General features: G+C 65.5%; 54 protein-coding genes (1 of these 54 running past the window's edge). 23 read left to right on the plus strand and 31 right to left on the minus strand.

The features are described 5' to 3' along the window. Positions 1-104: 104 nt before the first annotated feature. The 5 genes from paaA to paaG all read right to left on the minus strand — a co-directional run bounded on the left by paaA (position 105) and on the right by paaG (position 5,361). Positions 105-1,100 (minus strand): 1,2-phenylacetyl-CoA epoxidase subunit PaaA, encoded by a 996-nt coding sequence (gene paaA, locus J5J83_RS13690; RefSeq protein ID WP_212350008.1) that lies wholly within the window; start codon positions 1,098-1,100, stop codon positions 105-107. A gap of 65 nt (positions 1,101-1,165) precedes the next feature. Beyond that, a complete protein-coding gene (gene paaK, locus J5J83_RS13695) occupies positions 1,166-2,488 on the minus strand; it encodes a phenylacetate--CoA ligase PaaK (RefSeq protein ID WP_212350010.1) in 1,323 nt (440 codons plus the stop codon). Positions 2,489-2,558: 70 nt separating this feature from the next. Continuing rightward, a complete protein-coding gene (gene paaI, locus J5J83_RS13700; protein WP_212350012.1) occupies positions 2,559-3,023 on the minus strand; it encodes a hydroxyphenylacetyl-CoA thioesterase PaaI in 465 nt (154 codons plus the stop codon). Next, positions 3,016-4,545 (minus strand): 3-hydroxyacyl-CoA dehydrogenase PaaH, encoded by a 1,530-nt coding sequence (gene paaH / locus J5J83_RS13705; protein ID WP_212350014.1) that lies wholly within the window; start codon positions 4,543-4,545, stop codon positions 3,016-3,018. The genes paaI and paaH overlap by 8 nt, the downstream gene beginning before the upstream one ends. Next, a complete protein-coding gene (paaG, locus tag J5J83_RS13710) occupies positions 4,546-5,361 on the minus strand; it encodes a 2-(1,2-epoxy-1,2-dihydrophenyl)acetyl-CoA isomerase PaaG (RefSeq protein WP_212350015.1) in 816 nt (271 codons plus the stop codon). It abuts the gene before it with no gap. Between the two features lie 246 nt (positions 5,362-5,607). Between paaG and paaN the strand changes: the two genes are divergently transcribed. The 5 genes from paaN to J5J83_RS13735 all read left to right on the plus strand — a co-directional run bounded on the left by paaN (position 5,608) and on the right by J5J83_RS13735 (position 10,297). After that, on the plus strand, positions 5,608-7,272 hold the full coding sequence (gene paaN, locus J5J83_RS13715; protein WP_212350017.1) for a phenylacetic acid degradation protein PaaN: 1,665 nt from the start codon (positions 5,608-5,610) through the stop codon (positions 7,270-7,272). Positions 7,273-7,628: 356 nt separating this feature from the next. Further along, positions 7,629-8,234: a phenylacetic acid degradation protein PaaY gene (gene paaY / locus J5J83_RS13720; RefSeq protein ID WP_212350019.1), complete on the plus strand. Its 606-nt coding sequence runs from the start codon at positions 7,629-7,631 to the stop codon at positions 8,232-8,234. A 97-nt stretch (positions 8,235-8,331) separates the two neighbouring features. Then, complete coding sequence (locus tag J5J83_RS13725) at positions 8,332-9,156, plus strand: toll/interleukin-1 receptor domain-containing protein (RefSeq protein ID WP_212350021.1); 825 nt, start codon at positions 8,332-8,334, stop codon at positions 9,154-9,156. A 40-nt stretch (positions 9,157-9,196) separates the two neighbouring features. Further along, positions 9,197-9,877 (plus strand): hypothetical protein, encoded by a 681-nt coding sequence (locus tag J5J83_RS13730; RefSeq protein ID WP_212350023.1) that lies wholly within the window; start codon positions 9,197-9,199, stop codon positions 9,875-9,877. Between the two features lie 39 nt (positions 9,878-9,916). After that, positions 9,917-10,297: a cupin domain-containing protein gene (locus J5J83_RS13735; protein ID WP_212350025.1), complete on the plus strand. Its 381-nt coding sequence runs from the start codon at positions 9,917-9,919 to the stop codon at positions 10,295-10,297. A gap of 10 nt (positions 10,298-10,307) precedes the next feature. On the opposite strand, the gene J5J83_RS13740 is transcribed toward J5J83_RS13735, so the two are convergent. Beyond that, positions 10,308-10,715: a hypothetical protein gene (locus tag J5J83_RS13740; RefSeq protein ID WP_212350027.1), complete on the minus strand. Its 408-nt coding sequence runs from the start codon at positions 10,713-10,715 to the stop codon at positions 10,308-10,310. A 305-nt stretch (positions 10,716-11,020) separates the two neighbouring features. Here J5J83_RS13740 and J5J83_RS13745 point away from each other — a divergent pair, with 305 nt between their 5' ends. The 14 genes from J5J83_RS13745 to J5J83_RS13810 all read left to right on the plus strand — a co-directional run bounded on the left by J5J83_RS13745 (position 11,021) and on the right by J5J83_RS13810 (position 24,272). Next, positions 11,021-11,305: a phosphopantetheine-binding protein gene (locus J5J83_RS13745; RefSeq protein ID WP_212350029.1), complete on the plus strand. Its 285-nt coding sequence runs from the start codon at positions 11,021-11,023 to the stop codon at positions 11,303-11,305. Further along, entirely contained in the window at positions 11,305-11,964 is a 660-nt protein-coding gene (locus J5J83_RS13750) for a hypothetical protein (RefSeq protein WP_212350031.1), read from the plus strand. Before J5J83_RS13745 ends, J5J83_RS13750 begins: the two co-directional genes overlap by 1 nt. A gap of 9 nt (positions 11,965-11,973) precedes the next feature. Then, positions 11,974-13,341 (plus strand): AMP-binding protein, encoded by a 1,368-nt coding sequence (locus J5J83_RS13755; RefSeq protein ID WP_212350033.1) that lies wholly within the window; start codon positions 11,974-11,976, stop codon positions 13,339-13,341. Continuing rightward, the gene (locus tag J5J83_RS13760) at positions 13,328-13,657 is read left to right on the plus strand and encodes a beta-hydroxyacyl-ACP dehydratase (protein WP_212350035.1); all 330 of its coding nucleotides are present in this window, start codon (positions 13,328-13,330) and stop codon (positions 13,655-13,657) included. Before J5J83_RS13755 ends, J5J83_RS13760 begins: the two co-directional genes overlap by 14 nt. Beyond that, complete coding sequence (locus J5J83_RS13765; RefSeq protein WP_249115719.1) at positions 13,654-14,616, plus strand: acyl-CoA synthetase; 963 nt, start codon at positions 13,654-13,656, stop codon at positions 14,614-14,616. The genes J5J83_RS13760 and J5J83_RS13765 overlap by 4 nt, the downstream gene beginning before the upstream one ends. Beyond that, the gene (locus J5J83_RS13770; RefSeq protein WP_212350037.1) at positions 14,613-15,179 is read left to right on the plus strand and encodes a LolA-related protein; all 567 of its coding nucleotides are present in this window, start codon (positions 14,613-14,615) and stop codon (positions 15,177-15,179) included. The genes J5J83_RS13765 and J5J83_RS13770 overlap by 4 nt, the downstream gene beginning before the upstream one ends. Next, positions 15,176-17,551 (plus strand): MMPL family transporter, encoded by a 2,376-nt coding sequence (locus J5J83_RS13775; RefSeq protein ID WP_212350039.1) that lies wholly within the window; start codon positions 15,176-15,178, stop codon positions 17,549-17,551. Before J5J83_RS13770 ends, J5J83_RS13775 begins: the two co-directional genes overlap by 4 nt. Positions 17,552-17,637: 86 nt before the next feature. Beyond that, on the plus strand, positions 17,638-18,450 hold the full coding sequence (locus tag J5J83_RS13780) for a polysaccharide deacetylase family protein (RefSeq protein ID WP_212350041.1): 813 nt from the start codon (positions 17,638-17,640) through the stop codon (positions 18,448-18,450). Continuing rightward, a complete protein-coding gene (locus J5J83_RS13785; protein WP_212350043.1) occupies positions 18,447-19,160 on the plus strand; it encodes a methyltransferase domain-containing protein in 714 nt (237 codons plus the stop codon). The genes J5J83_RS13780 and J5J83_RS13785 overlap by 4 nt, the downstream gene beginning before the upstream one ends. A gap of 47 nt (positions 19,161-19,207) precedes the next feature. Beyond that, the gene (locus J5J83_RS13790; RefSeq protein WP_212350045.1) at positions 19,208-20,413 is read left to right on the plus strand and encodes a beta-ketoacyl-[acyl-carrier-protein] synthase family protein; all 1,206 of its coding nucleotides are present in this window, start codon (positions 19,208-19,210) and stop codon (positions 20,411-20,413) included. Further along, entirely contained in the window at positions 20,410-21,207 is a 798-nt protein-coding gene (locus tag J5J83_RS13795) for a beta-ketoacyl synthase chain length factor (RefSeq protein WP_212350047.1), read from the plus strand. Before J5J83_RS13790 ends, J5J83_RS13795 begins: the two co-directional genes overlap by 4 nt. Then, positions 21,204-21,665, plus strand: a complete 462-nt coding sequence (locus J5J83_RS13800; RefSeq protein WP_212350049.1) for a 3-hydroxylacyl-ACP dehydratase — start codon at positions 21,204-21,206, stop codon at positions 21,663-21,665. Before J5J83_RS13795 ends, J5J83_RS13800 begins: the two co-directional genes overlap by 4 nt. Positions 21,666-21,681: 16 nt before the next feature. After that, positions 21,682-22,404, plus strand: a complete 723-nt coding sequence (fabG, locus tag J5J83_RS13805; RefSeq protein ID WP_212350051.1) for a 3-oxoacyl-ACP reductase FabG — start codon at positions 21,682-21,684, stop codon at positions 22,402-22,404. 149 nt (positions 22,405-22,553) lie between these two features. After that, positions 22,554-24,272, plus strand: a complete 1,719-nt coding sequence (locus J5J83_RS13810) for a GGDEF domain-containing protein (protein WP_212350053.1) — start codon at positions 22,554-22,556, stop codon at positions 24,270-24,272. Positions 24,273-24,290: 18 nt separating this feature from the next. Here J5J83_RS13810 and J5J83_RS13815 read toward each other — a convergent pair whose 3' ends face one another. Genes J5J83_RS13815 through J5J83_RS13830 form a run of 4 tightly spaced genes read right to left on the minus strand, consistent with a single transcriptional unit; the run spans position 24,291 to position 28,309 of the window. After that, positions 24,291-25,046, minus strand: coding sequence for a glycosyltransferase family 2 protein (locus tag J5J83_RS13815; RefSeq protein ID WP_212350055.1), 756 nt, complete (start codon positions 25,044-25,046; stop codon positions 24,291-24,293). Continuing rightward, complete coding sequence (locus J5J83_RS13820; protein ID WP_249115720.1) at positions 25,043-26,017, minus strand: lysophospholipid acyltransferase family protein; 975 nt, start codon at positions 26,015-26,017, stop codon at positions 25,043-25,045. Before J5J83_RS13820 ends, J5J83_RS13815 begins: the two co-directional genes overlap by 4 nt. Further along, positions 25,944-26,978: a hypothetical protein gene (locus tag J5J83_RS13825; protein ID WP_249115721.1), complete on the minus strand. Its 1,035-nt coding sequence runs from the start codon at positions 26,976-26,978 to the stop codon at positions 25,944-25,946. The genes J5J83_RS13820 and J5J83_RS13825 overlap by 74 nt, the downstream gene beginning before the upstream one ends. Further along, complete coding sequence (locus J5J83_RS13830) at positions 26,975-28,309, minus strand: NAD(P)/FAD-dependent oxidoreductase (RefSeq protein ID WP_349251896.1); 1,335 nt, start codon at positions 28,307-28,309, stop codon at positions 26,975-26,977. Before J5J83_RS13830 ends, J5J83_RS13825 begins: the two co-directional genes overlap by 4 nt. Positions 28,310-28,535: 226 nt before the next feature. Between J5J83_RS13830 and alr the strand changes: the two genes are divergently transcribed. Continuing rightward, positions 28,536-29,597, plus strand: coding sequence for an alanine racemase (gene alr / locus J5J83_RS13835; RefSeq protein WP_212350059.1), 1,062 nt, complete (start codon positions 28,536-28,538; stop codon positions 29,595-29,597). Between the two features lie 90 nt (positions 29,598-29,687). Here alr and ccmI read toward each other — a convergent pair whose 3' ends face one another. From ccmI to ccmA, 9 genes are read right to left on the minus strand one after another with little or no spacing between them, the layout of a single operon-like run. After that, the gene (ccmI, locus tag J5J83_RS13840; RefSeq protein ID WP_212350061.1) at positions 29,688-30,950 is read right to left on the minus strand and encodes a c-type cytochrome biogenesis protein CcmI; all 1,263 of its coding nucleotides are present in this window, start codon (positions 30,948-30,950) and stop codon (positions 29,688-29,690) included. Next, positions 30,947-31,462, minus strand: a complete 516-nt coding sequence (locus tag J5J83_RS13845; RefSeq protein ID WP_212353151.1) for a cytochrome c-type biogenesis protein — start codon at positions 31,460-31,462, stop codon at positions 30,947-30,949. The genes ccmI and J5J83_RS13845 overlap by 4 nt, the downstream gene beginning before the upstream one ends. A gap of 25 nt (positions 31,463-31,487) precedes the next feature. Then, positions 31,488-32,081 carry a DsbE family thiol:disulfide interchange protein gene (locus J5J83_RS13850; RefSeq protein WP_212350063.1) on the minus strand — a complete coding sequence of 198 codons (594 nt, stop codon included), beginning with the start codon at positions 32,079-32,081 and terminating at the stop codon, positions 31,488-31,490. 9 nt (positions 32,082-32,090) lie between these two features. Beyond that, the gene (locus J5J83_RS13855; RefSeq protein WP_212350065.1) at positions 32,091-34,064 is read right to left on the minus strand and encodes a heme lyase CcmF/NrfE family subunit; all 1,974 of its coding nucleotides are present in this window, start codon (positions 34,062-34,064) and stop codon (positions 32,091-32,093) included. Beyond that, positions 34,061-34,507 (minus strand): cytochrome c maturation protein CcmE, encoded by a 447-nt coding sequence (ccmE, locus tag J5J83_RS13860; RefSeq protein ID WP_212350067.1) that lies wholly within the window; start codon positions 34,505-34,507, stop codon positions 34,061-34,063. Before ccmE ends, J5J83_RS13855 begins: the two co-directional genes overlap by 4 nt. A gap of 1 nt (position 34,508) precedes the next feature. Beyond that, positions 34,509-34,718 (minus strand): heme exporter protein CcmD, encoded by a 210-nt coding sequence (gene ccmD, locus J5J83_RS13865; RefSeq protein ID WP_212350069.1) that lies wholly within the window; start codon positions 34,716-34,718, stop codon positions 34,509-34,511. Further along, positions 34,718-35,482 carry a heme ABC transporter permease CcmC gene (gene ccmC / locus J5J83_RS13870; protein ID WP_212350071.1) on the minus strand — a complete coding sequence of 255 codons (765 nt, stop codon included), beginning with the start codon at positions 35,480-35,482 and terminating at the stop codon, positions 34,718-34,720. Before ccmC ends, ccmD begins: the two co-directional genes overlap by 1 nt. Positions 35,483-35,521: 39 nt before the next feature. Further along, the gene (ccmB, locus tag J5J83_RS13875) at positions 35,522-36,190 is read right to left on the minus strand and encodes a heme exporter protein CcmB (protein ID WP_212350073.1); all 669 of its coding nucleotides are present in this window, start codon (positions 36,188-36,190) and stop codon (positions 35,522-35,524) included. Then, a complete protein-coding gene (gene ccmA, locus J5J83_RS13880) occupies positions 36,184-36,810 on the minus strand; it encodes a cytochrome c biogenesis heme-transporting ATPase CcmA (RefSeq protein ID WP_212350075.1) in 627 nt (208 codons plus the stop codon). Before ccmA ends, ccmB begins: the two co-directional genes overlap by 7 nt. Before the next feature lie 254 nt (positions 36,811-37,064). Between ccmA and J5J83_RS13885 the strand changes: the two genes are divergently transcribed. Next, on the plus strand, positions 37,065-41,696 hold the full coding sequence (locus tag J5J83_RS13885) for a response regulator (RefSeq protein ID WP_212350077.1): 4,632 nt from the start codon (positions 37,065-37,067) through the stop codon (positions 41,694-41,696). Beyond that, positions 41,693-42,817, plus strand: a complete 1,125-nt coding sequence (locus J5J83_RS13890) for a two-component system response regulator (RefSeq protein ID WP_349251897.1) — start codon at positions 41,693-41,695, stop codon at positions 42,815-42,817. Before J5J83_RS13885 ends, J5J83_RS13890 begins: the two co-directional genes overlap by 4 nt. A 47-nt stretch (positions 42,818-42,864) precedes the next feature. Here the strand turns inward: J5J83_RS13890 and J5J83_RS13895 are convergent, their stop codons facing one another. The 9 genes from J5J83_RS13895 to J5J83_RS13935 form a co-directional block, all read right to left on the minus strand. Continuing rightward, positions 42,865-43,485: a NapC/NirT family cytochrome c gene (locus J5J83_RS13895; protein WP_212350079.1), complete on the minus strand. Its 621-nt coding sequence runs from the start codon at positions 43,483-43,485 to the stop codon at positions 42,865-42,867. Between the two features lie 22 nt (positions 43,486-43,507). Continuing rightward, positions 43,508-43,957, minus strand: coding sequence for a nitrate reductase cytochrome c-type subunit (locus J5J83_RS13900; RefSeq protein WP_212350081.1), 450 nt, complete (start codon positions 43,955-43,957; stop codon positions 43,508-43,510). Beyond that, the gene (gene napH, locus J5J83_RS13905; RefSeq protein ID WP_212350083.1) at positions 43,954-44,877 is read right to left on the minus strand and encodes a quinol dehydrogenase ferredoxin subunit NapH; all 924 of its coding nucleotides are present in this window, start codon (positions 44,875-44,877) and stop codon (positions 43,954-43,956) included. The genes J5J83_RS13900 and napH overlap by 4 nt, the downstream gene beginning before the upstream one ends. After that, positions 44,874-45,731: a ferredoxin-type protein NapG gene (napG, locus tag J5J83_RS13910; RefSeq protein WP_212350085.1), complete on the minus strand. Its 858-nt coding sequence runs from the start codon at positions 45,729-45,731 to the stop codon at positions 44,874-44,876. The genes napH and napG overlap by 4 nt, the downstream gene beginning before the upstream one ends. A gap of 70 nt (positions 45,732-45,801) precedes the next feature. Further along, positions 45,802-48,348: a nitrate reductase catalytic subunit NapA gene (gene napA, locus J5J83_RS13915; protein ID WP_212350087.1), complete on the minus strand. Its 2,547-nt coding sequence runs from the start codon at positions 48,346-48,348 to the stop codon at positions 45,802-45,804. Between the two features lie 5 nt (positions 48,349-48,353). After that, positions 48,354-48,608, minus strand: a complete 255-nt coding sequence (locus tag J5J83_RS13920; protein WP_212350089.1) for a chaperone NapD — start codon at positions 48,606-48,608, stop codon at positions 48,354-48,356. Then, on the minus strand, positions 48,605-49,129 hold the full coding sequence (gene napF / locus J5J83_RS13925) for a ferredoxin-type protein NapF (protein ID WP_212350091.1): 525 nt from the start codon (positions 49,127-49,129) through the stop codon (positions 48,605-48,607). Before napF ends, J5J83_RS13920 begins: the two co-directional genes overlap by 4 nt. 199 nt (positions 49,130-49,328) lie before the next feature. Further along, positions 49,329-49,982 carry a two-component system response regulator NarL gene (narL, locus tag J5J83_RS13930; protein WP_212350093.1) on the minus strand — a complete coding sequence of 218 codons (654 nt, stop codon included), beginning with the start codon at positions 49,980-49,982 and terminating at the stop codon, positions 49,329-49,331. Continuing rightward, the gene (locus J5J83_RS13935) at positions 49,979-51,895 is read right to left on the minus strand and encodes a HAMP domain-containing protein (RefSeq protein ID WP_212350095.1); all 1,917 of its coding nucleotides are present in this window, start codon (positions 51,893-51,895) and stop codon (positions 49,979-49,981) included. The genes narL and J5J83_RS13935 overlap by 4 nt, the downstream gene beginning before the upstream one ends. 247 nt (positions 51,896-52,142) lie before the next feature. On the opposite strand from J5J83_RS13935, the gene J5J83_RS13940 reads away from it, so the two are divergent. Beyond that, positions 52,143-52,838, plus strand: coding sequence for a Crp/Fnr family transcriptional regulator (locus tag J5J83_RS13940; RefSeq protein WP_249115722.1), 696 nt, complete (start codon positions 52,143-52,145; stop codon positions 52,836-52,838). Between the two features lie 28 nt (positions 52,839-52,866). Here the strand turns inward: J5J83_RS13940 and J5J83_RS13945 are convergent, their stop codons facing one another. From J5J83_RS13945 to J5J83_RS13955, 3 genes are all read right to left on the minus strand, one after another. Further along, complete coding sequence (locus J5J83_RS13945) at positions 52,867-54,291, minus strand: 3'-5' exonuclease family protein (protein WP_212350097.1); 1,425 nt, start codon at positions 54,289-54,291, stop codon at positions 52,867-52,869. Positions 54,292-54,299: 8 nt separating this feature from the next. Further along, positions 54,300-54,488, minus strand: a complete 189-nt coding sequence (locus J5J83_RS13950; protein ID WP_212350099.1) for a DUF3460 family protein — start codon at positions 54,486-54,488, stop codon at positions 54,300-54,302. 100 nt (positions 54,489-54,588) lie between these two features. Further along, a protein-coding gene (locus tag J5J83_RS13955) for a bifunctional (p)ppGpp synthetase/guanosine-3',5'-bis(diphosphate) 3'-pyrophosphohydrolase (protein WP_212350101.1) crosses the window boundary here: on the minus strand, positions 54,589-56,747 show its 3' portion. It continues 43 nt past the right edge of the window; only the last 2,159 of its 2,202 coding nucleotides appear in the window; its start codon lies beyond the right edge, outside the window; it ends in the stop codon at positions 54,589-54,591.

Consider the following 56,747-nt stretch of genomic DNA (forward strand, 5'->3'; position numbering starts at 1 on the left):
CCCTTCCCCTTCAAGGGGAAGGACAGGATGGGGATGGGTTTTGTGGCGAGCCCTCGAAACCCATCCCCACCCAGCCCTCCCCTTGAAGGGGAGGGAGAAAACGCTCACGCCGCCTGCTTCTCACGCTCGGCCGTTTTCTCGGCGTGTGCGATTGCGGCTTCACGTACCCATGCGCCCTCGTCCCAGGCCTTGTTGCGCGCAGCCAGACGATCGACGTTGCACTGTCCATGGCCGCCGACCACGTTCCAGAATTCGTCCCAGTCGATGGCGCCGAAGTCGAAGTGGCCGCGCGCCTCGTTCCATTTGAGCGCAGGGTCCGGCAGGCTCACGCCGAGCACCTCGGCCTGCTTGACCGTGGCGTCGACGAATTTCTGCCGCAGGTCGTCGTTGGAGATGCGCTTGATGCCCCAGCGCGCCGAATCGGTATGCACACTGTCCTTGTCGTGCGGGCCGAACATCATGATCGACGGCCACCACCAGCGATTGACCGCGTCCTGCACCATCTCGCGCTGTTCCGCCGTGCCCTTCATCATCTGCAGCAGCAGGTCATAGCCCTGGCGCTGGTGGAAAGACTCTTCCTTGCATACCCGCACCATGGCGCGGGCATAGGGGCCGTAGCTGCACTTGCACAGCGGGATCTGGTTCATGATCGCTGCGCCATCGACCAGCCAGCCGATCACGCCGATATCCGCCCAGTTCAGCGTCGGGTAGTTGAAGATCGAGCTGTACTTGGCCTTGCCCGACAGCAAGGCTTCGGTGAGCTCGTCGCGCGACACGCCGAGCGTCTCGGCAGCGGCGTACAGATAGAGGCCGTGGCCGCCTTCGTCCTGCACCTTGGCCAGCAGGATGGCCTTGCGCTTGAGGCTGGGTGCGCGGGTGATCCAGTTGCCTTCGGGCAGCATGCCGACGATCTCGGAGTGGGCGTGCTGGCTGATCTGGCGGATCAAGGTCTTGCGATAGGCCTCGGGCATCCAGTCCTTGGCCTCGATGAAACCACCGGCGTCTATCTTGGCGTTGAACTCGGCCAGGTATTCGGGGTTCTCGACCTTGCGCGGGCCTTTGGCTTCGGCGTCGGGAATGCTGAGAGACTGTGTATACATGTCGGACTCCTTGTGGGGGATCACAAACGCCGGTGCTGGATCGCCCGGCGAGGGAGATTCGCTGCTTATTCTTTTGGTCTGCGGTCGATCACGCGCTTGGCCTTGCCGACCGTGACGCGTTCGATCGAGAACGGCTCACCGACGATGACCTTGCACGACACCCCGATCAGCGCCTTGATGTGATGCGTCAGCTCCTTGGCCAGCGCCTCCTTCTGTTCGGGATGGCGACCGACATTGGCTTCGGCATTGACCTCGACCTTCACCGTCAGCGTATCCATGTGCCCGCTCTTGTCGACTTCGAGCAGGTACTGCGGCGCCAGCTTCGGCATCTTGCAGATCAGCTCTTCGATCTGGGTCGGGAACACATTGACGCCGCGAATGATCAGCATGTCGTCCGAACGCCCGGTGATCTTGGCCATGCGGCGCATGCTGCGGGCGGTCGGCGGCAGCAGGCGGGTGAGGTCGCGGGTGCGGTAACGGATCACCGGCATCGCTTCCTTGGACAAGGAGGTGAATACCAGTTCGCCTTCCTCGCCGTCGGCCACGACTTCACCCGTTTCCGGATTGATGATCTCGGGGTAGAAATGGTCTTCCCAGATCGTCGGGCCATCCTTGGTTTCGACACACTCGTTGGCCACGCCGGGCCCCATGACTTCGGACAGACCGTAGATGTCGACCGCGTCGATGCCGGCACGGGCTTCCACCGCCAGGCGCATCGCCGGGGTCCACGGTTCGGCGCCGAAAATGCCGATCTTCAGGGACGTCTCCCTGGGGTCGATGCCCTGCGCTTCCATCTCGTCAAGGATGGTCAGCATGTAGGACGGCGTCACCATGATGATGCTGGGCTTGAAGTCCTGGATGATCTGGACCTGCTTCTCGGTCTGTCCGCCCGACATCGGGATTACCGTACAGCCGAGGCGCTCGGCGCCGTAGTGCGCGCCCATGCCACCGGTGAACAGGCCATAGCCATAGGACACATGCACCATGTCGCCCGGACGTCCTCCCGAGGCGCGGATCGAGCGCGCCACCACATTGGCCCAGGTATCGATGTCCTTCAGCGTGTAGCCCACCACGGTCGGCTTGCCGGTCGTGCCCGACGAGGCATGCACTCGCGCCACCTTGTTCATCGGCACCGCAAACATCCCGAAGGGATAGTTGTCGCGCAGATCGTGCTTGGTGGTGAATGGAAATTTGGCCAGATCCTCGAGCGTCTTCAGGTCATCCGGATGCACACCCTTGTCGTCGAACGCCTTGCGATAATGCGGCACGTTGTCATAGGCGTGACGCACGCTCCATTTCAGACGCTCGAGCTGCAGCGCACGCAACTCATCGATACTGGCCTTCTCGATCGGCTCGAGTTCGGGCGGGGAATACGTATTTACCGGCATGTTTGTCTCCTGTTCCTCTGATTCCGACTTCGTTCTGGTGTTGTTGTAATTGTTCCAGGACCTGCAATCCCTAAAGCTCGATGACCGGCCGCCCCTTCATGCGATAGGACTTGCCACGCATGACCGCGATCAGCTCCGCCTTCTGGTTCGTCACCTTGATGTCATACACGCCGGTGCGTCCGGCGGCAAAGACCTCGGTGGCCACCGCAGTCAGCACATCCCCCGGGCGACCCGGCGCCATGAAGTCCACACTGATGCCCGACGCCACGGTCTGCTCATTGCCGCTGTTGCAGGCATAGGCAAAGGCGGTGTCCGCCAGCGTGGCAATGAAGCCGCCATGGCAGATGCGGAAGCCGTTGAGCATGTCCTCGCGCACGCTCATGGTCAGGGTCGAGCGCCCTGGCCCGACATCGAGAAAGGCCATGCCCAGGCCGCGTGCGGCCTGGTCGCGCTCGTACATGCCATCGCGCACACGTTCGGCCAAGGCTTGGGGGTCGAGACCTGCACTCAGGTCGCGCGGCTTCACTTCAGTCATGAAAACTGTCTCCGGAATGACTCATTCTGAGAATCAGCGGCGAAACCCGGTAGCGCTCCTCGCCGTAGTGTGCGCCCAGATTGCGCAACACGCGGGCGACAAGGCGCACACCAAGCTGATCGGCCCAGGCCAGCGGCCCCTTCGGGTAATTGGTACCGAAACGCATCGCCAGATCGATGTCGGCTGCGGAGCCAATGCCCTGCAGCACCGCGTCAGCACCTTCGTTGGCAAGCATGGCGACGGTACGTAGCCCGATCATGCCGGCGATGTCATCGATGCGCGACACGGCCACACCCGCTTGCTGCAGGGTGCCGACCACCGCATTCCAGGCGCCAAGCCCGCAGTGGTCATTGCGCGTCAGCACCAGGCGCGGCGTGGTGGCGTAGTCGAGGCAAAGATCGAGCAGCACCAGATTACTCAGCCCCTCTTCGGCAGCACGACAGGTCGCGGTGCGGCCATCGCTCAGCATCAGCCTGCCACGCCCGATCTCGAGCCAGCCCGCCTCGCCGGCTGGCGCCGCCTTGCGGGTCACGCCGACGCCTGCAGCCTCCAGCCGCGCCACCAGAGGCTCGGCCACACCAAGACTGCCGACCGCGGTCACACTGCGCTCGGCGCTCGCGTTTGCCTCGGTCCTGGCGAGGGGCTTTTCCGCTCCCGCGCCATAGTCGTAGAAACCGCGCCCGCTCTTGCGCCCGAGCCGTCCGGCCAGCACCAGATCCTGCTGAATCAGGCTGGGCGTGAAGCGCTTGTCGCCAAAATAGGCGTCGAACACCGAGCGCGTCACCGCGTAATTCACGTCGTGACCGATCAGATCCATCAGTTCGAACGGTCCCATCGGAAAACCGCAGCATTCGCGCATCGCAGCATCGATGGTGGCCGGCTCGGCCGCACATTCGTTGAGCACCCGCAAGCCTTCGGCATAGAAAGGGCGCGCCACCCGGTTGACGATGAAGCCCGGCGTCGATTTCGCATGCACGACCACTTTGCCCCAGGCTTTCGCCGTGGCATACAGGGTATTGGCCACCTCACGATCGGTCGCCAGGCCGGAGACGATCTCGACCAGCTTCATGCGCGGCGCCGGGTTGAAAAAGTGCACACCGGCCAGACGCTCGGGGCGCGCAAGTGGCGCGCCCATCGCGGTAATCGACAGCGAGGACGTGTTCGACGCCAGAATGGCCTCGGCCCCGAGCAGCTCCTCGAGTTGCAGGAACAGCTTCTGCTTGATCTCCAGGTTCTCGACGATGGCCTCGATCGCCAGACCGGCATCGCTGGCGGCAGCCAGATCCGTCACTGCCGTCAGCCGCGCCATGGTCGCATCACGCTCAGCCGCTTCCAGCTTGCCTTTCGAGACCAGAAACTCGAGATCCTTGGCGATCCCGCCGAGCCCCTTGTCGATGGCTTCGACGCGGGTGTCGTACAAATACACCGCATGTCCGGCCAGCGCCGCGACGTGGGCAATACCCGCACCCATGGCGCCGGCCCCGATGACCAGCACCTTCACCTTCCTGTCGAGCGCGGCCACTCAGTTCCCCTTGAAGACAGGCGAACGCTTTTCCATGAAGGCAGCAACACCTTCGCGGTAGTCGTTCGAACGGCCGCAGTCGCGCATCATGTCGCGCTCGAGATCGAGCTGGGTGTCGAAATCGTTTGTCGAGCTGGCCCAGATCGCCTTCTTGGTCTGGGCAAAGCCGAAGGTCGGCCCCTTGGCCATCTGTGCGGCAAGTGCCTGCACCGCAGGCAGCAGCGCGTCGTCGTCCATGCACTTCCAGATCAGCCCCCAGGCTTCGGCCTGCTCGGCGGAAACCTTGTCTCCCAGCATGGCCAGGCCCATTGCCCGCGCAGGGCCGAGCAGGCGCGGCAGAATCCAGGTACCACCGGTATCCGGAATCAGACCGAGCTTGCAGAATGCCTGGATGAAACTCGCCGAGCGCGCGGCAAACACCATGTCGCAGGCCAGTGCAAGGTTGGCACCTGCGCCGGCGGCGACGCCATTGACGGCACAGATCACCGGCATCTCGAGTGCGCGCAGCGTCAGCACCAGCGGCTTGTAGTTCTTTTCCACCGAGGCGCCGAGATCGGGCGCTTCACCGCCTGCGGCAACCGATCGGTCCGACAGGTCCTGGCCGGCGCAGAAACCGCGCCCGGCCCCGGTAATCAGCAGCACCCGCACCGACCCATCCGCGCGTCCCGCCTGCACCTGGGCCAGCGCCGCACGCATCTCGCCGTGCATCTGGTCATTGAAACTGTTGAGCCGGTCCGGCCGGTTCAGGATCAGTGTTGCCACGCCTGCTTCAATCTCGAGACGAATGGTTTCACCGAAGCCGCTTGCTGCATTCATCTTGTCTCCTCCTGTCCTTGTCTTCGCCCGCGCACTGGTGCACGCTGGGACTTGATTCTGTGCCGGCTGTTCGCCCGGCGTCGATCTTTCGCTGTTTTTCGCTGTTTGACCGACCGGTCAATCAATAGTAATCTTGATCCAGATCAAAAGACAAGCTTTTTCCACTTGCACTTTTCCTGCAACAGCAGCACGCGATAAACCCGCACGGCAAGAACCGGCGACCCCGATAATCTGAGGAGACAAGGCATGACCCACCCGCTGTTCGACAAGCACAAGGCCACTCTGGACGCAGCCATCGCAGCCATTCACGGCCGCGGTTACTGGACGCCCTTCCCCGAGATGCCCAGCCCCAAGGCATATGGGGAAACGGCTGCCGACGACGGCAAGAAGGCATTCGAAGCCTGCCTCGGCCAGGAATTCGCCCTCGATCAGCCCGGCCAGACCGGCTGGGCGGCCTCCGAGCGCTCGCCCTACGGCGTCGCGCTGGACGTGCGCTACCCGGTATGCGACCCCGAAGCCCTGATTGCGGCCGCACAAAGCGCGATGGAAGGCTGGCGCAAGATCGGCGCGCAGGGTCGTGTCGGCGTCTGCCTCGAAATCCTCGACCGCCTCAACAAGCACAGCTTCGAAATCGCCCACGCGGTGATGATGACCACCGGCCAGGGCTGGATGATGGCCTTCCAGGCCGGCGGTCCGCATGCACAGGACCGCGGCCTCGAGGCCGTCGCCTATGCCTGGGACGAGATGAGCCGCGTACCGGCCGAGACCATCTGGGAAAAGCCGCAGGGCAAGAACCCGCCGCTGAAGATGAAGAAGCACTACGAGATCGTCGGCCGCGGTGTCGGCCTGGTCGTCGGCTGCGGCACCTTCCCGACCTGGAACACCTACCCCGGCCTGTTCGCCACCCTGGTCACCGGCAACCCGGTCATCATCAAGGCCCACAGCAACGCCATCCTGCCTGCCGCGATGACGGTGAAGATCGCGCGCGAGGTGCTGGGCGAAGCCGGCCTCGACCCCAACCTGGTGTCGCTGGCCGTGGTCGAGAAGCGTGCCGCCACCCAGGCGCTCGCCACCCACCCGGCAGTGAAGTCGATCGACTTCACCGGCAGCAACGTGTTCGGCCAGTGGCTGATCGACAACGCCCGCCAGGCCCAGGTGTATGCCGAGCTGGCCGGCGTGAACAACGTCGTCATCGAATCCACCGACAGCTACAAGGCGATGCTGCGCAACCTCGCCTTCACGCTGAGCCTGTATTCGGGCCAGATGTGCACCACCACCCAGGCCATCCTGGTGCCGGCCGGCGGCATCGACACCGACCTGGGCCACAAGTCCTTCGACGAAGTCGCTGCCGATCTCGGCGCCGCCATCGACAAGTTCCTGACCGACCCGGCCGTGGCCACCGCCGTGCTCGGCGCCATCCAGTCCGAAGCCACCCTCGATCGCATCGCAGAAGCCGGCGAATACGGCAAGGTCGTGCTGGCCTCGAAGAAGGTCGATCACCCCGACTTCCCGCAGGCCGAAGTCCGCACCCCGGTGCTGCTCACCTGCGACGCCGCCGACGAGAAGAGCTACATGGAGGAGCGCTTCGGCCCGGTCAGCTTCGTCGTCAAGGTGGCCGACGGTGCTGCAGCCGTCGCGCTGTCGGAACGCATCGTCAAGGAACACGGCGCACTCACCGTCGGCCTGTACTCGAGCAAGCAGGATGTCATCGACGCCATGACCGACGCCAGCCTGCGTGCCGGCGTGGCCCTGTCGATCAACCTCACCGGCGGTGTGTTCGTGAACCAGTCCTCGGCCTTCTCCGACTACCACGGCGTGGGCATGAACCCGGCCGCGAACGCGAGCTACTCGGACAGCGCCTTCGTCGCCAACCGTTTCCGCGTCGTGCAACGACGCTACCATGTCGAGTAACACCACGGCGAACCGGGTCTGAGCATTTAGCGCTTCAGGTTTTTCGCTTTTTCCCGGATCACAAACCCGCGCTCACGGCGCCCAGCCGTGGCGCGGGCGGCCCGGCGGCAACTTCTGTCGTGCCGAGTTGCGGGCCTGCGCGGGGGAAACAAGGCGATGCATGTCTGAGTCCGGCGCAGCCGGGCGAGTTTGCATCGCCTCCCCCGCGCAGGTTCGCAGCGAGGGCAGCCGAAGGCCACGACAGCAGGCGCCGACGGACCGCCCGCGCCGCGGCTGAGCGCCAGGCACGAACCAACACAAGCAACAATCCACTACTGCCGCAAATAAGAGCAGAAGCCGAGACCAGGAGACACCCAATGCCCTGCTACGAAATCGACGGTCTCAAACCCGTCATCCACCCCACCGCCTTCGTCCATCCCGATGCCGTGCTGATCGGTGACGTCATCGTCGGTGCGCGCTGCTATGTCGCCCCGCTCGCCTCATTGCGCGGCGACTTCGGCCGCATCGTGCTCGAAGAAGGCAGCAACATCCAGGACACCTGCGTCATGCATGGCTTCCCCGGCACCGACACCGTGATCGAAGTCGACGGTCACGTCGGCCACGGCGCCGTGCTGCACGGCTGCCGCGTCGGCCGAAACGCCCTGATCGGCATGAACGCCGTCATCATGGACAACGCCAGCATCGGCGAATCGAGCATCGTCGCCGCCTGTGCCTTCGTCAAGGCCGGCATGGAGATCCCGGCGGGAAAACTCGTCGCCGGCATGCCCGCCAAGATCATGCGCGACCTGACCGAACAGGAAATGAACTGGAAGGTAGACGGCACCCGCTGCTACCAGGATCTGACCGTGCGCAGCTTGGCCACACTCAAGCCCTGCGAGCCGCTCACCGAGATGGAAGCCGGGCGCAAGCGCTTCGAGTTTGCCGGTGTCGTTCCCCTTGTGGACGTCAAGAAAAGCGGCTGAGCACCGCAACAAACCGCCGTTTCCCGACTATGCTTAGTGCAGCAGGCTAGTCGACCGACATGCGTCGCAGGCCTCGCCCCGCCAACGGGAGCTGCGCATGGACGGTATCTTCATCAGCTATCGGCGCGAAGACTCATCAGGTTACGCAGGGCGCCTGTACGACCGGCTCGCCGCCCGTTTCGGGCGCGAGCGCGTCTTCATGGATGTCGAAGGCATCGACCCGGGCACCGACTTCGTCGACGCCATCGACGCCGCAGTTGCCTCGTGCACGGTACTCATCGTCCTGATCGGCCCAAAATGGCTCGGCGACGACACCGGCGGCGCGCGGCGCATCGACGATACGCATGACTTCGTCCGTCTCGAGACCGCCGCCGCGCTGCGCAGGAAGATCCGCGTGCTGCCGGTCCTGGTCAATGATGCGGAAATGCCGCCCGAGGACGCACTCCCGCCCGACCTCAAGGCGCTGGCCAGACGCCAGGCCATCGAGATCAATCACAAACAATGGGAAGCCTCGACCGGAGAGGTGCTGAAGGCGCTCGAGCGCATTTTCGGCGGCGGCAGACCGGCTTGGCGCCTGCCGGCAATCGTCGCCGCCGCGTGTTGCGTGCTGGCTGTAGGCGCATGGCTGCTGTGGCCAGGCCAGCACACCACCGCGCCGGTGTCGCCCTCGAGCACCAGCGCCCCCGAATCGACCGCACCGACCGAATCGGAGGCCAAGCGCGGCAGCCGCACCGAACCCACCCAGCTGGCCAGCGCGGAAGCGCCTGCATCGCCCGCGAGCGCGGGGAGCACGCCCGCAGCCACACCTGCCACGCCGCCCAGCGCCGCACAGGCGCCAGCCGAGCCTCCTGCTGCCCTCTCTTACACACATCTGACGTGCTCGGGAAGAAGCACGCCCCAAGCCCGCGACGCGTCCCGCTGAATCCACCAGGCCCCAAGCAGCGACGCCCGCGCCGCAACCCGTGCGCCCCACGCCCCAGCCCACTCCCCAGCCCGCGTCCAAGCCAGCCGAGAGCCCGCAGCCTGCCGTCGTCAGGCCGCGTCCTGCGCCATCTGCCGCGGCGGCATCACACTTACCCCAGCCGGGAGAGCGCTGGACCTACCGTACCAGCGGGCGCTGGGCCACCAGCCCGAAGCGCACGGTGACCGTGACCGTCGATACCGTCCGCGACAATGCGGTCGTCGAGCACATGGAAGAGTCCGCCCCCACCTCCGGCCCCGCCGGCGCCCGCTCGCGATGGGTGGGCGACGAACCCCGGATCACGCACACCGGCGGACTCGGCAGCGAATTCAGCCCATACCTGGGTGCCTTCGCATCGCTCCAGGACGGAAAGACGTGGAAGGGCTTTTCCACACCCGAACTCGACGGCAACTGGGACGGCTGGTACTCGACGGCAGAAGTTCTCGAACGGGATCGCGTCAGCGTGCCCGCGGGCCGCTTCAATGCCTGGAAGATCGAAGCCTGGGCCTCGCGCCATGCGACCGGCACAAGCACTATCGCCGCCCTCGAGCCGGTCCGGATCCACTTCCTGATCTGGTACGCGCCGGAGCAAAAGCGCTACGTCAGGATGGAGCGAACGATGCTCTCGGCCGAAGGTCGTGCGATGGAGCGCGACACGATCGAACTGGTTTCCGGCCCCTGATCGGGATAGGCTGGGGCCCATTCAACCGATCTGCGCCCTATGACTTCCGACCGAACCACGCACAGCAAGTCCCTGCCATCGGCCAGCGGCAACCTTTTTGCCGATGCCGACGGGCCGGACAGTGCAGAGCGCTTCCTGCCGCTGCTTCAATCCGATACGACCTGTATCGAACGCATCGTATCCCACGGCTGCGCCAGCCCGCCGGGCTTCTGGTACGACCAACCCGATGATGAATGGGTGATGGTCGTTCGTGGCAGGGCCGAACTCGTCTTTGACGACGGGCGCAGCATGTCGATGGCGCCAGGGGACTGGGTGACGATACCGGCGCGCTGCCGCCACCGCGTCGACGCCACGACCCCTGACACGATCTGGCTTGCCGTTCACATCCGCCACCTTCCGGGCAATGTGTCCTGTGCCTGAAGCGGCCCCCTCAAGGCTGGGCGCCAAGCGCCGACAGTGACAGGTTCCAGCGCGTCAGCGCGTGACGCAACAGGGTCTGCTCGGGCAGCGTGATGCGACCGTCCGCCTTGGACAGCACCAGCATGGCCTGGCAGGCGAGCTCGCGCAGCGACGGATCGGTGACGCGATCCAGCATGTGCTCGACCTGCTCCAGATCGAGCACGCGCACCGACTCGGCCGGGCCACCGCGCGCCAGCAACTGCTGGCAATGATCGACGACGGCCTGAATCAGCACGTCACGCGGAATGCCGAGAAGGGCCGGAATCTCGTGGCGGTCGAGCGCATCGACCTCGCGGCTGGCCAGTTCGCCGTCCGAGATCAGGGTAAAGGCGATGAGGCGGGCGACAACGTTGCGTTGCTCGTTGAGCGGGATGTTCATGGAAGACTCCCCAGTTGAAGGTCGATGGCTTCGAGCCTTCGCCCCGGCCTGAAGTTCATTCCGCCATCCTCCGCCACCGATACCCTCGCCACCTGCAGGGGAAAATGCAGCACAATCGCGGACAAGGCCGAACGCGCCGCGACAAGGTGACGCCTGGCCCCTCATCCACGGCGACGGCGTCGACTGCGCGTTTCAAATCGCAAACGAGCGCAAAAATTCACCGTTGGCGGCAGACGCCAGTTAACATTCTGCCTTTGTGCTTACCGCTGCCCGCTAGCCCGACCGCTTCTGCCAGTTGATCCAAGATGACCGACACGACCCCTTCCTCCGCCGATGCCGCACTGCTGACTGAAGTCGCGGAGCTGATCGTTTCCGCCCTCAACCTCGAAATCGCCCCCGGCGAGATCGAAGCCGACGCCCCCCTGTACGGCGAAGGGCTCGGACTCGACTCCATCGACATCCTTGAGGTCGCGCTGGTGGTATCCAAGCGTTTTGGCTTCTCGCTGCGGGCTGACAACGAGGATAACCTGACGATCTTCTCCTCGCTGCGCAGCCTGTCCGACTACATCGCGGCCAACCGGACATCCTGATGCCCCGCGGCATGCGACTTGTTCGCGCGGTGCTGCTGGCCGTTGCATTCGGCGCCTATCTGCTGCTCGCCCATTTCACCACCGCCCCCGACGAGCCCAGTACGCTGGGTGCGCTGGTGGCCATCGTGCCCTACATGGCGATCGCCCTCGGGCTGGCGCTGCGCAGCGCCCGTCGTGCGCTGGCGCTGGCGCTGTGGAGTGCGCTGTCCATGTTGCTGTGGCGAAACTGGCCGCTGGTCGAGTCGCGCTTCGAATGGATCTACTTCATCCAGCATTGCGGGACTTTCTCCCTACTCGCCATCGGCTTCGGCCGCACGCTGACCAAAGACGCGGTGCCGATGGTCACCCGCTTCGCGCAGGTCATCCACGGCGATGAACTGGCACCGGCGTTGAAGCGCTACACACGCCGCGTCACGGTGGCATGGAGCGTGTTCTTCGTCGCCATGGCCGGCACCTCCGCGCTGCTGTTCTTCACCGGTCCGATGCCAGCCTGGTCGCTGCTGATCAACGTGCTGACCCCCATCCTGGTCGCCGCGGTGTTCGCACTCGAGTTCGCCATCCGCAGCGTCGTGTTGCCGCCGACGTTGCGCACCGGGCTGGTCGATTCGGTCCGTGCCTGCCTCCAAACCTCGCGCCGCATCACGCCGCCCACCGCCTGAGCCCGCGCCGTGCCAAGCTTCCCCCTCGTTTCACACACGGCCCCGGATGCCGTCATCGCCCGCCGCCACGGCGAAGCGATCAGCCTGCAACGCTTTCTGGCCGACATCGATCGCGTCATCGCGGTCCTGCCCGAGTGCGGCCACATCCTCAATGTGTGCGCCGATCGCTACCATTTCGCGGTGGGCCTTGCCGCCAGCATGATCGCCGGCAAGATCAGCCTGCTGCCCTCGACCTACACCCCGGAAACGCTTCGCCAGCTGGCGGCATTCGCACCCGATTGCCAGATCCTGAGCGACGCCGACGCCGCACACCATTCCCTTCCCGCTGTGCGCTTTCCCGCCCTGTGTGCTGCGGGGGACGTCGTCGGAGCAATGCCCGCCGTCCCCCGGCTGGATGCAGCGCAGCTGGTTGCCTGGGTGTTTACCTCGGGCTCCACCGGGACACCCGTGCCGCATCGCAAGACCTGGGGCAGGCTCGTCGTCAATGTCCGTGCCGAAGGCGTTGCGCTCGGGCTCGATGCGCGGCGTCCGCTGACGCTGATCGCGACCGTGCCGCCGCAACACATGTACGGTTTCGAATCCAGCGTACTGGTCGCCTGGCAGAACGGCGCAGCGTTCGATGCAGGGCGCCCCTTCTACGCGGCGGATATCGCCGCCGCCATGGCACACACACTGCCTCCCGCGGCCCTGATTACCACGCCTTTTCATCTGCGCGCACTGCTCGACGAGGGCGTCGCACTGACACCGGTCGACCTGGTGGTATCAGCCACGGCCCCGCTGCCGGTGGCCCTGGCCCAGGCTGCCGAAGCGCGCCTGCAGGCGCCTCTGCTCGAGATCTACGGCTCCACCGAAACCGGCCAGATTGCCACCCGGCGCAGCGCACTGTGCGAGGAATGGACGCTCTTCCCGGGCATTCGCCTCGAGGCCCGCGGTGACCAGACCTGGGCCGACGGTGGCCATATCGAGGTTGCGGTGCCGATGTCCGACGTGATCGAGCCGCTCGACGCAGCGCATTTCCGCCTCAAGGGGCGCAATGCAGACATCATCAACATCGCCGGCAAGCGCAGCTCACTCGGCTACCTCAACCAGCAGCTCGTGAGCATCGACGGCGTCCGCGATGGCAGCTTCCACCTTCCCGACGGCGAACGTGACGGGCACATCACCCGCCTGGCGGCCTTCGTCGTCGCCCCCGGCCTCGACCCCGCGACGCTGCGCGCGGCGCTGCGCGAACGCATCGACCCTGCCTTCATGCCGCGTCCCTTGATCTTTCTCGATGCCCTGCCAAGGAACGCCACGGGCAAGCTGCCGCGCGACACCTGCGAAGCGCTGCTGCGCACCTATCGCACACAACGGGGCGTGACGCATGACGCCGGGTAGCCGCGAACTCCACATCGCACCGGCGCACCCGGCCTTTGCGGGCCACTTCCCCGGGCGGCCGATCGTGCCCGGCGTGGTGCTCCTCGACGAGGTCGCCCGTGCGCTGACTGCGGCACTCGGCCTGGATCGCCCGCGGTGGCAGGTCGGCCAAGTCAAGTTCGTCCGCCCTGTCGGTCCCGGCGAATCCGTCGTGCTGCGCTGGAAGCCCGCCGCCACCCACGGTGCGATCGCCTTCGCCATCGAGACTGTAGACGGCGTTGCCGTGGCCAGCGGCACCTTGACGCCGGGCCATCCCCCTCGCGCCGACGACCGATGAGCACACCCAAGACAGGCCAGGAGCGGACGAACGCGGTGGCCGGTGCGGAGTGGATTCGGCGCCCCGAACGCAGCAACATGGCCATGCTTCGCCTGATGACCTGGCTATCGCTGCGCCTCGGCCGTCCGTCGGGGCGCGCACTGCTGCACCTGATTGCCGCATATTTTTTCCTGTTCGCGCCTTCGGCCCGCCGCGCCATGCGTGCCTACCTGCCGCGCGCGCTCGATCGCCGGCCACGCATCGGCGACGGCTATCGCCAGATATTCAGCTTTGCCGCCACCATTCACGATCGTGTCTATCTGCTCAAGGACCGTTTCGACCTGTTCGATATCCGTGTCGAGGGCGAAGCGCTGATCCGCGAACAGGTCGCGAGCGGTCGTGGCGCGCTGTTGTTCGGCGCTCATGTGGGCAGCTTCGAGGTGATTCGGGCAGTGGGTCGAACCCAGCCCGGACTGAAGGTCGTGCTTGCCATGTTCGAAGACAACGCACGCAGGATCAATGCCCTGCTGGCCGCGCTCAACCCCTCCGCACGCCCCGAGGTGATTGCGCTCGGCAAGCTCGACGCCATGCTGAGGGTTCGTGCCCGGCTCGAGGAGGGCGCCCTGGTCGGGGTCCTGGCCGATCGTGGACTGGGCGACGAAGCCCGCGTGCCCATTCCCGTACTCGGTACCACCGCCAATCTTCCACTCGGTCCATTTCGCATGGCGGCGATGCTTGGCGCCCGCATCATCTTCATGGCCGGCCTGTACCATGGGGGGAACCGCTACACGATTCGCTTCGAGCCCATCGCCGACTTCAGCCAGATCGGGCGCCGCGAGCGCGATGCGGCGATCGCTGCGGCCATGCGTGACTATGCTGCTGCGCTCGAGCGTTGCTGCCGCGATGCGCCGTCGAACTGGTTCAATTTCTTTGACTTCTGGAACGACTTCGGCCCGGCCGAAGCCTCCCCATCACCATGAACGCACGCCTGATCGCGCTTCTGTTCGGCCTTCTGGCCAATCACGCCAGTGCGGCCGGCTGGGACATCGCCGAATTGATGAAGGCGTTGGCGGCCAACCGCGGCGGACGGGTGCCCTTTGTCGAGACCCGCCATCTGGCGATGCTCGATCAACCCTTGAGCATCACCGGCGAACTGGTCTACCGTGCCCCGTCGACACTCGAACGCCACACCAGGACACCGGTCACCGAATCCATGGTGCTCGATGGCGACACCCTGACCCTCAGCCGCGAGGGCAAGACCCACACCCTGCGCCTGCACGACTACCCCGAAGTGGCCGCACTGATCGGCAGCATCCGCGCCACCCTTGCCGGCGATCGCAAGACGCTTGAGCGCAGCTACGCGTTGTCGCTGTCAGGCAGCACCACACAATGGACGCTCACGCTGCTGCCCTCCGATCCTGCGGTGACGAAGGTCGTGCTGCGCATCGGCATCAGCGGCAACGGCGGCGAGGTACGCCGCGTCGATATCCTGCAGGCCGACGGCGACCGCACCGAAATGCGCATCGGGCCAGCCGTGCGATGAGCGTGCACTCGCGCCTGTCCGCTTTCCTGTCGTGGCTGGCGATCGTCGGCGTGCTGCTGCTCATCGTCAGTCGCGCCAGTTTCACCGCCGACATGTCGGTCTTCCTGCCACGCAGCCCCACGCCCGAACAGCAACTGCTGGTCGATCAATTGCGCGAAGGTATGGTGTCGCGCCTGACGCTGATCGGCCTGACCGGCGGCGACGGCGCCGAACGCAGTGCGATTTCGCGACGCATGGCCGCCGACCTGCGCGCCGATGATCGATTCTCGGCCATCAACAATGGCGAGGCAGTTCACCTCGAAGCCGACCGGCGCTGGCTGTTCGACAACCGTTATGCGCTCAGCCCCGCAGTGAACGGCGAGCGATTTACCGTCGCCGGCCTGCACACTGCCCTGCAGGACACGGTCAGGCTGCTGGCGTCGCCGCTCGGACTCGTTGCCAAACCGCTGCTTGCGCGCGACCCCACTGGCGAGCTGATGAATTTGCTCGGCGCACTCGACAGCGCGGAACAGCCTCGGCGCGAGGGCGACGTCTGGGTCTCACAGGACGGCGCCACCACGTTGTTACTGGCCATGAGCCGGGCCTCCGGCGCCGACATCGACGCCCAGGAGGATGCGATGAACGCCATCCGCGCGGCCTTCGCCAAAGCAGTCGCCAGCCACGGCGCGGGGTCGGCGGTCGAGCTGGCGATGACCGGCCCCGGGGTCTTCTCGGTGCAGTCGCGCGCCACCATAAAGGATGAAGTCACCCGCATCGCAGTCATCGGCAGCAGCCTCATCATTATCCTGCTGCTCATCATCTACCGTTCGCTGCCGGTACTGCTGCTCGGCCTGCTGCCCGTCGTCACCGGCACGCTGGCCGGCATCGCCGCGGTCAGCCTGGGCTTCGGCGTCGTCCACGGCCTCACGCTCGGCTTCGGCACCACGCTCATCGGCGAAGCGGTGGATTACGCCATCTACCTCTTCGTGCAGCAAGGCCAGCCGAAGGAGCGCCGGAGCCAATTCTGGCCCACCATCCGCATCGGCCTGCTGACCTCGTCCTGCGGCTTCATTGCGCTGCTGGCCTCGGGCTTTCCCGGCCTCGCACAGCTCGGACTGTATTCCCTCGCCGGGCTCGTCGCCGCCGCCCTGATGACCCGCTATCTGCTCCCCGCCATGCTGCCGACCGATTTCCGCCTGCGCGACGTGAGCGCGCTCGGGCATCGGCTCGCGCGACTGGTCGCGGCCGCCACCCGCCTGCGCTGGATGGTGATCACGCTTGCGCTGAGCAGCCTGGCGCTGATCGCGAACCAGCGTCAGGGCGTCTGGAACGGCGAACTGCTCGCGCTGAGCCCGGTGCCGGCGAGCGCGCAGGCGCTGGACAAGCGCTTGCGCAGCGAGCTGGGCGCCCCCGACGTGCGCTACCTGATCGTGATCGATGGCCGCGATACCGAGGCGGCGCTGCAGGCCGCCGAAGCCCTGGCCCCGGCGCTGAACCGGCTGCAGGATGCACATCTCATTGCCGGTTGGGACAGCCCTGCGCGTTATCTTCCCAGCCAGGCCATCCAGCGCGCCCGCCTCGCCAGCCTGCCGCCGCGCGAAGCGCTCGCCGCCCGCCTGCAGGCGGCCAGTACCGGCCTGCCGCTGCGGACCAAACGCCTGCAAGCCTTCGTCGACGATGTGGACGCCGCACGCCAGCGTCCATTGCTCGATCGTGCCTCGATGGCGGGAACGTCGCTTGCGCTTGCCGTCGATGCGATGCTGCTCGACTCCGCCCACGGCGCGCGCGCGCTGCTTCCGCTGCGTGCGCCCACCACCGGCCGCCAGGCCGGGCTGATCGATGCCGACGCAGTCCGCGCCGAACTGGCCACCGTTGCGCTGCCGGCTACCAGCCCCCCGCCACGCTTTCTCGACCTCAAACACGAATCGGACGCACTCTACCGAGGCTATCTGGGCGAAGCCATCCAGCTCTCTCTTGGCGGCGTGCTTGCCATTCTCGTCCTGCTGCTGGTCTTTCTGCGGCGTCCGATGCGCGTCGTCCGCGTCGCGTTGCCGCTGGCCGCTTCGATCCTGGTGGTCGTCGCCGCGCTGATCCTGGCGGGCAAGCAGCTGATCCTGCTGCATCTGATCGGGTTGTTGCTGATCGTCGCCGTGGGCTCCAACTACGCCCTGTTCTTCGACAACGGCAATGGCGACGGTGCCGCGCCCAGCCCCGCCACACTGGCGTCGCTGCTGTTCGCCAACCTCACCACCGTCGCCGGATTCGGACTGCTGGCATTTTCCGAGGTGCCGGTATTGCAGGCAATCGGCATCACCGTCGGCCCGGGCGCCATCCTCGCCCTGCTGTTCTCGGCCATGCTCAGCGCCCGTCGCCCACTACCGCCAGGCGGCTGAACCGACGCCGCCATGACACTCGATGCCCCGCGACGGCGGGGCGCAGAAGCGGGACCGCCCCCCCGCGCGGTTACAATTGCGCCCATATGAATGACCGACCCAGCCGCCGATGGCGGCCCACTCCGCTGATCTCCGCCGCCCTGATCCTGCATCCTGGCGCGCTTGCCGCCTGCCTGTCATGGCCGCAGAGCTGGCCGTGGGCCCTGGGCTCAGTGGTGATCAGCCATCTCGCACTGACCGCAGCCGGACTGTGGCCCCGAAGCCGGCTCCTCGGCCCCAACCTCACCCGCCTGCCGCCACGCTCGATCGCCCGCGGTGAAATTGCCCTCACCATCGATGACGGACCCGAGCCCGCCGTCACCCCCGCAGTACTTGACCTGCTCGACCGGCATGGTGCACGTGCCAGCTTTTTCTGCATCGGCGAGCGCGCTGCCGCCTACCCGGACCTGATCGCCGAAATCGTGCGCCGCGGCCACGCGGTGGAAAACCACTCGCACCACCACCGCCACCACTTCTCCCTGTTCGGGCCGCGACGTATCCACCGCGAGCTGGCCGAGGCGCAGGCGCAGATTGGCGTCCTAGCCGGTAGCCCACCGCACTTTTTCCGCGCCCCGGCGGGCCTGCGCAATCCCTTCCTGGAGCCGGTGCTGGCAGGGCTCGGGCTCCAACTCGCAAGCTGGACCCGACGCGGTTTCGACACCCGCGAAAGCCGGCCGGAGAAGGTGCTCGCCCGCCTCACCCGCAATCTGGCCGCCGGCGACATCCTGTTGCTGCATGACGGCCACTGCGCACGGACGACGGAAAAGCGCAGAGTCATCCTGGAAGTATTGCCGCCGCTGCTCGACGCCATCCGTGCCGCCGGGCTGCGCCCCGTCACGCTGCGCCAGGCGCTGCAATGAGCACCGCCTTCCGCTCGCGCCTGATCGAGGCTGCTGCTGCGCCCTACCGACAGGCAGGGCGCTTCGCATGGCATTTTGCCCGTGGCAAGCTCGCTCGCGACCCGGTGTTCTTCGGCCTTCTGGCCGCGGGTGCCTTGCCTTCGCGGGCGCGTATCGTCGATCTCGGCTGCGGCATCGGCCTGCTGTCGAACTGGATCACTGCCGCATCCAGCCTGCACGCCGCGGGCGACTGGCCCGCGGACTGGCCCGCGGCGCCGTGCCTGGCCACCTACCGTGGCATCGAGCTCATGCCGCACGACGTCGAACGCGCGGCCCGGGTGCAGCCGCCGGGCGCCATCGTCGAGCAGGGCGATATCCGCGACGTGGCACTGGGCGAGATCGACGTCGTGGTCATTCTCGATGCGCTGCACTACATCGAGACACCCGCGCAGAATGCGCTCCTGCAACGCGTGCTTGACGCCTTGGCGCCCGGCGGCCTGCTGATCATGCGTGTGGGCGATGCCGCTGCGGGCCTGCCCTTCGTGCTCAGTACCTGGGTGGACCGCCTGGTCTGCCGCATGCGCGGCCACCGCCTCGGCGCCCTTCACTGCCGTCCGGCCGCCGAATGGCGCGCCCAGCTCGAGCGGCTCGGCTTCACCGTGCAGTCTCAGGCAATGGATGCCGGAACGCCGTTCGCCAACACCTTGCTGCTCGCCCGCCGCAGCGCCTGACGCCGGCGGTTTGTTAGAATCCGTTCATATCCCACCGGATCAGTGCGTTGAAACCTCTGCTTATCTCCCGCTACACCGCCAGCAGTTGCATCGGCAACGGGGTGGACGCCACTCGCGCCGCGCTCGCCGATGGCCGCAGCGGCCTGCGACACTGCGATTTCGAGACCGTCGAGCTCGACACCTGGATCGGTCGTATCAAGGCGCTGGACGACGTCATGTTGTCGCCCGCGCTAGCTGAATACGATTGCCGCAACAACCGCCTGGCGCTGCTTGGACTGAGCCAGGACGGCTTCATCGACGCTGCAATCGATGCAGTGCGCCGATACGGTGCGAAACGCGTGGCGGTGCTGCTCGGCACCAGCACCTCGGGCATCCTCGACACCGAACTTGCCTATCGGCGACGCAATCCGGTCAGCGGCGCACTGCCGCCGGAATTCCATTACCGCGGCAGCCACAACGTTTTTTCGGTTGCCGAGTTCGTCCGCCACGCAGTCGGTGCCGGCGGACCCGCCTGGGTGATTTCCACCGCCTGCTCGTCGAGCGCCAAAGTCTTCGCCAGCGCCGCACGCCTGTTCGACGCTGGACTGATCGATGCGGCCGTCGTCGGCGGTGTCGATTCGCTGTGCCTGACGACACTGTATGGCTTCAATTCCCTCGAGCTGGTATCCCCCGAGCCTTGCCGCCCGTTCGACCCGGATCGCGCAGGCATTTCCATCGGCGAAGCCGCCGCCTTTGCCCTGCTCGAGCGCGCGCCGGCGCACCCGCCCGCCGAAGCGATCCTTCTCAGCGGCTATGGCGAATCCAGCGACGCCCACCATATGTCCTCACCGCATCCGGAAGGCCTCGGCGCGCGCTTGGCCATGGAGCAGGCTCTCACTCGCGCCGGACTGGGCCCCGCCGACATCGACTACATCAATCTGCACGGCACCGGCACACCGAGCAACGACGATGCCGAAGGCGCGGCCGTGAGCCGGCTGTTCGGCAGCGCGACGCCGGCCAGTTCGACCAAGGGCGCCACCGGGCACACGCTGGGCGCCGCGGGCGGGCTCGAAGCGGTGTTCTGTGCGCTGGCGCTGAGCGAAGGCCTGATTCCCGGCAGCCCCGGCACCCGCAGCCTGGACCCGGGCATCGATATTGCGTACCGACAAGCGCCGCAGCGGGCAGCGCTGCGCCATGTACTGTCGAATTCCCTCGGTTTCGGCGGCACCAACTGCAGTCTCGTCCTGTCGCGGGCGGAGGGGCGTGCGCGATGAGTACAAACGGATTGTCCGCCAGTGTCCGCTCCCTCGGCGTAATCGGCCCCGGCTTTGGCAGCTGGCCCGAAGCCCGCGCCGTTCTTGCCGGCGACACCCCCTGGGTGCCGGCCCCCACACGCGTTCCCAACCCAGACATGCTGCCGCCCGCGGAGCGCCGCCGGGTGGGCGCGGTGGTGAAGCTCGCCCTCTGTGCCGGCGCCGAGGCGGTGCACGCCGCCGGGGCCGACGCGTCGCAGCTGGCCACGGTGTTTGCTTCGGCCGGCGGCGACGGCGCCAACTGCCATGCCATCTGCGAGGCGCTGGCCGGCGACGACCGCCGGATTTCACCGACGCGCTTCCACAATTCGGTCAATAACGCCGCCGCCGGATACTGGGGCATCGCCACCGGCGCAATGGCGACCTCGACCATCGTTTCGGCCTACGATGGCAGCCTGGCCGCCGGACTGATCGAAGCCCTTGCGCTGGCGCACGCGCTCGAAAGCCCCGTGCTGCTCGTGGTGTACGACCACCCCTACCCCGAACCCCTGGCGGCGGCACGCCGGGTCAGCGACGCCTTTGCCATGGCGCTGCTGCTCGATCCGGCCGCAAACGCGGGGCCGCGCGTACAACTTGGCGGGTTTTGCGATGCCGCGGCGGACCTCATGGCCGACCCCGCCATGGAAGCGGTGCGCAGCAGCATCCCCGCCGCCCGTGGTCTGCCCCTGCTCGAGCTGCTCGCACGCGACCGCAGTGGCACGGTCGTACTCGACTATCTCGACGACCTGCGCCTCGATGTGAGCCTGTCCGCGTGAGCACCGCGCGACCGGACCGTGACTGGATTGCGGCGCACATCCCGCATCGCGGCAGCATGTGCCTGCTCGACGCGGTTGAGGCCTGGGACGCGGAGCACATCCACTGCATCAGCCGCAGCCACCTCGCCACAGACAATCCGCTGCGCAGCGACGGGCGCCTGGGCGCGCTGACCGCCATCGAGTATGCGGCCCAGGCGATGGCCGTGCATGGTGCCCTGCTTGCGACCTCGGCCGATGCGACCGCCATTGCGAGTCCAGGTTTTCTGGGCAGCGCGCGCGGCGTAAGCTGCCTGGTCGACCGCCTGGATGACATCGAGGACACGCTCGACGTGCGCGCCGAGCGTCTTTCCGCAGACACACGCACCCTGCTGTACGCTTTCTCCGTTTCCGCCGCCGGCCGCCTGTTGGTACACGGGCGGGCAGCCGTAGTGCTCGGCACGGCAGCGCTCACAGACTGATTCAGGACGCCTCATCATGACTCTTCGTGCCCTCGTCAGTGGCGGCAGTGGCGGCATCGGCCGCGCAATCGCGCAGCGCCTTGCCGCCGACGGCCATGCCGTGCTGGTTCACGCCAATCGCCAACTCGAGGCTGCCGAAGAGATCGCGGCTGCCATTCGCCAAGCCGGGGGCGAGGCACGGGCAGTCACCTTCGACCTCACCGATGCCGCCGCCACCTCTACCGCGCTTGCCGCGCTGCTTGCCGAGGGGCCGATCCAGATCCTGGTCAACAATGCCGGCATTCACGACGACGCGGTCTTTCCCGGCATGTCCGCGCAACAGTGGCACCGCGTGATCGACGTCAGTCTCAACGGCTTCTTCAACCTCACCCAGCCCTTGACCCTGCCGATGATCCGCACACGCTGGGGGCGCATCATCAACATCACCTCGATCGCGGCTCTCACCGGCAACCGTGGACAGGTCAACTATGCAGCGGCCAAGGGCGCATTGCATTCGGCCACCAAATCGCTGGCACTCGAGCTCGCCAGCCGCGGCATCACCGTCAACGCGGTGGCCCCGGGCATCATCGATACTGCGATGAGCGAGTCCGCGTTCGATGCCGAGGCCATCGCCCGCCTGGTGCCGATGAAACGCGCGGGACGCGCGGAGGAGGTCGCAGACCTGGTCGGCTTTCTTGCCTCGCCACAGGCCAGCTACATCACCGGGCAGGTCATTTCGATCAATGGCGGCATGATCTGAGCGGCCTTTGACGACCACAAACACGGCACAGGCCATCGCCCTTCCGTCGGGACTGATGCCCGGAACGAGCAGGCCGAGGCTTCGTCCCTACATCAGTTTGTGCTAACTTGCCCGGTCACTCACGAGCACGCCATCGCGGTTTCCGCGCCATGAACCTGAAGCCACGCTTCCTGATCCTTACTGCCGCCCTGATTCTGCTCGCGTCCACGGCGACCTGGTTTGCATTTCAGCGCATTACCGAAGGCATCGTCGAGCAATGGGGGGTTCGCCTGGCCGAGGCCCAGGTACGTTACGACTCGTCCCGACTGATGCAGCCGCTGATCAGGGAGATCGCACTGTCACGCCAGATGGCCCATTCGCAACTGATCGTTCGCTGGGCAAGGCAGCCGGACAATCCGGAACTGACCCGAGAGGCGATCGCCGAAATGGAGAGCTTTCGCCGCAATTTCCAGGATGGCAGCTTCTTTGTCGCGCTGGCCGGGTCGGGAGCCTATTACCACAACAACAGCCAGAACGAATTCGCCGGTCGTCAGCTGCGCTACAACCTGCAGCCCGACAGACCCGCCGACAGCTGGTTCTACCAGATCATGAACCAGGGCCGGGAATTTCACCTGAATGTGAACCCGGACCATGCACTGGGGGTGACCAAGCTCTGGATCGATGTCCTGATCCGCGACGACGACCGCATCCTCGGCGTGGTGGGCACCGGCCTCGACCTCGACCGCTTCATCCGCAACATCGTGCAGCAGGCCCAACCCGGCGTCAGCACGCTGTTCGTCGACCACAACGCAGCCATCCAGCTGTATCGCGACCCGAAACTCATCGACTTCGCCAGCATCGTCAAGCCGGAAGGGGAAAAGAAGACCATCGACCAGCTTCTCGACCACGCCGAAGACCGTGCCTTCATGCGCGCCGCGATGCAACAGCTCACCGACGCTGGGCCCGAACGCGAGACCGACGCGCGCGTGATCAGCCGCTTCGTAACGGTGGACGGCGAGCGCCATCTCGCCGGTGTGGCCTATCTGCCGGAGATCGACTGGTACGAGGTTACGCTGCTCGACCTCGACGTTCTGATGCCGTTGCAGCGATTTTCCAGCGTGCTGCTGATCTTTGCCGCCACGCTGCTGGCCGCCCTCGTGCTGTTCAATTACGTTCTCAACAGGCTGGTGCTGAATCCGGTTGCCGCACTCGAGGATGCCATGCTGCGCGTGCGCGACGGCGACCTCAACCCTGTGCCGCTGCCCCCGGCCAAGGGCGAGATCGGCCGTCTGGCCGGGCACTTCGAGGCCATGTCCGCTTCGGTGCGCGAACACACGCATGAACTCGAATCCCGGGTGGCCGCCCGGACAGAAGAACTTCGCCACCTCGCCAGCGTGGACCCCCTCACCGGACTGCTCAACCGTCGCGGCCTCAGCGAACGCCTGAACGAGGAAATCAGCCGCGCCGAACGCGAAGGGAGTCACTTCGGCCTGCTCTGGGTCGACATCGATCAGTTCAAGGAAATCAACGACTTCTTTGGCCACTCGGTCGGTGACGATGCCCTGAAGAAGGTCGGGGAGCAGATTTCAGCCGGTGTGCGCCCTTACGACTGCGCGGCGCGCTGGGGCGGCGACGAGTTCCTGATCCTGCTTGCCCCGTGCGATCTGGACACCCTCGCGGTCCTCGGCGAGCGCATCCGCAGCAGCATCGAGTCGAGGCTCGAACTGCCCCAGGACACGGGCGTAACCGTCAGCGTCGGCGGCTGCCTGGCCGGGCCCGGCGATCCGCTTGAACGCATCCTGCAACGGGCGGATCAGGCGCTCTACGCAGCGAAGGAAGAAGGCCGCAACCGGGTGCGCATTGCGGGGCAGGAAACGGAAGCGGCCTGAGCGGCGCCGTCTGTAGCGTCAGCGCCGCACACGGCGCCAGAGCAGGACAGGCAGACGCAACAGGAAGCCGAAGAACAGCCGACTGTGCATCCAGGTCAGCAAGGTGTTGTCACGCAGATACTTGAAGTGCGAGACCCCGCCCTCCTGTGCGCTGAAATACCTTACCGGCGCATCGATGTTGATCGGCCGCACGCCGCGCCAGGCCAGGCGCACCACTGCTTCCGGATCGAAGTCGAAACGCCGCATCCAGCGCTGCCGCTGCATGACCGCACGCAGTGGCGCCACCGGATAAACCCGGAAACCATAGAGCGAGTCGCCAATCCCCATCCACAAGGTCTCCAGGTTCGCCCATGCGTTCGACACCTTGCGCCCGCGAACGCGCAGCATCGGTGCGCTGGCATCGAACACCGGCCGCCCGAGAATCATGCACGCGGGCGCTTCGGCCGAGGCCGCCATGAATCGCGGGATCAGGTGTCCCGGGTGCTGGCCGTCGGAGTCCATCGTCAGCACATGCGTGACGCCCCTGCGCGCGGCCTCGTCCAGCCCGCGCAGCACCGCCGCTCCCTTACCGCCGTTCTCGCTCAGAACGAAGACTTCGAGCCCGCCATCCTCCACCGCCATCGCCTGCAATTGCTCGCCACTGCCATCCGTACTGCCGTCGACTACCACCCATACCGGGTTCCACTGCGCGCGTGCCGCACGCACGGTGTCGAACACCTTGGGGCCGGGGTTGTAGCTCGGAATCAGGACCACATGGGTGGCGGAAGAGCTCATTGCCGTGCCCCGCTCAGCGAGCCCGCACCATCTTCCGCCGCCGTATCGGCGAACTGGGGCGGAACGAAACGCGCCTGCGCGAGTTCGTCGGCGAAATAGGCTTCGAGCTCGGCACAGAAGGCCGTGGCGCTGGCAGGCGGATCGAATCGCCGTCCGAGGCGGACGCGATAGTGGATCGGCATCGGCGGACGGCGGAACAGGGGCCAGCCCTTGGACAGATAGGCCGAGTCGGTCTCGATGATGATGGTCTGCACCGGCACCTTCGCACGGCGGGAAATCAGGGCCACACTGGGCATGATCGCGTTGACCGGCGCACGCACGGTGCGCGTGCCCTCGGGAAACATCAACAACTGGCTGCCGGCCGCCAGCGCCTCGCATGCGGCGTACACCATCTGCAGTGGCCGCCCGTTGGGAATGTAGCGCGCCAGTCTGGCGCCACTGCCGAGAAAGACATTCTTCAGCAAGCTCGCCTTCATGATGCAGGCGACGTCGGGCAAGCGGGCAATCACCATCACCGCATCGAGCAGGCAGGGATGATTCGGCGCCAGAATCATCGGCCCCTGGTCCTTCAGCGCATCGAGCGCTTCGATGTCGAAGCGGCAAGCGCCAAGCGCACCGAGAATGGCCAGATAGGTGCGAAATGAACGCGTGATCACCAGGCGTCCGAGCCGGCGCCCCCTGTGATCGGGCATGAAGGGGTGCAGGACGACCGCAAACGGCGACCACACCAGACACATCAGGCCAAGCACGAGGAGCCCGAAGTAGAGACAGAAGTATGCATAGACAACGGGAAAGGGGCGAACGCCCGACGCCCTCACCGCGCGCCCCGGCGGCATGCCATGCGACAAGGGATCGACCCGGCAGGCGCAGACGGCATCGTCGTAAGCCTGCTCCGTGTCATGCCTTGCCTCCCTGAACCGGATGCCCGCCGCTGGCTTCGACCTCGACCAGCAGATCGGCGCGGCAGACATCGGCCTGCACATAGCACACCTGTGCTTCATCCCCCATGGCACAGCTCATCTGCGCGCGCACCGTGGGCAGATCGACCGGGTCGCGAACATAGCCAAGCCAGGCGAGACCGGCGCGGGCCGTCCCCAGCGAGGGCGCAATGCGGGCCGCCTCGGCCAGTACCGCATCGACATTCATCAGCGTCTCCCGCATCTGCGCCGCCACGTCACCCGGATGCAGGGTCTGGTGACCGACGATACTGGCCGTTCCCGAAATGAACAGCAGTTCCTGCGCGGCACAGCGGCTGACCGCCGCACGGGAGAAGGTCGGGCTGCGCGGACCGTAGTCCTCGGGATAGTGATAGGCACTGACCTGGCGCGGGTTTTCCACCGCCACCAGAGGCTGACGCCCGGCGAAGAAACCGACTTCGAGCGCGCCCTCGCGTACGCCGAGCGCACTGGCCGCAGGCACCGGCCCGATCGACGCCCGGCCACAGGCCGCAAAGGCGTCCTGTCTGCCGATATTGAAGCTGCGATAGCGCTCGACACCGTGCTCGATTTCGTTGATTCGGGGCATGTAGTTCCACACCCGCAGCAAGTGCGGAAACCCGACATGTTCGAGTGCTGCAAACACCTCCCGGTAGGCGAGCTCCGCAGCCTGCTGCAACGCGCTTGCCGACACTTCGCCGACGCACTCTGCTTCGTCGATCGACACCACGCCGAACATCAATTCACCATCGTGCCGATAGTGCACGCGCCCATGCCGCCCCTCGTCGAGCACGCGGTCCGACAGCCACAGTGCCCGCCATGGCTTTGCGGGGGCGAGGGTTGGCACCCGTACCCGCAGGCAGGGGAAGGACGCCTCCACAACGCACTGCTCGCCAAATCGAAGTTCGCCCAGAACCATGGCGCCGTCGATGCCGTCGGGCAGCGCGGCATCGACGGCCAGCGGCGACAGCAAGCGCAATCGACTGCCTGCGCTCATCCGCGCACCGCCATGTCGCCATCGGCAACGGCAGCGATGTCACGCCGGCGCTTGCGACCGGCTGCCACGGTGCGCGGCAGATGGCGCAGGGCAGCCAGATAATAGACCGTCTTGAACGCCAGCAAGGAGGGCCAGATCGGCGTCTTGCCGTAGATGTCTCCTGCGAGCAGCGACAGCAGCGCCTCCTTCATCCGCAACAGGTTCCGCGGTCCCATGAACAGATCACGCATGGTCGGACTGGTCATGCGATAGATGAACCACGAGAAGGCCTTGGGACCATGGCGAAGCTGTCTGTCGAAACGCGCCATCGCCGCCTTGCTGTTCGCGGGCTGGCTCAGGCAGGTGTGGACCGCATCGGCACCGAAGAATGCCCCCTGCATCGCCAGCATCACCCCGGAGGAGAAGACCGGGTCGATGAAGGCATAGGCGTCGCCGAGCAGGATGTAATGCGGTCCGTGCGTGTGATCTGTCGTGTAGGAGAAGTTGCCGGTCGCCTCCACCGGCGAAATCCGGCTGGCGCCTTGAAGACGTTCGACCAGCGCGGGAGACAGCGCAATGGTGTCGGCCAGGAAATCGTCGAGCGGGCGTGTGCCGCGTTGTTTCATGTAATACGGCCAGGTCACGGCGCCGATGCTCGTTGCCCCGTCGGCCAATGGAATGACCCAGAACCATCCATGCTCGAACCAGTAGATCGAGATGTTTCCCGCCGCATCGCCTTCGTTGCGCCGCACACCGACGAAATGTGCGTACATCGCCGAGCTGTTGTGCAGCGGATTGCGATGCTTGGCCCGCAGCCGATTGGCAATGAAGGTGTCGCGGCCGGAAGCGTCGACGATGAAGCGCGTCTGCCAGGTGTCATTGCGGCCGTCATCGTGCTGCGCACTTACCGTGGCGCCATCAGCATGAAACACGGCATCCTTCACCCGACAGCCCTCGATCACCTCAGCGCCCTTGCGCTCCGCATTGCGAATCAGCACATGATCGAAATCGGCGCGGTGCACGTGATAGGCGTAAGGCATGGACTTGTCCCACGCGTCGGCGAAATTGAAGCGCTGCTGATTGGCATGCTGCGGAGAAACGAACTCCGCCGAATACTTGCGGATGCCAATCGCGCGCACTTCGTCAGCCACCCCCAGCTTTTCGAACAGGGGCAGATTGGCCGGCAGCAAGGATTCGCCGATGTGAAAGCGCGGGTGGTGTGCCTTTTCAAGCAGCGTGACGCGATGCCCCTTCTGCGCCAGCAACGTAGCCACGGTCGACCCCGCGGGCCCACCTCCGATGACGAGCACATCACATGTGTGTGAGGCGGACGGAGATTCACGAGTATTCACGACAGTTTCACCACCAGATACGGAATCGAGCGCATCGCAGCCCGATTTCGGCCCACGACGCAACTGCATCAAGGAGCGGACTATACCGTAGGCGAATTCGCAGCGGAAACGCCGGCGTGCACGTCGTGCTCAGGCGACACGCTGAAACTTCCGGCAACATCGGCAAGATTGCCGTAGCTGCGCTTAAGGAGCACCATCGTGCGCTCCACATTCCGTCCGTGCCCCCATGCGTCCCGCTCGCGCCCTGATTGACCTCGATGCCCTACGACACAATTACCGGCTCGCGCGTGCCCGCCATGGCGGACGCGCGTTCGCCGTAGTGAAAGCCAATGCCTACGGCCACGGGGCGCTTGCCTGCGCGCGTGCGCTGGCCGCGGAAGCCGATGGCTTCGCCGTCGCGTTCATCGACGAGGCGCTGCAACTGCGTGCCGCCGGCATCACCCAACCCATCCTGCTGCTCGAAGGCGTTTTCGACGCCGACGAGCTCGACGACGTCGTTCGCCATCGCTTGTGGATCGTCGTGCATCATCACGCGCAGATCGACATGATCGAGCGCAGACCGCTGCCGACACCGTTTAACGTGTGGCTCAAGATCAATACCGGCATGAACCGCGCCGGCTTCGAACCCGATGCGGTGCGCGCCGCCTGGCAGCGCCTGCACGACAGCGGCAAGGTTGCCGAAATTGCGCTGATGACGCACTTCGCCCGCGCGGACGAGCCTGAGGCGCTGACCACTGCGGAGCAGATCGCCTCCTTCGATGACGGCGTGCTGAATCTGCCGGGGCCGCACAGCCTGGCCAATTCGGCGGCCATCCTGGGCTGGCCCGCCTCGCACCGCAACTGGGCCCGCCCCGGCATTCTGCTCTACGGCGCAGACCCCATGCCGGCACAGGACAACGGTCTGCTGCCGGTGATGAGCCTGGAGAGCGAAATCATCGCCGTACGCGACATTGCGCCCGGCGCCCCACTCGGCTATGGCGCGCGCTTCGTGGCCGCGGCGCCGACACGTGTGGGCCTGGTCGCCATGGGCTATGCCGACGGCTACCCACGCAGGGCCGCCGAAGGCACGCCCGTCGCCGTGGACGGCAGCATCACCCGGCTCATCGGCCGCGTGTCGATGGACATGCTGACAGTGGATCTCACGCCGCTCCCCGCCACTGGTCTGGGCAGCAAGGTCGAACTCTGGGGACGACAGGTGCCGGTCAATCAGGTCGCCGCCGGCGCCGGCACGATTGCCTATGAATTGCTGTGCAATGTGAAGCGGGTGCGTTTCGAATACACGGGCTGAGCGCCCGGCCCGGAAGCACCACACAAGAGCGCTCCGCGCGGCGCGCACGCAGGCGTCCGCCCGCGCGCGGCGCAACCGACACCTCTGACACTACTGACGCACGCGCTCGACCTTCAGCACCACCCCGCTGGCGTCGGGGGCAAGCCCGTCGACACGCCCTTCGAGATCGCCCGGGCTGGCCATCGGCTGCCCCGACTTCGACACCCTCACCGCCACCGCCAGTTGCGCCGGCAACGGTGCGTTGCCATTCATGCGCTGCACGCCATCGAAGCTGAAATCCAGCGGCAGGTCGCTGCCCTTGAAGCGCAGCGCCGCCACCGGCGGGCCGCCGGCGCCACCGCGCACGAATACGAATACGGCATCGTCCGGCGCGACCTGCGCGCTCAGGGCCGGCGCGACCTCGAGCCGGCCGGCGATCTTCAGACCGCCGTTGTCGCCCGCCGTCGCGCTGCCCCGCTGCATGGCCACCGGCGGCGGCATCTGCTTTGCCGGCGCCGCTGCCAGCAAGGGCAGGCCGCCCTTGCCACGGGCGTCGTTCACGCTATCGAGCAATTGCCGCTCGATATCGCTGCCCGGCGGCACGCGCGCCAGGATGCGCTCCCAGCGCGCCGCTGCGCCCGCGTAGTCGCCGCGCTGATAGGCGGCGGTTCCGGTCAGGGCCAACGCCTTGGGATGGTCGGGATCGATCGCCAGCGCACGTGCGGCAATCTCGTCGGCCTCCCCCATGACGGAGCCGCTTTGCGCCGCCACCACATCGGCCCAGTCGGCGAAGACGTCGGGATTGTCGGGAATCAGTTCAGCCAGGCGCGCATATGCCTTGGCCGCCTCGGGGTAGTTCTCCAGCACCAGCCAGGAGCGAGCCAGCATGGCCCAGCCCTCGACGTTGTCCGGCTCCTTTTCGAGGCGGGCAGTCAGTGTGCCGACCATGCCCTTGATCTGTTCTGTAGTGAAGGTCTGCCGGCCGGCGACCTTTTGCGGGTCGAGCGCATCGGGCGTGCCGACCGCCAGGTAGCCCAGCACGGCAAGCACCGGCACGCCGAGGCCGACCGCCAGGGCCCAGCCACGCGACACCCCGGCACGAGCAACCGGCGCCATCGACTGGCCTTCATCCAGGGCGCGACGCTCGAGCTCCTCGCGGCTGCGCGCATAACTGGCCTCGTCCACCGTACCGGCGGCGCGTTCGGCCTCGAGATCCGCAAGTTGCTCGCGCAGTACCGCGAGCGCGGTCTCGGCCTGAGCCGCGTCGGCGGCAGCCGGAGACGCCACGTGTCGCCCGCGTCCGAGCAACGGCGGCAAGACCAATAGCAGGGCACCGGCCACCAGGAGGCCGGCAACAATCAGGAAGGTGATCACGAACGGGGCTCCTCGGCAGACGGGCGGTCTGCGGTGGCGGGCGATTCGCCCGCAAGCATCGAGCGCGCACGGGCACGCTCGGCATCGGTCAGGTGGCGTTGCGCTGCGGCCTCGATCTGGCGCCGGCGCAAGCGCAGCGCCAGCCAGCCCGCGCCGCCCAGCAGCAAGACCGCCGGGCCACCCCACAGCAGCAGCGTGATGGCCTTGAACGGCGGTTCATAGAGCACGAAGTCGCCATAACGATCGACGAGATAGGTCAGCACGTCGTCCTCGCTCTTGCCGGCCGCAAGCTGTTCGCGCACCTGGTTGCGCAAGTCGACGGCCAAGGGAGCATGCGACTCCGCGATCGACTGATTCTGGCACACCAGACAGCGCAACTTGTGCGACAGCTCCTGAACCTGGTCCTCGAGCGCCTGATCGGCCACGACCGGCGTGGCAACGCCGGCCTCATCCGCAGCACTGGCTGGTGGCGCGGACAAGGCCAACGCCCCCACCGTGAGCGCCACGAGCATGAAGCGGCCGCAGTAACGGAAACGATCAACCCGCACGCTTGAGCTCCTCGATCATCGGCAACAACACCTTCTTCAGATTCTCCGGTGTCACCGGTCCGATCTGCTTGTAGCGAATACGGCCGTCACGATCGATAAGAAAGGTCTCTGGCACGCCATAGACGCCGAAATCGATGCCGACCCGGCCGTCGATATCGAGCACCGACAGGTTGTAAGGATTGCCGTGTGTATTGAGCCAGCCGCGCGCGCGTTCGATCGCCTGCGCAGTCTCGACCTCGAGCGCCAGACCACGAGCGTCGATCTCGCCATCGCCCCTGACCTCCTTGTAGTTAAGGCCGACGATGGGGACCACCCCGCTGCGCGCCAGATCGACCAGGACCGGATGCTCCTGGCGACAGGCCACGCACCACGACGCCCATACGTTCAGGAGCCAGACCTTGCCCTTCATCTCATCGAGGGCGAAGGTCTGCTCGGGGGTGTCGAGCCGTGCGAGACGAAAGGCGGGCGCCGGCTTATCGATGAGTGGCGAGGGCACCTCACGCGGATCGAGCGTCAGTCCGAAGCCGAGAAAGCCCACCAGTACGAGGAAGAGGAACAGCGGAACAAGAAACTTTGCTTTCATGAACGATTCTCAAACGGCCTGTTGCATTGCACTGGCCGGCATCTGGCGCTCCGCCAGCCGGCGATAACGACGATCGGCCACCGCCAGCACGCCGCCCAGAGCCATCAACAGGCAACCTGCCCAGATCCAGCTGATGAAGGGTTTGCGATGCAGGCTGACGATCCAGTCGCCCTCAGGCAACTGCTCGCCGAGCGACACGTACACATCGCGGAAGGGACCGATGTCGAGCGCCGCCTCGGTCATCGGCATCCCCATTGCACGATAGACGCGCTTTTCCGGCTGCAACACGCCAACCGCCCTGCCCTCGCGACTGAGCTCGATCGTCGCCCGCGAGGCATCGTAGTTGGGACCGGGCACACTGTCGACGCCACGCAACACGAAGTGGTAGCCGGCGAAATCGATCTGCTCACCGGCCTTCATGCGCACGTCGAGGTTGGCATCGATGCTGCCCACCAGGGTGACGCCGATGATGAAGATGCCGACCCCGAAGTGCGCCGTCCACATTCCCCACCACGCTGCGGGAATGGTCGACAGCCGGCTCGACATCGATGCGCCCGCGCGCTCACGCAGCCGGCTGCCAAGCAGCTGAAGGCTTGCCAGCACCACCCACGCCGCCAGCGTCAGCCCCAGCGTGGTGCGCCAAGTGAAATGCCCGATCGCCACCGCGATGCCAATTCCGATCAGCAGGCTGGCAATGCCCGCCGGCGCCAGGCGACGCGCGACCGCACCAGCCGCATCGCTTTTCCAGCGCAGGTAGGGCCCGAACATCATCAGCACCACTACCGGCGTCATCAGCGGTACGAACACGGCCTGGAAATAGGGTGGTCCGACCGAGATCTTGCCCAGGTTGAGCGCATCGAGAAACAGCGGATACAGCGTACCGAGCAGCACCGAGGCCGACACCACCGCCAGCAGCACGTTATTGCCGAGCAGCGTCGTCTCGCGCGACACCAGCCCGAACGAACCGCCGCCGGACAGCGTCGGTGCGCGCCAGGCGAACAGCAGCAACGATGCACCGATGACCAGCACCAGCAGGCCGATGATGAACAGGCCGCGGGCCGGATCGGTGGCGAAGGCATGCACACTGGTGATCACGCCCGAACGTACGAGGAAGGTGCCGAGCAGCGACAGCGAAAACGCACCGATGGCCAGCAACACCGTCCAGCTGCGGAACGCGCCTCGCTTTTCGGTCACTGCCAGCGAATGGATCAGCGCCGTACCGAGCAGCCACGGCATGAACGAGGCGTTCTCGACAGGATCCCAGAACCACCACCCGCCCCAGCCCAGCTCATAGTAGGCCCACGCCGAACCCACCGCGATACCGACGGTCAGGAACACCCAGGCTACCGTGGTCCATGGCCGCGACCAGCGCGCCCAGGCCGCGTCCATCCGTCCGCTCAGCAGCGCGGCAATGGCAAAGGCGAAGGCAACCGCGAATCCGACATAGCCCATGTAGAGCAACGGCGGGTGAATGATCATGCCGGGGTCCTGCAGCAGCGGGTTCAGGTCACGCCCTTCCGCCGCGCCCGGCAACAGCCGCGAGAACGGGTTGGAGGTCGCCAGCAGGAAAGCCAGGAAACCCGTGCTGACACAGCCCAGCACACCGATCACCCGCGCCAGGAAAGCGTCCGGGATGTGGCGCGAGAACACCGTCACCGCCACCGTCCACAAGGACAGGGCCATGGCCCACAGCAGCAGCGAGCCTTCGTGGTTGCCCCACACGCCGGTGATGCGATAGATCATCGGTGTGTCACTGTGCGAGTTGCGCGCCGCGAGCGCGACGGAAAAGTCGCTGTTCATGAAGGCCCAGGTCAGACAGCCGAAGGCGAAGACGACGAACACGAACTGTCCGCGCGCAGCGGGACGCGCGACGGCCATCATCGACGGGTTGTTGCGCGCGGCGCCAACCATCGGCACAACAGCCTGAACCAGCGCCAGAACGAAGGCGAGAACGAGGGAGAAATGACCGAGCTCGGGAATCATTGGCTCACCGTCGCGGCAGTCTTCTGCGCCTGCTCGAGCGCATGCGCGGCCTCGGGGGGCATATAGTTCTCGTCGTGCTTGGCCAGCACTTCGGTGGCGCGGAACTGGCCGTCCGGCCCCAGCGAGCCCTGGATCACCGCACCCTTGCCTTCCTTGAACAGGTCGGGCAGCGTGCCCTTGTAGGTCACCGGGATGACCTTGGCGGTATCGGTAATGGCAAATCGAACGGTCAGGCCGTCGGCCTCACGCTGCAGCGATCCGGCTTCGACCAGGCCGCCGATGCGGAAAGTCTTGCCCTTGGGCGCCTTGCCTTCGATCACGTCGGTGGGCGTATGGAAGAACACCAGGTTCTGCTGAAATGCGGACAGTACCAATGCCACGGCGGCAACCAGCAAGGCCACGCCACCACCAACCAGCATCATGCGTTTGCTACGGGGTTTCATATCACGACTCCATGCGGGCACCTGCGCGCCCCGATCCATCCTTGCCAACCGCGCGGCGCCAGCGCAACAGCCGCTTCACGGTCTCCTTCCGACGCTGCAACACCAGCACAAGTTCCAGGCCGATGACTGCAAAAGTCACGCCATAGCTGCCCCACACGTAAAAACCCGCACCGCCCATGTCCCAGAAGGCCGACCACGATTCCCACTGCATCACGTCCGCCCTCCCTCACGATCGAGCACCGCGCCCACCCACTCGGTGTGACGCTCGCGCTCGAGAATCATCGGCCGCACCCGCCACAGCGTCACCGCCAGCGTGTACGCCCACGATGCAAATGCAAGCACCAGCATGCCGGCAAACATGGTGGCAGCCATCGATGGCGCCTTGGTCAGGCTCACGGAAGCGCCCTGGTGCAGCGTGTTCCACCACTTCACCGAGAAATAGATCACCGGCACGTTGACCGCGCCCACCAGCGCGATGATGGCACCGGCGCGGTCGGCACGACGCGGATCCTCGATCGCACGCGTGAGCGCGATGAAGCCGAAATACAGGAACAGCAGCAGCAGTTGCGAGGTCAACCGCGCATCCCACACCCAGTAGGCGCCCCAGGTTGGACGCCCCCACAGGGCGCCGGTCCACAACGCGACGAAGCAGAACATCGCCCCGGTCGGCGCCAGCGCCTGGCTCATGACAAAAGACAGGCGCGTGTTCATCACCAGTCCCACGGCGGACCAGAAGGCCATTACCAGGTAGATGAACATCGACATCCACGCCGCCGGCACATGGATGAAGATGACCCGATACACGTTACCCTGGGTCGCATCGGTCGGCGCCACGAAGAAGGCCAGCCACAACCCGGCCAGCGTGAGGACGACGGCGATGGCCGCGAACCACGGCGCCAGACGCCCCGCCAGCGGGTAGAAATTCTGCGGGGCGGCAAAGCGGAGCAGGCTCGGGCCGCGCGTACTTGAGTTCATGCGAATCGTCTCATCTTTCGGGCCAGAGGCCATTTCAGGTCAATCCGTCGATATGCGCAACGCCGCGGCACACGCCATCGGTGCCAGTGCCAGCGCCCCGGCAAGTCCGCCGCCCAGCAGCAACAGATGCGCCAACGCCCCCGTACCGGAGGCCTCGGCCTCCACCGCACCGGCGCCGAAAATCAGCACCGGCACGAACAAGGGCAGGATCAGCAAGGCCAGCAGCATGCCACCGCCCCGCACCCCCAGGGTCAAGGCCGCACCGACCGCGCCCAGCAGCGCCAGTATCGGCGTACCGAGCGCCAAACTTACTGCGAGCACCGGCAACGCGCCTTGCTCAAGGTCAAGCACGAGTGCCAGACCGGGGGCGACCGCCACCACCGGCAGACCTGTCGTCAGCCAGAAAGCCAGGATCTTGGCCAGCACCCACAGCACGGCCGGCTCACTGGACAACAGCAACTGCTCCAGGGTTCCGTCGGCATAGTCCTGCGCGAACAGGCGATGCAGCGACAGCAGACAGGCGAGCAGCGCTGCCACCCACAGCACACCGGGCGCGATGGCGCGCAGCTGGTTCGGTTCGGCGCCCACACCGAAGGGAAACAGGCACACCACGATCACGAAGAAAGCCAGCGTAACCATGACATCGGCGCGGCCGCGCCAGGCCAGCAACAGGTCACGGCGCAACACGGCAAGAAAGGTACTCAGCACGCAAACGCCCCGACATCGAGCACCCGCGGTAGCACGCCGAACGGGGCATCCTGGTGCGTGGTGAGCATCACCATGCCGCCCGCCCGGCAATGGTCGGACAAGGTGGTGGCCAGGTCCTCGACCGCGCGCACGTCGAGCGCGGTGAAGGGTTCGTCGAGCACCCACAGCGGGCGCTGCGCGGACAGGAACAGTCGCGCCAGGCCCACCCGGCGACGCTGCCCCTGCGACAGGACTCGCGCCGGCAGATCGAGCTGATTGGCAAGGCCGATCCGCACCAGCGCCTGCATGCAGGTCTCGATATCGATGTCGTCGCCTGCGGCGGCAAGCGCGAAGCGCAGATTCTCCAGCGGCGTGAGCATGTCATTGAGCGCTGAGGCATGCCCCAGATAGAGCAGATCGCGATGAAAGGCGTCGCGATCGCGACCGATCGAGCGGCCTTTCCAGCGCACCTCGCCTGCCTCGGCCAGGCTCAGTCCGGTCGCCAGCCGCAGCAGGCTGGTCTTGCCGACACCATTGGGGCCGGCCACACGCAGCAGCTCGCCCGCAGCCAGCCGCAAGGCAAGTCCACGAAACAACAGGCGGTCGCCCTTGAGGCAGGCAAGATCTTCAATCTCCAGCATGGTGCGCGATTGAACCACAGGCAGTGATCGCACGCCATCCCGCGGAGCACTTCCCTCGTCTGCAGCCGCCCCGCATCCCCTGAAAGAACCGGCGCTTCCGTCCTTGCGCAAGACGGCCGTCACCAACTCGGCGCATTACACGTGGCAAGACGGGCCAATCGAAACATGACACTCAGGACGCACGCAGGCAGAATGGCCAGGACGGCCTGATGGTCAAAATAATTTACACAATCGCCGGCCAGCGGAGAACACCTGTGCCCTTCCTACCGCGCTCACTCGCTCGTGGATTGCCACTGCGGCTTTCGCTGATCGTCGCGGTGTGTCTGCTCGGATTTGCCGCCGCCTTCGCGCTGCTGGTCATCAAGCCCGCCACCGAGGCACTCGCGATCGACCAATTGCGCTTCAGTGCCGAGCGCGTCAGGGCAGAGACGCTGCGCGACATCCAGGACGTCGAATCCGTTCTTGTGTCGGCTCGCGCCATGACCGAAGCCGGACACATCGACGTCGACGACGAGACCTCATTCGTCGGCCTGATGGTGCCCCTGCTGCAGGGCCATCCTTCCGTATCGGGAATCATGCTGGCCGATACCGATGGACACGAAGTATTCCTGCTGCGGCACGCATCGTCATGGCGGAGCAGGAACACCTCACCCTCGACGGCAGGTCGCGAGAGCATCTGGAAGCGATGGTCCCCCGACGGCGAGCGGGCGACGGGCGACGAGCGCTGGGAGAGCGACTACGATCCGCGCACCCGGCCCTGGTTCGTGGATGCAATGGCGATGCCGGAGAACCAGCGTCATGGCTGGACCGCGCCCTACCTGTTCTATACCGCACAACAGCCGGGCATGACCGTCTATACACGATGGATGGCGAAGGACGGGCGGGTCCGCATCCTCGCAGTCGACTTGCTGCTGGCCGACCTGTCCGCCTTCACCTCGTCCAGACAAATCGGTCGCGTCGGGGGGGCGAGCGTGATTGCGGACGACGACCGTGTGCTGGCGTTGCCGGCCGGCAGTGCAGGACTGGATGCCGGCGAACACATCCTGTCGCCGGTGACGGCAATCGGCAATCCCTACCTGAGCGCGGGCCATGCGGCCTGGGTCAGCGCGGGGCGCGGCAGCGCCCCTTTCGCCTTCCGCGCGGACGGCCAATCCTGGGTCGGGGTATTCGAACCCCTGCACCTTGGCGAGCAGACCCTGCATATCGCCGCTTTCGCCCGCATCGGCGATTTTGCCCCCGCGCACACAGAAGATCTGCTGCTGTTCGGCATGCTGGTCGTGGCGGCCGCGCTCGTCGGGCTGATTATCGCGCTGCATCTCGCACGGCAGATCTCGCGACCGATCCGTGATCTGATCGCACGGAGCGAACGCATTGCCGCCAATGATCTCTCAGAAGCCGCCGTGGTGCACTCGAGCTGGCTCGAGCTGGACCAACTTGCCCATGCCCAGGAAAGCATGCGCGTGCGTCTGGCCCAGGGGCGGAACGATCTGGCGCACACGCATCGGGAACTCGAACAGAAGGTCGAGGAGCGTACCGCCGAACTCAATGAAAAGCGGGCTGCACTCGCCGACCAGCTGATGTTTGTGCAATTGCTGATCGACGCCATGCCCAACCCGGTGTTCTTCAAAGGCCCAGACGGCCGATTTCTCGGGTGCAACAGTGCCTACGAGCAGGCCTTCGGCACCACGCGCGCCTACCTCGCGGGCAAGACCGTACTGGAGCTCCCCTACCTGCCCGCACCCGACCGCACGGCCTTCCACGATGAGGACATGCGCCTCATTGCGAGCGGAGACACGCTGCACCGCGAAACCCGGCTGCCCCTCGCGGACGGCAAGCTGCACGACACACTCTACTGGGCGCGCGGATTCTGCCTCGGCAACGGCGCACCCGGCGGTCTGCTGGGTGTGATCGTCGACATCTCCGCGCAAAAGGACGCCGAGCGTCAGGCGCGAAAGGCCGAAGCACGCCTGCTGAGCATACTGTCGGCCTCGCCCATTGCCGTCGTCCTGAACCGCCCCGACGGCCGCATGTTGTTCGCCAACCAGCGGACGAGCGAACTGGCCGGTATCGGTCACGACGCTTTTCTTGCGCGCTCGGCGCTCGAATGGTTCGAGCGCCCGTCGGACGCCGAGCGCCTGTTCGCGCGCCTGCGCCAGGGCGAAGTCGTACATGACGAGGAAGTCGCCTTTCTCAACGGCGACGGCTCGACGCTGTGGACCCTGCTCAGCATGAGCCTCACCGAGATCGGCGGCGAACCAGCGGTTATCAGCTGGATCTACGACATCACGGCGCGGCGTGCGGCGGAACGCGAGGTGCGGCGCTTATCGCGCGCGGTGGAGCACAGCCCCGCGATGCTGCTGATCACCTCGCCGTCGGGCGAGATCCTGTATGCGAACCCACGCTTCTGCCTCACGGCCGGGCAGACCGCCGAGCAACTCGTCGGCACCCGCCCGCGTCTGCTCGACGACGACGGAAGAACGCTCGACTTCATCAAACCGCTGTGGCAGGCGCTCAAGGCAGGCAGTGGATGGCAGCGCGAGTGCCGCCTGCAGAAAACCGATGGCGGCGACTTGTGGATCGCCGCCTCGGTCAGTGCCCTGACCGACGAGCGGGGCGAGATCTCGGACTGCATCTGGATTCTCGACGACATCGGCGCGCGCCGCGACACCGAAGCCGCGCTGCGCCGTGCTCGCGACCTTGCCGAAGATGCGGCGCAGGCAAAATCGCGATTTCTCGCCAACATGAGTCACGAGATCCGCACCCCGATGAACGCGATCATCGGCCTGTCACACCTCGCACTTGCCGGTAATCCGCCGCCACGCGAGCGCGACTATCTGGAAAAGATCCACCGCGCAGGTAACGGTTTGCTTGGCGTCATCAATGACATCCTCGATTTCTCCAAGATCGAGGCCGGCAAGCTCAAGCTCGATCGCAGTCCCTTCCTGCTCGGCGAAGTGCTCGACATGTTGGTCGACCTGGTCGGACAGAAAGGCCGCGAGAAGGGGCTCGAACTCATCCTCTCGGTGCAGCCCGACGTTCCCCCGCGCCTGATCGGAGATCCCCTGCGTCTGGGCCAGGTACTGATCAACCTGGTGAGCAACGCGATCAAGTTCACCGAGCACGGCGAAGTCAGCCTGCGTGTCGGCCGCCTCCCGACCAGCGACGGCAAGGTTCTGCTCGAATTTGCCGTCCGGGACACGGGGATCGGCATGAATGATGCGGAAATGCAGCACCTGTTCAAAGCGTTCACCCAAGCCGATGCATCGATGACCCGCCGATTCGGCGGCACCGGACTCGGTTTGTCGATCTGCCAGCAACTCGTCGGACTGATGGGCGGCAACATCGAGGTCAGCAGCAGCCCGAATGCGGGCAGCACCTTCACCTTCAAGGCACTCTTCGACGAAGCCGACTCCGGCGAAGAGCAAGCCGGCCGTCTTCCTGATGTACTCAAGGGGCTCAGGGTGCTCGTAGTGGACGACAATCCGTCCGCACGCGAAGTACTGCAGGACCTGCTCGCACAACAACCCTTCCGCGTAGACACGGCAACGGGTGGGCAGAGTGCGGTCGAGATGGTCCATCGAGCCAACGCCAGCGACCCTTTTGGCCTGGTTCTGATGGACATGAACATGCCCGGTGTCGACGGACTCGAAGCGACAACCCGGATCAAGAGTGACCGCAGCCTCGTTGCCCCGCCCGTGGTCATCATGGTCACCGCCTTCGGTGACGGTGATGCTCCGGCCAGGGCGGCGGACGCCGGCGCCGATGGTTTTCTCCACAAACCGGTGACGGCGTCTCATCTTGTCGACGCCCTGCAAGCGGTTTTCGACAGTGGCACGAAGGCGCCGAGGGAAGAAGCGCTAGACTGGCGGCCACGGCTGTCGGGCCTCGAAGTGCTGGTCGTCGAAGACAGTGAGATCAACCAGCAGATCGCGCGCGAACTGCTCGAGAATGCAGGGATGCGGGTCCACGTCGCCGGCAACGGGCGGCAAGCCCTCGAGATGCTCAGGGCCACGCCCACCCGGTTCGACGCGGTGCTGATGGACATCCAGATGCCAGAGATGGATGGATTCGAAGCGACGCGTCTGATTCGCGCCGACGCCCGCTTCGACCCATTGCCGGTGATCTCGATGACAGCGCATGCCATGGCCGAGGAGCGTCAGCGTTGCCTTGACGCCGGCATGAATGAACACGTCGCAAAACCGATCGACCCCAACCAGCTGTTTTCGGTCCTCGCCCGCCTCACCACCGACCGACGCGCCGGAACCGGCAGCGGCGCGGACACGCTGCCGACACTACCAGGTCTCAACACGACCGCCGCATTGCGCCGCACGGGGAACCGCCCCGAGCGCTACATGAGCTTGTTGCGTCGCTTCGTTGAGCATCATCACGCCAGCAGCGGCGAGATCGCTAACGCCCTTGCCCAAGGCAACAACGATGACGCCGAGCGAATCGCACACTCGATCCGCGGCGTGGCGGCCAATATCGGCGCCAGTGCGCTCGAAGCAGCTGCGGAGAACCTTGAGCGCCAACTCCGGCACCATACCCCGCATGATCGGGCACTTGCCCGCTTCGATGCGGAGTTCGCGTCCCTGCTTCGGATGCTGGTTAACGCCATCCCGGCACAAGCGGATGCCACTGCGACCGGCGTCATGGCAACCGATGCCGACATGGCGGGGCTGCGATCCCTGCTGCTCGATTCGGATGGAGACACGCTCGCCTTTTTCACCCGAATAGCACCGAATCTGGTTGCACGCTGCGGCCAGGCGCTCGTGGACCGGCTTAGCGCAGCCGTATCGCGTTATGATTTCGACGACGCTGTGGTCATTCTTGACCAATGCCTTGAACAAAGCCCCCCTTTGGCAGGCCATGCCGGGAGTAACGCGTGATCTCAACACAAGACTGTCCAGGTCGCCCCACCATCCTCGTCGTCGACGACACCCCAGATGCCATCGAACCCATCGTGCGCTGCCTGCATGACGCCGACTACAGGACAAGGATCGCGACCGACGGCTTGCGTGCATTGAAGCTCGTCGCCACCGAACCGCCCCCCGACCTGATCCTGCTCGACGTGATGATGCCGGGAATCGACGGCTACGAGGTCTGCCGTCGTCTCAAGGCCGATCCTGCCACCGCAGCCATCCCGGTCATCTTCCTTACCATCCGTACCGAAGAAACCGACGAGCAGCTTGGCTTCGACGTCGGTGCGGTCGACTACATCACGAAGCCGATCAGCCCACCGCTGGTGCACGCGCGAGTGCGCACCCACCTCAGTCTGAAGACCGCCAGCGACCAACTGCACGACCGCAACCGCGCGCTGGAAGGCCAGATCGAGGAGCGAACACGGATGATCAGCGCGCTACAGGACGCCACCATCATGGCCATGGCGTCACTGGCGGAGACACGGGACGAGGAAACCGGCAACCACATCCGCCGCACCCAGCTCTACGTGCGGGCGCTGGCAACGCAATTGCAGGCCCACCCGCGCTTTGCCGCGGAGCTCACCGCGGAAAACATCCAGCTGATGTACAAGTCGGCCCCCCTTCACGACATCGGCAAGATCGGCATTCCCGACAGCATCCTGCTCAAGCCCGGCAAGCTCACCGCGGAAGAGTTCGAGATCATGAAGACGCACACGACGCTCGGACACAACGCGATCGTCACCGCCGAAAACCTGATGGGGGTGCCGATCTCCTTTCTCCGCTACGCGCGCGAGATCGCCCACTCGCACCAGGAAAAATGGGATGGCAGCGGTTATCCACAAGGCCTCGCGGGCGAGGCGATTCCGCTGTCCGCGCGACTGATGGCGGTCGCCGACGTCTACGACGCACTCATCAGCCGGCGCGTCTACAAGCCCCCATTTCCCCACCAGAAAGCTGTCGACATCATCACGACGGGCCGCGGCCTGCATTTCGACCCCGATATCACCGACGCCTTTCTGCTACTCACCGACACTTTCCGCGAGATCGCTCGCCAGTTCGCCGACGAGCATACACCCCGACCGGACTGAGACATCCCCGACAGGACGTCCCGTGGTCGGGCTTCACGACGCGGGTTTCAGTTGGACTTCGGCGGGGCCGGGTGGAACACTTCGGGGGCCACCGCGTCACGTCCGGCGCCAATGTCCTGCTCGATCGGTGGCAGGGAGTGGGCGATGCCCTTGTGGCAATCGATGCAGGTCTTGCCCTCGGCAAGCCCCGCCTGGTGCATCTGGTTGGAGCGCCGGCCCTGGATCGAGTAGTCGAAATACTCGTAGTTATGACAGTTGCGACACTCCTGCGAGTTGTTGGCCTTCATCCGCCGCCATTCGTTCTGCGCCAGCCGCAACCGTTCTTCCTGGAACTTTTCGCGGGTGTTGATGGTGCCCATGATCTTGCCGTAAACCTCTTTCGAAGCCTGGATCTTGCGGATCATCTTCGGCCCCCACTCCTTGGGCACATGGCAGTCCGGGCAGGTTGCGCGCACACCTGTGCGGTTCTGATAGTGGATGGTGTTGCGATACTCCTTGAATACGTTGTCCTCCATCTCGTGGCACGAGATGCAGAACTGCTCCCTGTTGGTCATTTCCAGGGCCCAGTTGAAGCCACCCCAGAACACGATGCCGGCCGCGAAGAGCAGCACGATGGCGCCCCAGCCGGCGTTGCGCAGCCTCTGCCGCATTCCCGTTTTCTCAGTCATGTCTATCCCCGGTCATGCGGCCTTAACGCAGGCCCTCGGCGCGTTGGAAGGTATTGCCCACCAGCGGTTTGGCATCCAACTGCGGCACATGGCATTGCAGGCAGAAATAGCGCCGCGGCGAGATGTTCGACAGTTCGCCGCCGTCCCGGTCCTTGAAGTGGGTCAGGCTGACCTTGGTCGCACCGGTCTCCTTGTAGCGGCTCCACGCATGGCAATCCATGCACCGATTGAAATTCTTCGTCAGCTCATAGCCCTCGATCTTGTGCGGAATCAGTGGCGGTTGCTGTACGTAGTCGCGCTGGATCGGCGCCTGGTCGGGCAATTGCTTGTAATTGCCCGCCGGCAGATCGGAGGCGGAAACGTCCGCGCCGCGGATGCTGGTGACCTGTTGCGCGCCCACGGGCACGGCGGCCGCGCTCAGGCCCAGTACGGCCAGCAGCGCGAGTGCAATTTGTCGGGTCTTCTTGTTCATGACTCGCTCCTGTCAAATCGTGTCGAAATACGGAAAACGTCCTTGCCACAGACATCGATGCAACGACCGCAGTTGGTGCAATCGCCATCGAGGATCAGCGGGTGGTCCTGTCCCACGCCCTTGAGCGCGGGGCGGATGACCTTAGGTTCGGGGCAGACCGCAAAGCAGTCCATGCAGTCGTTGCAGGCACTGCGCCGCCTGGCCGAGACGCGCAGCAGGCCGACCTTGCCGATCAGTCCATAGAAAGCGCCCTGCGGACACAGGTGGCCACACCATCCGCGCGGCGCGATCAAGAGGTCATAGACGAAAATGCCGCCGACGATGCCCCATGACAGGCCGAATCCGAAAATCAGCCCGCGATGCAACATCGACACCGGATTCACCCACTCCCAGGCCAGCGACCCCGTTGCCGCGGCAATCACCAGGACGCAGCCGAGCAGCCAGTAACGCGTGCTGGCCGCCGGCACCTTGCCGCCCTTGAGGCCCAGCCGGCGCCGCAGCCACGCCGCGGCATCCGTCACCAGATTGACCGGGCACACCCAGGCGCAGAACATCCGGCCACCAAGCAGGAGATAGGCAGCCAGCACGATGCCGCCGCCGATCAAGGCTTCGCGATAGGGCCAGTGGCCGGCCGCCATTTGCTGCGCGATCAGGAAAGGATCGGTCAGCGGCAGCACGCCCAGGGTCAGGCTCGAGGCCAGATTGCCCTTGACGATCCACCAGCCGAACCAGGGCCCGACCAGGAACAGCGCCAGAATGCCGAGCTGGCTGGCACGCCGCAGCAGCAGCCACTTGTGGGCGACCCACCAACCCCGGGCTGCGATGGCTTCCGCGCCCGGGCGCGCAACCACGCCCCGCACCGCGGCACCACGGACACTGCCCGGTGCGACCGCGTCACGGGTCTGGCCATGCGCACTCATGGCTTCCACCCCGAATCGATCCCACCCTTTGGCGCAGCTGCAGGCTCCTCGCCCGGTCCGACACGGGTGTCGCCATATGCCTTGCCTTCGAGCCCCCGCACCGGCATTTCGAGCTGGTCACCGATCAGTGAGCCGCCGGCCTCGGCCTTCTCTTCCCAGCCTCGGCGATAATGCTCGGCCTTCGAGCCTTGTGCGAGCCTGACTGGCAGCACCTTGATGGCGGACTCGCCCGGCAGCACGCAGGCATGTTCACACTTGCCACAGCCGGTGCAGGCGTCCGAATGCACCGTCGGCAGCAGCATTGCGTGACGGTCGGAGCGCGGGTTATGCACTCGCTCCAGCGTGATCGCCTTGTCGATCACCGGGCATACTCGGTAGCAGACGTCGCAGCGCAGGCCGAGGAAATTGAGACAGTTCTCCTGGTCGATCAGCACCGCAAGCCCCATGCGCGCATCACCGATTTCACTGAGCCCACGGTCTAGCGCACCGGTCGGGCATGCCGCCACGCAGGGGATGTCGTCACACATCTCGCACGGAATCGCGCGTGCTTCGAAATAGGGCGTACCGGTGGTCACGCCATCGCCGAGCACCGACAACTTCAGCGTGTCATACGGACAATCACGCACGCACAGGCCACAGCGCACGCAGGCTGCCAGAAAATCTGCCTCGGCCAGCGAGCCGGGCGGGCGCAGCGCGGTCGCCGGCAGCGCCGCGGCCTGACGCGAATACAGACCAGCGCCGAGCGCGAGCAGACCCGCCCCGCCCGCCACGCCCGCCGCGTCCTTGAGGAAGCGTCGACGTGACACGGTGAGGCCGGCTGACGCGGAGGCGGTCTTGTTCGGGGTTCTGTTCATGATTGTCGTATGCCCTGCCGCTTGCGATGCTCAGTCCGCACTGCAAGCAGCAGTCTCACGCCGTGTGGTGTCAGGCCTTGGTCACCTTGACTGCGCACTTCTTGAAGTCGGTCTCTTTCGAGATCGGGCAGGTGGCATCGAGCGTGAGCTTGTTGACCAGCCGGCCCTCATCGAAGAAGGGCACGAAGATCAGCCCCACCGGCGGCTTGTTGCGGCCGCGGGTCTCGAGCCGGGCGACGATCTCGCCACGACGCGAAGCCACTTTCACCGCCATGCCGCGCTGCAGCCCGCGCTTGCTGGCGTCGTCCGGGTGCATGAAGACCTGGGCCTCGGGCACCGAGCGATGCAGCTCGGGCACGCGGCGGGTCATCGAACCGGTGTGCCAGTGCTCGAGCACACGGCCGGTGCACAGCCACATGTCGAAATCCTTGTCCGGCATCTCCGGGGGGTCCTGGTAGGGCAGCGCGAACACCACGGCCTTGTTGTCCTTGTGGCCGTAGAACTTCACCCCCTCGCCCGTCTTGACATAGGGGTCATAGCCCTCGCGGAAGCGCCACAGAGTTTCCTTGCCATCGACCACCGGCCAGCGCAGGCCGCGCGCCTTGTGATACATGTCAAAGTCGGCGAGGTCGTGACCGTGACCGCGGCCGAAGCGCGCATATTCCTCGAACAAGCCCTTCTGCAGGTAGTAGCCCAGCGCCTTCGACTCGTCGTTGGTATAGCCCTTGATCGCATGGCCATTGGCCTTCTCGATGTCGGACAGCGGGAACCTGTTGACCTGGCCGTTGGCGTAGAGCACGTCGTACAGGGTCTTGCCCTTGTACTCGGGCTTCTTGGCAATAAGCTCGGCCGGCCACACCTCCTCGACCTTGAAGCGCTTGGAGAACTCGATGTACTGCCACAGATCGCTCTTCGCCTCACCCGGCGGCGCAACCTGCTGGCGCCAGAACTGGGTGCGGCGCTCGGCGTTGCCGTAGGCGCCCTCCTTCTCCGTCCACATTGCCGAGGGCAGGATCAGGTCGGCCGACATCGCCGACACCGTCGGGTAGACGTCCGACACCACGACGAAGGCCTCTTCGTTGCGCCAGCCCGGATAGACCTCGTCGTTGATGTTGGGCCCGGCCTGCATGTTGTTGGTGGTCGAGGTCCAGTAGCACTTGACCTTGCCATCCTTGAGCGCGCGGCTCTGGGCCACGGCATGGAGGCCGACCTTGGGCGAGATCGTGCCTTCGGGCAGTTTCCAGATGTCTTCGGCGATCGCGCGGTGCATCGGGTTGCCGACCACCATGTCCGCCGGCAGGCGATGGGCGAAAGTGCCGACTTCACGTGCGGTGCCGCAGGCCGAAGGCTGGCCGGTGAGCGAGAAGGGACTGTTGCCCGGTTCCGAGATCTTGCCCACGAGCAGATGCACGTTGTAGATCATGTTGTTCACCCAGCTGCCGCGCGTGTGCTGGTTGAAGCCCATGGTCCAGAATGACACCACCTTGCGCTTCGGGTCGGCATAGGTTTCGGCCATGCGCTGAAGGTTGGCAACCGGCACGCCGGAGAGCTTGGACACCTTTTCAACAGTATATTCGGACACGAACCTGGCGAACTCTTCGAAGCTGATGTCCTTGGCCGCGCCGGTGTTGCCCTTGGGCTTGCCATCCGCACCGGGATAGCCGTTGTTGCTCGCATTCACCTCGAGCGGGTGATTCGGGCGCAGGCCAAAACCGATGTCCGTCTCGCCCATCTTGAAATTGACATTGCGCTGGACGAACTCGGTGTTCACCTTCTTGTTCTGGATGATGTAGTTGCAGATGTAATTCAGGATCGCCAGATCGGTGTTGGGGACGAAGATCATCGGGTTGTCGGCGAGCTCGTAGGAACGATGCTCGAAGGTCGACAGCACGTGCACCTCGGTCCCTTCCTTGGACAGGCGACGGTCTGTGATGCGGCTCCACAGGATGGGATGCATTTCGGCCATGTTCGAGCCCCACAGCACAAAGCTGTCGGCGTTCTCGATGTCGTCATAGCAGCCCATTGGCTCGTCGATGCCGAAGGTGCGCATGAAGCCGGCCACGGCGGACGCCATGCAGTGGCGCGCATTGGGGTCGAGGTTGTTGGTGCGGAAGCCGGCCTTGTACAGTTTGGATGCGGCATAGCCTTCCCACACCGTCCATTGCCCGGAGCCGAACATCGCGATCGAGTCTGCGCCGTGGGTCTTGATCGCGGCCTTCCACTTGTCGGCCATGATGTCGAGAGCCTGATCCCAGCTGATCGGCGTGAATTCGCCGTTCTTGTCGTACTTGCCGCCCTTCATCCGCAGCAGCGGCTTGGTCAGGCGGTCCTCGCCATACATGATCTTCGACAGGAAGTAACCCTTGATGCAGTTCAGGCCACGGTTGACTGGCGCGTCGGGGTCCCCCTGGGTGGCCACGATGCGTCCGTTCTGCACGCCGACCAGCACCGAACACCCGGTGCCGCAGAAGCGGCAGGCAGCCTTGTCCCAGCGCACCTTGGTACCGTCGCCGTTCCTGCCTTGCGCCTGCACCACCACCGGGATGCTGATGCCCGCCGTCGCCGCTGCAGCCGCCACCGCATTGGCCTTGATGAATCCGCGTCTGTCCATGTTCATTTTCTTCATGCCTCCAGGTTTTCGAGACCTTCATCCGTATATTCGTAGGCGAGCGTCACCCCTTGAACCCTGGGGCCAAGATTCACCTTCAGTATCGAGTCGGTCACCGACCAGCCCTCACCGTCTTCCACGGTGACGACGATGCGACCGGTCTCGCGCGACTCCCCCTGCACCTCGACCCCGGGCACCTGCTGCAGAAAGTCGTGCACGATGGCGAAATCCTCGGGTTTGGCCCGCACTACCAGGCTTGCGATGTTCATGTGTTCTCCTTGACTGCCGTTTCCGTCTCCACTGCCTTCACCGCGATTGCCCGGACCGGGCAGGGGGCAAAACAGGCGCCACAACCATTGCAGCTCTCCAACGCCAGGATCGGCTGCGCCACCCCGCCCAGACGCGGGCGAAAGCGGATCGCCCCGGTCGGGCAGGCCTCGCCACACACACGGCACTCGACACCGTTCATCGCCAGACAGCTGTCGGCGATGAAGGCGCGGATGGACCAGGCGGGCGCGGGATCCGGCAGCCTGACCAGCGCCGCCGACGAGCACGCGCTGACGCACCCGCCGCAGAAAGTGCATTCGCCGCGACTGAAATCGACGGCGGGATAGCCCCCGTCGGCGCGCACCAGAATGCCGGTCGGGCACACCTCGATACAGGCGTCGCAGCGCGTACAACATTCGACGAAATCCGCCTCTGCCAGCGACCATGGCGGTCGCTGCGCGAGCGACTGCTTGCCGAGGCGGCCACGCAGAAAACTGCGCCGGGTGAGTGCTGCGGATTGCACGGGGCTTTTCCCATTGAAGAAACAGGGTCATTTGACGCCGGTGGTCACGGCAGCGTCATTGACCGACATCAAGTTGAGAATTGCTCTCAACCTTGAGGCGTTACGCCCTTTGAGATCTGCACGAGCACCACCGGCCGCCCCCGCTTTCGCGGACGAGCCGCAGCTTGGAGGAAACCGTGCCGCATTGAGCAGCGCGGCCTCAGCGCACCTCGTTGCGCAGGTGCTCCACCGCCCACACCGCGGCTTCGACACGCGACCGCAGGGCGAGCTTGCGCAGGATGTGCTTGACGTGGACCTTCACCGTGCCCTCGGTGATGTCGAGCGCACGACCGATGAGCTTGTTGGACAACCCGGACGAAAGCTGCTCGAGAATACGCAGTTCCTGATCGGTCAGGCCGGCAGCGGCCACCGACGCAGGCTGCGCCGGGCCTCTCAGCGCGGCGGCCATCAGATGGGTCAGCGCCTCGGAGATGAAGATGCGACCACTGGCCACTTCGTTGAGCGCGGCGACCATGGCCTCGGGCTCCATGTCCTTGAGCAGATAACCGTCGGCGCCCGCACGCAATGCAGCCACGAGGTCGTCACCGTGGTCGGACACCGTGACCATCACCACCCGGCAGTCCAGACGCGCAGCACGAATGCCGCGCAGCACGTCGATGCCGCTCATGTCCTTCATGTTGAGATCGAGCAGCACCAGATCAGGCTGTACTCGCAGCGCGAGCGCGAGCCCTTCCTCCCCGCCGGGAGCTTCGCCGAGCAGTCGCAGCGCGGGGATCGTCTGCAGCAGCTGGGTCAGCCCCTTGCGGAACAGCGGATGATCATCGACGACGATCGCGGTCTGCACCTCGTTCATGCGTGCCCCTCGAACACGACGGGTTCGGCCGCGACGGTCGGGGCCCCCGCTCGAAATCGCAAGCTCACCCGTGTCCCGCCGCCGGGGCGGGCGCCGATCTCCAGCACACCACCGAGGCTGCGCGCGCGCTCGCGCATGATGGCCAGACCGTGGTGGTTATGCGCATCGGCCGGCGGCACGCCGAGCCCGATACCGTCATCCTCGACCACCACGAGCAATTTGCCGCCCTCACCGCAGCTCAGACGCAGCCAGCCATGGCTGGCCCTGGCATGGCTCACCATGTTGGACAGCGCTTCGCGAATGATCTGCAGCACATGAACCTCCTGATTGGGGCTGAGGTGACAATCGGCAAGCCGGGCTTCGAGCGAGAGAGAGAATTTGCCCTTGTCGCGGTATTCATCGACCGCATTCTGCAGCAAAGTAGAAAAGTCGCCTGCGAGTTTGAGGCGAAAAGACACCAGCAATTCGCGCAATTGGCGGTACGCCGCACTGATGCCCTCGCGCAGATCGGCAAGGATGAGCTCGGCTTCGGCGCTGCGCGACGGATTCCCCACCAAGGGCTGCACCAGGCTGACCTGGATCTTCATGTAGGACAGCGCCTGCGCCAAGGAATCGTGCAGTTCCCGGGCAATCACGGAACGTTCCTCCTGCAGTGCGAGCAAACGCGCCTGCTCGCCGCGGCGGGCAGCCCCCAGCGCCATGCCCATATGGCTCGACAGCGCCTCCACCAGTTGTTGCTGCCAGGCTTCGAGACGCTGACCCGGCGCCAGCGTCAGCCGCAACATGCCGTAGTGGCGCTCGGTGTCGCGCAGCGGCACCCGCACGAGCTCACTGCCGTCCTCGGCTTCCTGCCGCCACGCCTCACCATGGCTGCGGCAACTTGCGCAAGCAAGTTCCGCCACCACCTCGCGCGCGGCCTGCTCGGGGCAAGCACCGATCGAACTTGCCATCACCGTCGCCGGTCCGTCATGCCGTGCTTCGATGCAGGCCAGACTGCCGCGCAAACCTGCTACCTGCTCGATGTCGCGCAGCGTGGCCTCGTAGGCGTCCGGCGCAGCCGGGGCCTGATAGAGCCGGGCGATGGCGTGGTAGAGCAACTCCAGCGCCCGGTTGCTGCGCTGCAGCTCGGCGGTCTTGGCATCGACCCGGCGCTCGAGATCCCGATAGAGTTTGGAGAGTTCTCCCGCCATGGTGTTGAACGCAATCCCGACCTGGCCGAGTTCGTCGCGTCCGGTGTGCGCCAACTGGGTGGCGAAATCGCCAGCGGCAATGCGGTTGGCACCCGCCACCAGGGCATTGAGGGGGCGATGCACGTGGCGCTGAAGGACGATCAGCACCAGCACGCCCAGTAGCAGGGTCAGTGCGATGGCGACGGCCAGAATCTGGCGCAGGTCCTGGATCCGGCTTTCGGTATCGTGCTCGAGCACCGCCACCAGCGTGTTGAGCTGGCCGACAAAACCGTCCACCTCGACGAGCAGCGAAGCAATGGCCTCCGATGAGGGCGGCGGTCCTTCATCGCGAATGGCGTCGATGCGCGGTTTCAACGTCAGCTTCCACGCCGCCTCGGCCCCCCGATAAGTCGCAGCAAACACGCCGTCGGGTGCGCGCTCGAGCACGCGCATCAGCGCTGGATGCACCAGACTTTCTTCGAACTGCTGCACCGCCTCCGCTACCCGGGGGCTAGCAGCCTTGCCCTCGAGTACGTCGGCCACCACGAGGCTCGCCATGCGGTGGGTGAGACGGCGCAGGCTGCCGGCAACGTTGATTGCGCTGGCGCTGCCCTGCACTGCCTCAACGACGACGACAGAGGCGCTCATGCCGGCCAGCCCGATCAGGGTCAGCAGCAGCATCGCAAGACCGACGAGCCACAGGATGGAGCGCCGCGCGAGGGCATCGAGGAGATGAATCTTCATGGTCGGACTCCGGCATGCCGCTACATGGGCGGATATGTGGGGATACCCCCAACGGGGACGGGACTCGCACAGGCACTGCGCACCGGACGCTCAAGGTCCTAGTAAACAAGATCTTAGATGCTCCGTGCCATACCTCGTTGGAGGTATGGCACGGTCCCGGAACATACATTGCCAGGCTTCGCCGATATCCGGATGCGCCCTACACTGAAACTCATGCGCCACAAAGCTGCCGGTCGCAAGGAGTCTCATGATGATTGCTGATACCGTCCTACCCCACGTTTCGACCCTTTCGCGGATTCCGCCCTTCGATCTTCTCGACAGCGACGAAGTGTCGCGGCTGATCGAAGGCAGACGACTGCTCCAGCGCTGCCGCGGCGAAATCGTGGCACATTGCAACGTTACGGCACCCTGTCTGTGGGTCGTGCTCGAGGGCGAGGTCAAGTGTTCGCTGATCTCGGCCACCGGCGGCGAAAAAATCATCCAGCTTGCCGGCGCAGGGGCGATGTTTGGCGAGGAGGCAGCGCTGCTCGACCGCCCGCAGCTATTCACTGCACAGGCTACGCGCAACAGCGTCCTGCTGCCAATCCGCGGCAGCGCGCTGCGCGCCGCCATGGAAGTCTCAGCTGCATTTGCCAACGCCATGACGCTGCGATTGTCGACGTCGATCTACGACCTGATCGAGAATCTCCAACTCTGCCTTCAAGGTAGCAGCACGCAACGCGTGGCGCACTATCTGTCACGGCTGGCGCCGGACAGCGCCCAACACTGCGAGATCCAGCTCGAAACCGACAAACAGCACATCGCCGCACAGCTCAACCTCACGCCCGAAACCCTGTCGCGCGTGCTGTCGCGCTTCATGCGCGACGGCATGATCCGCCCCCATGGCCGGCGCGGCCTGGTACTGGACGACCTTCCGCAGCTACGCAGCTGTGCCGCTGGCTGACCCCGGAAGAGCCCCCTGAAGCAGCCCCCTACAGCACCTCTATGGCGGCAAGATGACCGGGTGAAGCCAGCCAGCGCCCGAGCATGCGATAGGTGTCGAGCGCGAAGCAACGCTCGGCGGTCTGTGCCAGACGCTGCGCATCGGCACGGCTCTCGGTCGTGCCCAGATGGCACCAGTGATCGAGCACATGGAAGGCCGTGCGTCCGCTCGCCTCATCGTGTTCGCTCAGAATCACCGCCCCCTGCCACGGCCACGGTTTCAACCGCGCCGCGCCAAGACCGCCCAGCAGCCGGGCATCGTGCTCCTCGACGGACTCCTTTCCCGCACACACCCCGGCACAGCGCTTCGCCCGGTAGGCCGTGCACGGCCCGTGGCCGCCAGGCTCGATCCCGAGCCGGCGCGGACACAGGCGATAAAGTTGTGCCAGCTCGCGCAACAGACTGTCGGCCTCCTTGCGATGGCGAAAAGCACCGAACAGACCCTCCCACTGTCGCGGATCGGTATTCGAAACACGCACATGCTCGAGTATGGGGGGGCGCTTGCGTCCAGGGACGATGCGCAGGGCGAAGGCCTCCTCACGCGCTTGCAGCAGGCGCTCGCGCACGGGCTGTGACGCTTTCAACAGACCGGCCTCGAGCAGCAGCGCGTCCAGTTCGCCCGCGGCCTCGATCCAGTCGACCCGCCTGACCCTGCGTACCAGCTCGGCGTCCTTGCCCTTCCTCGCCGCAGCGGAAAGGTGCTCCAGCACCCGGGTGCGGAGATTGACGCTGCTGCCGACGTGAATCGGCAAGTCCGGACGACCGTCTTCTGGCGCCGCCGGCGTGTCGAAGAACAGGTAGACGCCGGAACAGGGCGGCATGCCCTCGATGGCGCCGTCGGGCAAGCCCGGCGGACGCGCCGGCGCCTTCATCGCGCGGGCAACGGCCTGTTCGAGCGCAGCGGCAGGAAAAGTCTGTTCGACCAGACACGCGAACTGCCACAGGGCATCCGTGTCGCCCATCGCACGGTGGCGCGCATCGCACACGAGCCCGTGGCGCTCGATCAGCGCATCCAGACCATGTCGATGATGTTCGGGATAGAGCGCACGCGACAGCTTGAGCGTGCACAGCACCGGTGCGTCGAAATTGCGCCCGAGGCCGGCAAAGGCGCTTTTCAGGAAACCGTAGTCGAAACGTGCGTTGTGCGCGACGAACACGCAGTCTTCGAGCAGCGCATGCACGGTGTCGGCCACGTCGGCAAAAACAGGCGCATCGGCCACCATCGCGTCGGTGATGCCGATGAAGTCCTGAATTTTCGCCGGAATGGACCGCCCGGGGTTGAGCAGTTGCTCCCAGCGTTCTACAACGCTGCCCCGCTCCACCCGAATGATCGCAATCTCGGTAATGCCGTCACGCAGCAGATTGGCGCCGGTAGTTTCGAGATCGACAAAGGCGAGTCGCTCGGGCAGTGCCATGCCCAGCGTCAGTGATTGATGTCGTAGTAATAAGCCTTGACCGGCACCTTCGACTCCCTGGCGCGCTTCTGCGCCTCGAGATCCTGCGGTTTGTCCCACCACAGGGCACGGCCTTCGCGCTGCTCGACGACCTGCTCGGGATGCTTCTCCATCCACTCACGCATGAACTTGGTGTGCTCGGATTCGTAAATTGCCATGATGTTCATCTCCGTCGGATTCGGGCGCGATTCTAGCAGGTCGTGCGCGGCGGGGGTCAGCCGCCGCGCTCTGCGGACACTCGGAACGGCGGGACGCGGATCAGACGCGGCCGTCGGCCTTGAGACGGCCGATCCGGACGACTTCCGGCACGCGGCGAACCGCACGCATGACCTTGGCCAGATGCATGCGGTCGCGTACCTGCAAGGTCAGGTTAAGCGCCGTATAGTCGCCCTGCTCGTTGTCCATGTTGACGGTCTGGATGTTGCAGTCCTCTTCGGCAATCGCGCTCGCCACCCGGGCCAGCACACCGCGCGCATTCTTGCTCAGCACACGGATGGTGACGTCGAACAGGCGCTCGTCACTCGGCTCCCACTCCACATCCACCCAGCGCCCGCGATCGCCACGGAGCTTGGCCACCACCGGACAGTCGTGCAGGTGGACTTCCAGCCCCTGCCCCTTGCGGATGGTGCCGATGATGGGATCACCCGGAATCGGCTGACAGCAGCGCGCCAGTTGCACCGCGATGCCTTCGCTGCCGCGGATCTGGATCGCGCCCGCGGGCTTGGGCTTGACCACGTCGGGGCGCCCCGACTCCTGATCCTGTGCCTGCGACAGGCGCCGGGCGACAATGACCGGCAGGCGCTTGCCGAGACCGATATCGGCAAAGATGTCTTTCTTGGTGCGCACACCGCGATCCCGCAGGAAGCGATCCCAGGCAAAGGTCGAGATCTGCCCCAGCGTAAGTCCGTGTGGGCGCAGGGCCTGGTTGAGCAGGCGTTCGCCCAGCGCCACCGATTCTTCCTGCTGCGCGTTCTTGAGGAAATGGCGGATCTGCGCCCGCGCCTTGCCGGTGCGGACATAGGACAGCCACGCAGGATTGGGGCCCGCATGTGCAGCGGTGATGATCTCGACCTGATCGCCGTTACGCAGTTCGCTGCGCAAGGGCATCAGGTCGGCATTGATGCGGCAGGCGACGCAGCGGTTGCCGACGTCGGTATGCACTGCATAGGCAAAATCGACCGGCGTCGAGCCGCGCGGCAGGTTGAAAATCTTGCCCATCGGCGAGAACACATAGACTTCGCCAGGGAAGAGGTCGATCTTGACGTGCTCGAGGAACTCGGTGGCGCCGCCCGATGTGGACTGCAACTCGAGCAAGGACTGCAGCCACGAGTGCGTCTTCTGCTGCAACTCGGTGAGCGTCTTCTCGTCTTCCTTGTACAGCCAGTGCGAGGCCACGCCGGACTCGGCGATGTGGTGCATCTCGCGGGTGCGGATCTGCACCTCGACCGGCGTGCCGAAGGGGCCGATCAGCGTCGTGTGCAGACTCTGGTAGCCATTGGCACGCGGAATGGCAAGGTAATCCTTGAACTTGCCCGGCACCGGCTTGTACATCGAATGCAGCGCCCCCAGCGCGAGGTAGCACGAGGGCACGTCCTGCACGATGACGCGGAAACCGTAGATGTCGAGCACCTGCGAAAACGACAGGCGCTTTTCCATCATCTTGCGATAGATGCTGTACAGATGTTTCTCGCGCCCCTGCACCTCGGCGACGATATTCCACTGCGGCAGCCGCTCCTCGATATTGGCGAGCACCTTGCCCACCACTTCGCGCCGATTGCCGCGTGCCGCGCGGATGGCCTTGGCCAGCACGCGGAACCGCATCGGATACTTGTGCTCGAACGCCAGCTCCTGCAGTTCGCGGTAGATGTTGTTCAGCCCCAGGCGGTTGGCAATCGGGGCATAGATCTCGAGCGTCTCGCTTGCGATGCGGCGGCGCTTGGCCGGACGCACGCAATCCAGGGTGCGCATGTTGTGCAGGCGGTCGGCGAGCTTGATCAGGATCACCCGCAGATCGCTCGCCATGGCGAGCAGCATCTTGCGAAAGTTCTCCGCCTGCGCCTCTTCATGCGAACGAAATTCGATCTTGTCGAGCTTGGACAGGCCATCGACCAGCTCGGCCGAGGTCTTGCCGAAACGTTCGGCGATCTCCGCCTTGGAGATGTGCGTGTCCTCCATCACGTCGTGGAGGAGCGCGGCAATCAGGGCCTGGGGGTCGAGGTGCCAGTCTGCGACGATGGAGGTGACCGCCACCGGATGCGACACATAGGGCTCGCCGCTGATGCGGAACTGGCCCTCGTGCGCTTGCGCCGAAAAATGATAGGCAGCCTCGATGCGCCCCACGTCTTCGGGCTTGAGGTAGGTCGCGAGCTTGGTCCGCAGCAATTCGAAGTCCAGCGGCACCGCACTGGAAGCGGGCG

This window comes from Azoarcus sp. L1K30 (assembly GCF_018122735.1).
Lineage (GTDB): Bacteria > Pseudomonadota > Gammaproteobacteria > Burkholderiales > Rhodocyclaceae > Parazoarcus.

Excerpts from the sequence above, each read along its gene's own strand:
- paaA (WP_212350008.1), bottom strand. The coding sequence starts at position 1,100 with ATGTATACACAGTCTCTCAGCATTCCCGACGCCGAAGCCAAAGGCCCG.
- paaK (WP_212350010.1), bottom strand. The coding sequence starts at position 2,488 with ATGCCGGTAAATACGTATTCCCCGCCCGAACTCGAGCCGATCGAGAAG.
- paaI (WP_212350012.1), bottom strand. The coding sequence starts at position 3,023 with ATGACTGAAGTGAAGCCGCGCGACCTGAGTGCAGGTCTCGACCCCCAA.
- paaG (WP_212350015.1), bottom strand. The coding sequence starts at position 5,361 with ATGAATGCAGCAAGCGGCTTCGGTGAAACCATTCGTCTCGAGATTGAA.
- paaN (WP_212350017.1), top strand. The coding sequence starts at position 5,608 with ATGACCCACCCGCTGTTCGACAAGCACAAGGCCACTCTGGACGCAGCC.
- paaY (WP_212350019.1), top strand. The coding sequence starts at position 7,629 with ATGCCCTGCTACGAAATCGACGGTCTCAAACCCGTCATCCACCCCACC.
- J5J83_RS13725 (WP_212350021.1), top strand. The coding sequence starts at position 8,332 with ATGGACGGTATCTTCATCAGCTATCGGCGCGAAGACTCATCAGGTTAC.
- J5J83_RS13735 (WP_212350025.1), top strand. The coding sequence starts at position 9,917 with ATGACTTCCGACCGAACCACGCACAGCAAGTCCCTGCCATCGGCCAGC.
- J5J83_RS13740 (WP_212350027.1), bottom strand. The coding sequence starts at position 10,715 with ATGAACATCCCGCTCAACGAGCAACGCAACGTTGTCGCCCGCCTCATC.
- J5J83_RS13745 (WP_212350029.1), top strand. The coding sequence starts at position 11,021 with ATGACCGACACGACCCCTTCCTCCGCCGATGCCGCACTGCTGACTGAA.
- J5J83_RS13750 (WP_212350031.1), top strand. The coding sequence starts at position 11,305 with ATGCCCCGCGGCATGCGACTTGTTCGCGCGGTGCTGCTGGCCGTTGCA.
- J5J83_RS13760 (WP_212350035.1), top strand. The coding sequence starts at position 13,328 with ATGACGCCGGGTAGCCGCGAACTCCACATCGCACCGGCGCACCCGGCC.
- J5J83_RS13765 (WP_249115719.1), top strand. The coding sequence starts at position 13,654 with ATGAGCACACCCAAGACAGGCCAGGAGCGGACGAACGCGGTGGCCGGT.
- J5J83_RS13770 (WP_212350037.1), top strand. The coding sequence starts at position 14,613 with ATGAACGCACGCCTGATCGCGCTTCTGTTCGGCCTTCTGGCCAATCAC.
- J5J83_RS13775 (WP_212350039.1), top strand. The coding sequence starts at position 15,176 with ATGAGCGTGCACTCGCGCCTGTCCGCTTTCCTGTCGTGGCTGGCGATC.
- J5J83_RS13780 (WP_212350041.1), top strand. The coding sequence starts at position 17,638 with ATGAATGACCGACCCAGCCGCCGATGGCGGCCCACTCCGCTGATCTCC.
- J5J83_RS13785 (WP_212350043.1), top strand. The coding sequence starts at position 18,447 with ATGAGCACCGCCTTCCGCTCGCGCCTGATCGAGGCTGCTGCTGCGCCC.
- J5J83_RS13795 (WP_212350047.1), top strand. The coding sequence starts at position 20,410 with ATGAGTACAAACGGATTGTCCGCCAGTGTCCGCTCCCTCGGCGTAATC.
- fabG (WP_212350051.1), top strand. The coding sequence starts at position 21,682 with ATGACTCTTCGTGCCCTCGTCAGTGGCGGCAGTGGCGGCATCGGCCGC.
- J5J83_RS13810 (WP_212350053.1), top strand. The coding sequence starts at position 22,554 with ATGAACCTGAAGCCACGCTTCCTGATCCTTACTGCCGCCCTGATTCTG.
- J5J83_RS13815 (WP_212350055.1), bottom strand. The coding sequence starts at position 25,046 with ATGAGCTCTTCCGCCACCCATGTGGTCCTGATTCCGAGCTACAACCCC.
- J5J83_RS13820 (WP_249115720.1), bottom strand. The coding sequence starts at position 26,017 with ATGTCTGCCGCGCCGATCTGCTGGTCGAGGTCGAAGCCAGCGGCGGGC.
- J5J83_RS13825 (WP_249115721.1), bottom strand. The coding sequence starts at position 26,978 with ATGAGCGCAGGCAGTCGATTGCGCTTGCTGTCGCCGCTGGCCGTCGAT.
- alr (WP_212350059.1), top strand. The coding sequence starts at position 28,536 with ATGCGTCCCGCTCGCGCCCTGATTGACCTCGATGCCCTACGACACAAT.
- J5J83_RS13845 (WP_212353151.1), bottom strand. The coding sequence starts at position 31,462 with ATGCTCGTGGCGCTCACGGTGGGGGCGTTGGCCTTGTCCGCGCCACCA.
- J5J83_RS13850 (WP_212350063.1), bottom strand. The coding sequence starts at position 32,081 with ATGAAAGCAAAGTTTCTTGTTCCGCTGTTCCTCTTCCTCGTACTGGTG.
- J5J83_RS13855 (WP_212350065.1), bottom strand. The coding sequence starts at position 34,064 with ATGATTCCCGAGCTCGGTCATTTCTCCCTCGTTCTCGCCTTCGTTCTG.
- ccmE (WP_212350067.1), bottom strand. The coding sequence starts at position 34,507 with ATGAAACCCCGTAGCAAACGCATGATGCTGGTTGGTGGTGGCGTGGCC.
- ccmD (WP_212350069.1), bottom strand. The coding sequence starts at position 34,718 with ATGCAGTGGGAATCGTGGTCGGCCTTCTGGGACATGGGCGGTGCGGGT.
- ccmC (WP_212350071.1), bottom strand. The coding sequence starts at position 35,482 with ATGAACTCAAGTACGCGCGGCCCGAGCCTGCTCCGCTTTGCCGCCCCG.
- ccmA (WP_212350075.1), bottom strand. The coding sequence starts at position 36,810 with ATGCTGGAGATTGAAGATCTTGCCTGCCTCAAGGGCGACCGCCTGTTG.
- J5J83_RS13895 (WP_212350079.1), bottom strand. The coding sequence starts at position 43,485 with ATGACTGAGAAAACGGGAATGCGGCAGAGGCTGCGCAACGCCGGCTGG.
- J5J83_RS13900 (WP_212350081.1), bottom strand. The coding sequence starts at position 43,957 with ATGAACAAGAAGACCCGACAAATTGCACTCGCGCTGCTGGCCGTACTG.
- napH (WP_212350083.1), bottom strand. The coding sequence starts at position 44,877 with ATGAGTGCGCATGGCCAGACCCGTGACGCGGTCGCACCGGGCAGTGTC.
- napG (WP_212350085.1), bottom strand. The coding sequence starts at position 45,731 with ATGAACAGAACCCCGAACAAGACCGCCTCCGCGTCAGCCGGCCTCACC.
- napA (WP_212350087.1), bottom strand. The coding sequence starts at position 48,348 with ATGAACATGGACAGACGCGGATTCATCAAGGCCAATGCGGTGGCGGCT.
- J5J83_RS13920 (WP_212350089.1), bottom strand. The coding sequence starts at position 48,608 with ATGAACATCGCAAGCCTGGTAGTGCGGGCCAAACCCGAGGATTTCGCC.
- narL (WP_212350093.1), bottom strand. The coding sequence starts at position 49,982 with ATGAACGAGGTGCAGACCGCGATCGTCGTCGATGATCATCCGCTGTTC.
- J5J83_RS13935 (WP_212350095.1), bottom strand. The coding sequence starts at position 51,895 with ATGAAGATTCATCTCCTCGATGCCCTCGCGCGGCGCTCCATCCTGTGG.
- J5J83_RS13940 (WP_249115722.1), top strand. The coding sequence starts at position 52,143 with ATGATGATTGCTGATACCGTCCTACCCCACGTTTCGACCCTTTCGCGG.
- J5J83_RS13945 (WP_212350097.1), bottom strand. The coding sequence starts at position 54,291 with ATGGCACTGCCCGAGCGACTCGCCTTTGTCGATCTCGAAACTACCGGC.
- J5J83_RS13950 (WP_212350099.1), bottom strand. The coding sequence starts at position 54,488 with ATGGCAATTTACGAATCCGAGCACACCAAGTTCATGCGTGAGTGGATG.